Raw genomic sequence first — 56,290 nt, 5'->3', positions numbered from 1 at the left:
GATCCCGCTGGGACTCGAACCCAGGGCCCATACATTAAAAGTGTATTGCTCTACCAACTGAGCTACGGAATCATCCCGTTTCGTTTGGGATTGCAAAGATAGGAATTAAATATTTTCTGCCAAATATTTCATGAATTAATTTCGTTACATCTCCGCAAACCAGCCACCACCCTACTTCCCGGGAGTAAAAAATATTTTCCGCACATTTGCGTCCGCAGATTTGTGTTCGTCATATACGTGCAACGAATAATATTTTCCAGCCACCCAATCATCCACCATATTATCGTAAAACGCACTGCCGGGATTACCGCTTTGGCCACCGGGATAAATCCCCCACCCCTTCGTCTCCTTCCCTAACTCCACGACCATCCGCCACGACGGCCCATGCGTCTTCTTCGTCGCATTCACGATATGCGCCCCGCCACCCGTTTGCAATCCCAAACGCCCGAACGCCGCTATGCTCCTGCTCAGGTGACGGATATCCGTTCCCCGGTCTTTCCCGATCGCCAAATCGCCGCGGGAAGCAATCGCTGCCGCCGTATCCGCCGCATCCTGCAAAGCAACGGTTACAAGTTCCGTCAGCGTTTCGCGGACCGGTGTGCGGATATTGTCGACGAAACGCATCGCACTGTCGCGCATCAGCCAGTACAGCGTGGCTTCTGCATTGGGAATGTGCCAGGCAAGACTGTCTGTCACCGGCATCTCATCGCGCCAGAGTCGGGCATTCAGGTTCTCCCACCAAAGGTTGAACAGCGTCGCGGCTTTGCTGTCTGGCGAAGCCACACCGTCCCACTTGAACAACATCTCCCAATACGGTTTCTGCGCCGCGCTGAGCGCAGTTGGCGCCACAAAATCCGCCAGGAAAGGCATGGCGCTCACCGCGAGGCGGTTGGTGTTGTCGTTTTGCAGGCGCATCAGGTCTTCCGGCGTAATGTTTTGCATCGCCGTCAAACGCTCCTGAATCTGCAACCCGCGATAGATCGAATAATAACCGAACATGTGATACGGGAACGTACTATCCGCCGGGTGCTGATTGGCCGATTGCACAAATCCCTGTGCAGGGTTCTGTACGTGCGGGTTTTCGTTCATCGGGATGTATCCCTGCCAGGCAAACGTACTGTCGCCGCCGGGCATCACGAATTTCCCCTGGTCTTTCCAGCGGAGCGGATGTTTCCCGTTGTTCCAGATAGCGATACCCTCTTCCCTGCTGGCAAATAAAAAGTTTTGCGCGGGGCAGCTCCAGATCTGCAACGCATTCGTATAATCAGCGTAGTTCTTCGCGCGGTTGAGGCGGTAAAGGCTCAGCAGCTCGTTCGACCGGTCGTGGGCCGTCCACCGCATGGCGAGGTACCCATTGCCGAAACCATCGCCGCCGAAGCCGGGATCGTAGATCACCGGACCCCAAACGGTATAAGCCACCGTGTCGCGGAAGGGCTCGCGGCCTTTGATGCGGATCTCTTCCACGCGCATATCCGCTTTCCGCCACTCGCCGTTGAAGCGGTATTCGCTTTTCCCGTTCCGGAAATCCATCGTATAATAATCCAGCACGTCCATATACCCGTTCGTCAGCCCCCAGCCGATATGATCGTTGAAACCGATGATGACGCCGGGCGCGCCGGGAATGGAAACCCCGTACACGTTCACTTCGGGCGTATGGATCTGCATTTCGTAAAATATCGAAGGAAGGGATAACGAAAGATGCGGATCGTTCGCCAGGATGGGCGCGCCGTTCTTCGTTCTGGACGCCGCCACGGCCCAGTTGTTGGAACCGTTGTCCGGATCGGGTCGCGATCCGGGATCGAAAGCGCCAATCCCGGCCGTTACGATACTGTCCGGCGGCGCCACGGCTTTTTTCGTGGCCGCGGCGAAAGGCGTGCCCACCGGAACGATGGGCGCTATCACGTCGGGCCAGTCGGGATAAAGCTGGTTGAAAATTTCCTTCCCGTAACGCTTGCGGGCGTTGGAATAGGCGATGTCATCGCCGGACGACGCCAAATCGTATGCCATGTATTTGATGAGGAGGGCGGATTTTAGTTTGGTCCAGGGTTCCGGCGCGTAGCCCAGCAGCTTGTATTCCAGCGGGTAATCGCGTTCGCGGAGGGTTTGGATGTATGCGTTCACGCCATCTGTATAAGCGTCTGTGATCAGTTTGGAAACCGGATCGGCGTCCATGGCCTTCACGGCCTGTTCAGCGCCGTATGTGAGCCCTTCCCGGCGTTTCTGCCGGTCGTACTGCAGGAGCCCTTCTCCCAGTATCTCGCAAAGGCGGCCGGCGGCGGCGTGGGTTTGCAATTCCATCTGCCAGAGGCGGTTGGTGGCGTGCAGGTAACCCTGGATGTAATAAGCATCGTAATCGTTCCGCGCAAAAACATGCGCAACCATCCGCTCGTCGAACCACACGCTGGCAGAGTCTTTGAGGGCCGGCAGCGAGATTTGGGAATCGGACGATGTGAGGCCCGCGGGCTCGGCATGCACCCAGAATCCGTGCTGTGGACTGAACAGCATCCCGAAGGCAGGCTTATTGGCAAAACGATGATTGAGCGCCCAGACGAGGGCGATGGTTAGCAGTAAAGGAAGGATTCTCATAGTGATTACATGGTAGCCGGTTCGGCGAGGAAGATGTCGATTACTTTATTCCCAATGTCTTCATACATGCCGAAGACCTGTTTCAGCGCTGCGTACAATTCCTTGTAGTTGGTAAATACGGGCGCAGGAATGGCGGGGCCGTTGTACCCCATTTGTGACGGCACCCCGGAAAACCGGCCACCGACGCGGGTGTCATGATCCAGGTCAAACACCACATCCACCTCTATCTTTCCTTCTTTCAGCGACAGGCTCAGGCCGGAGCCGAGGCCTTTGATGGACCGGGTATCGTCCACACCTTCTACCGTATAGAGGAAATTTGCAGGATCATAGACGGTTTTGCGGAACCCAAATTCCATGATCATATCCTGGGCTTCGGTAACGCTGTGGTCGGTAAAGGGAGGCATGGTTTGAAACTGCTCAGCGAAAGCGTGGTACCAGGATACAAATTCGACCTCTTCTAATACTTTTTTCCAGACGGGATGCATCTCCATAAAATAGTTTTAGAAGGTTAGGAAATCTACAGTTAATATACGCCTTTTCAGGAATATGACAAGACAGTGGCCGCCAGGTTTTCCACTTCCTCCGTGGTATTAAAGCTATGCAACACAACCCGCAGGCGTTCCTGCCCTTTCGGGACGGTCGGGTGCAGAATGGCCCGCACGTCCATGCCCTTGCCCTGCAAATGCTGCGCCAATCCGCGCGCATGCTCGTTCCCCGGGGCCATCACCACCTGGATGGGCGTTTCGCTATAACCGCCCAGCCTGGATTTGAACAGCCGTATCAGCCCCTGCAGGTGCTTCCGTTCTTCGTGCAGGTCGGGAAAAACGTCGTACGCAGCCAGGATAACGGCCACGGCCTGCGGCGGCAAAGCAGTGGTGTAGATAAAAGCGCGGCAGAAATTGATGAGATAATCGCGAAGAACGGCCGATCCCAGCACAACAGCGCCATGACAGCCCACTGCCTTGCCGAAGGTATGGACCCGGGCGAAACAGCGCGCCTGCAGCCCCATTTCCTGTACCAAACCCGCTCCTTTTTCCCCGACCACGCCCGTGGCATGGGCTTCGTCTACCACCAGCAGCGCATGATGGCGGTCGCACAGGTCGGCGATCTCGCCCAGGGGCGCGGTGTCGCCATCCATGCTGTATACGGATTCTACTGCCACGAAAATGCGGCCGTCGGCATTGGCGAGCTTCTTTTCGAGGTCGTCGAGATCGTTATGAAGAAAAGAATACCCCTGCGCGGGCGATAGCCGGATGCCGTCGCGGATACTGGCGTGGGCGAGCTGGTCGTAAATGATGACGTCGCCTTTCTGGGGAACGCTGGCAAAAAAGCCCAGGTTGGCGTCGTACCCGGAATTGAAGATCAGTCCGGCGGGTGCATCATGAAAAGTTGCGATCACTTTTTCGGCTTCTTCCACCAGTTCGTAGTTCCCTGCGAGCAACCGGCTTCCACCGCTGCCGTGTACCTGGGGCAGTTGCCGGCTGATCTGGAGCGCGGCTTCCTGGATGCGCTCGCTGCGCGCGAGGCCAAGGTAATCGTTGGAACAGAAATCCACGAGCTGGCCGCTGGTCCGCAGTTGGCGGAAAGCGTGCTGTTCGCGGCGTTTATCAAGGGCTATGCGGAGAAAGTCTTCGTGTTGCATACTTCAAAACTAATTATCTTATCTGTAACTTCGCTGTCCAATTAACAACAGCGTATGAGCAGTAAAGTTTCGATCCTCGGCCTGAAATTACCTACAGACCCGCGATGGGTAGACCTGGCGGCCATTTCACTCGAAGAAATCCTTACGGACCATGCTTTTTGCGAGCAAAAGGCGGCCACTTCTGCCATTTCGCTCATACAGCGGTACCCCGACCGGGCGCGGCTTGTAGACGAACTGGCGCCGATCGTGACGGAGGAATGGGGGCACTTTCGCCAGGTGCTCGCCGAAATGAAGAAGCGTGGTTTTGCGTTGGGAAAGCAACGGAAAGATTTATACGTGAATGAACTGATGAATTTCCAGCAGAAAGGCGGCGCACCGGATGTGGTGCTGCTCGACCGGCTGTTGCAATTCGCATTGATCGAGGCGCGGAGCGCGGAGCGGTTCCGCCTGCTGAGCGAGGGGCTCGAAGATGCTTACCTGCGTGAGTTTTACCGCAAGTTCATGATCTCCGAAGCAGGGCATTACCGCCTGTTCATCGATCTGGCGAACGAATATATTCCCGAAGAGAAAGTCCGCCGCCGATGGACGGAATGGCTGGCCTTTGAGGCGGATATGATCGCCAAGCTCCCGGTGCGCGGGGATCGGATGCATTAGTTATGCTTTTGATCTCGGGTGGAAAATACACCTGCACCTGATATTTGCCTGGCTATTTATTGTAATAAAGTTGCCTTCGCGCTTCATACCTGTTTACTTCTTCCACCGTTTTCCCTACCAGCAATCCCAACTTCTCCGCCCAATTACGCGGGTATTTCTTTTTGAAATAGGGCGAAATGGTGTCATACGTACCAGGATTTTCAAAATCTTCTTCTTTAAAACTCACATCCAAATTCGCCAATTTGGGATACATTTTCCGCCACTTGTTATACATGTACAAATAGTGCATGACGACGGAAAAACAGGCACGTTCCACATCGGCCGCATCCAATCCATGCGCTGTTGCATGCCGGTAATGTTGGTAATGCAAGCTCATGTTTTTTCAACTTGCAGCGCATTTAATTCAAGTAAAAAAACCACATTTCTTTCAAATAATTATTCAACTTCTATCTCACACTTCCATTCTATTCCCCATGTCAAAATCAACTAATCATTGAATATATCGTGCAAAAACGCATTATCGACATCATTCAGTAAAACTGCTTTGCCGTCGTGATCATTTTTTTATGCTGCAGCAACTTTTCATCTGCCCATTAAAAATGGAACCCCAAATTCACATAAGCCTTCAGAATCTGCGCCTGGTCGCTGTACATGAGGGTCGCTTCCATGGGCCCCAGCTTGGTGCTGTAAGCCAGCGTAAGGCCATAGCCGGTTACATACCGGTACTTGGATTCCACGTTGCCGATGAAGTCGTATACTGCGCTGGATACCCGCGGGATTGCGAACACATTGCGAAGGGCTTCGTATTGCCAGCCCAGTTGCAGTGCCCCTACGCTTGCGGTGCTGATCTCCCCGTCGTACAGTCCCACAAACGGAATCTGGCCCCGGCTGAAATCGGTGACGCCGCCGATCCGGAAATCGTTGATGAGGAGCTGGTTATAATTGAAGTTGAAACCAGCGTAGGCGCCCATCATCAGTGAGGATTTCCGACCGAAAGGAATGTAATAGTTCGACTTGAAAGTAAGCCGGGTATAGTTGTTAAATGTAAACCCAATACTGTCGAGCGGCAAATTATGCCCATTCAGGCTCACGAACATATCCGGGTTCTGGCTATGCACGGCGCCCGCTTCAAAATTGATGGTGGCGCCCCGGGTCGGGTATTGCTGGCGATCCAGGGTGTTCAGGCCGAAAAAGATGTACGAATTCAGTTGATTGGTATTGCCGTCGATCTGAACAACTGGCGACAGCTTGGGCTTCACCCGCATATATTCCCACCGAGACCCGATCCCGACAGCCATCACCCTGTTCAGCATGAATTGAAGGGAGCCGCTTACATTGGCATACTTGGTGCGGTATTCCAGTTCTTTGCGGAAATCCACGTAATATCCCAGCGGGTTGTTTTCATAATACGCTCCCAGCCCGAAACCCACGTTGCGCTTGCGGCCGAGGTATTTGAAAAACTCCGCGCGCAGGCGCGGGTTTTCGCTGATGGCTGCCGATACCAGGGCGCGGCTGTTCGGCACGACGAAATTACGCTGTGTGATGTTCACGATAGCACTTACACTGGTGTAGGTATTGTAATGCAGGGCGAATTTGACGTAGGTGAGCGGGTTTTCTTCTACCTGTATGTCCAGCTCGCTACGGCCATACCCCAACGGACGAAGATTATAAGTGATCTGCTTGTAGAACCGCGTTCCATATACGTTCAGGATCGCTTCGCGGATCATGTCCGGCGAATAGCAGCCGCCTGCTTCGAGGCCCAGCCTTCCCCGGAAGAACTTTTCGTCGGAATGTACGAGCCCGTTCACGGAGATCGCCGTGATCTCGATGTCGGGCACCACGGGCAGACGGATTTTCGGCGGCGCCGCCAGGAACTGGATTCCGTTCAGGGAATCGGCCATCCGCTTGAAAACGGGGTACAATTCCCTGCCCTTCCGCTTGCCGATCTCGATAATGGAGTCTACACTCCCGAAACCCGCGGCGGAATAGCCTTTAAGGTCGGGCTCGATGTATACGTCCGCCAGTTTCCGCGCCTCCACGAAATCGGCGGCGTCTTTATAAAATCCCAGCTGGTAAAGGATATCGATGGGAGTATTCAGCTCGTCGGCCGTTCGCAGCCCCCCGCTTACATTGCTCCCGATGATGATATCGGCCCCCATTTCGCGGGCGGTCACCGTCGGGAAATTGCGGACGACACCACCGTCAACCAGTTTCCGTCCGTCTATTTTCACGGCTGTGAACACGGATGGGATGGCCATGCTCGCGCGGATGGAAGTAACGATCTCACCTTTGTCGAGCGTCACGATGTCGCCGGTAGCAACATCGGTAGCGATGCATTTGAAGGGGATATTGAACTTCGTGAAATCCTTCACATCGCGGACCGGCCAGCACATTTTCGCCAGTTCCAGCCACAGCTGTTCGCCGGAAATCACACCCGAATTGAGTTTGGGTTTCCCGTACTCGAACGGGATCTCGATCATATACCGGTTATATTCGTTCCTTTCTTCGTAGCTGATATCGGACATAACGGGCTGGTTGGAGAAAAGCCCGCTCCAGTCGAGCCGCCGGGCCATCACCTCGATGGAATCGCCCGAATAACCGATGGCGTAAAGGGAACCGACGATACTGCCCATGCTCGTTCCGGTGAGGTAATCCACGCGGAGCCCGGCACTGTCGATCGCCTGGAGGATCCCGATGTGCGCCAGTCCTTTGGCGCCGCCGCCGCTCAGGGTGAGACCGACCTTGGGCCGCTGGGCCGAAAGTTCAATAGGGTATAGTCCCACAATTATCAGTAAAAAAACGAGCGTCCGCAGCATGAGGTATTTCCGAGGTAGTTTCTTAAAGTTAACGGTAAAAACAATGCAAACCTCCCGAAGGTTGGAAACATTCAGCTTATTTTTTATCTTTTCCGGATAACAATTTCACTTTATGAATGTATCCAACCCGAAGCAGAATATCTGGCAGGTAATATTCGCTTCCTCCGCGGGAACCCTTATCGAATGGTACGACTTTTACATTTTCGGTAGCCTATCCCTCATCCTGGCAGAAAAATTCTTCCCGGACACCAATCCTACCCTTGCCTATATCGCCACCCTCGCCACTTTCGCCATCGGCTTCGTGGTGCGGCCTTTCGGCGCCATCGTATTCGGCCGGCTGGGCGATATGGTAGGCCGTAAATACACCTTCCTCCTTACGCTTCTCATTATGGGCGGCAGCACCTTCGCCATCGGCCTGATCCCCAGTTATGCCACCATCGGCGTTTTCGCCCCTGTCCTGGTCCTCATCCTCCGGCTGGCCCAGGGCCTGGCACTGGGCGGTGAATACGGCGGCGCGGCCACCTATGTGGCGGAACATTCCCCCATTAACCGGCGCGGATATTTTACCAGCTTCATCCAGACCACGGCCACCCTCGGGCTTTTCGTTTCCCTGGGCGTAATCCTCGCCACAAGGCTCCTCATGACCCCGGAATCGTTCAACGACTGGGGCTGGCGCATACCCTTCTGGCTGAGCATCTTCCTGGTGCTCATGAGCTATTATATCCGTATCCGGCTACACGAATCCCCCCTGTTCTCCAAGCTGAAAGCCGAGGGCAAAACTTCCACCAACCCGCTGAAAGAAAGCTTCGGCAAGAAGGAAAACCTGAAACTCGTGCTCCTCGCCCTCTTCGGCGCCACTATGGGCCAGGGTGTTGTATGGTATACCGGACAGTTCTATGCCCTCTCCTTCCTGCAAAACACCATGAAGATCGAGTTCATACAGTCCAACATCATCATCGCCACGGCGCTCCTTTTCGGCACGCCCCTGTTCATCCTTTTCGGACACCTGTCAGACAAGATCGGTCGAAAGAAGATCATGATGGTGGGCATGCTGATCGCCGCCATCAGTTATTTCCCCATCTATCATGCCATGGATACCACTGTAGACCTGTCCCGCAAACAGGAGATCGTGGAACGTTACCGCATCGAAAGCACCCTCGCGCCGCATGACGGCAACCTCGTCGAAACCACCCGCAAAACCCGCGAGTTTACCGATGGCACCCTCGTCACCGAAATCACCAGCCCCGACAAAAAAGCCGCGGTAAAAGAAGTGAAACTCGGCCAGGGACAAACCATCTGGATCATTTTCCTCGTATTCGTTCAGGTCGTGTTCGTAACCATGGTTTATGGCCCCATCGCCGCTTTCCTGGTGGAGCTCTTCCCCACGCGCATCCGCTACACGTCCATGTCGCTGCCGTATCACATCGGCAATGGCGTATTCGGCGGCATGCTCCCGGCCATCGCAACCCTGTTGGTACAGAAATACAATAACCATTTGGCAGGGCTCATTTACCCGGTTGCCATCGCGGTGATCTGTATGGTGATCGGCATGGTATTTATCAAGGAAAGGAAAACCGCGGACGGTTTTGAGGAAGAAGCGGAAGTGTAGAAAACGGTAATTTCAATAAGATACTACAACAGTCTGCAGGATAGCGATCCTGCAGACTGTTCTCATTGAGGGACGCAACCTTATGATGAAGTTAGAAGGCCCAATTTTCACGGCCAAAATATACATATCAGTTTCAGAAGCGAATATCTCCGAAATACGGAGAATTACGGTGATAAACGACGAAGCCGCCCTTAAAAGGCGGCTTCGTCAAACTATTTTGTACGATTATTACTGCTCGAAAAATGTAATCAGATCATTGAATTGTAAAGACGGATGTTGCTCCTGCAACGCACGCGCCTTCTTCGCCATCGCCTGCATAAACTGTTTGTGGGCAGGACTTTCAGGATTGAAAGGTTTGTGACCTTTAGCCCGCAGCAACTCCGCCACCTGCCGCGCCGTTTCCTGCGACGAAGGCTGCACGCACGCCTTCAAAAAATGCGCCCACACATACTGCAACGCCTGCTCGTTCGGATGCACCATATCTTCCCTGAAGAACCGGTAATCCCGCAGATCATCGAGCACCAGTTCATATGCCGGGAAATAAAACAACCGGTCGAATTTGTTCACCAGATGATGTACCGCCTGCAACAACACCGCCTTGCTCAGATTATTCTCCACCACCCCGTCGCGCACATAACGCACAGGGCTCACCGTAAACAGGATATTCACCTTGCGGTTCACGAAAAACAGCCGGTGCATCATGTTGTCCAGCGCTGAAATGATCTCTTCCAGCGGCACCAGTTTTTTCGTAAACGACGCATCGGGCACTTTATGGCAATTCCCCACCAGGCGGCCATCTTCCTTAAGGTACCAGGCATGCGCCGTACCCAGCGTGATCACCAGCCAGTCTGCCTCCTTCAAACGCGCCGCGGCAGCCGCCTGCGAATCGTTGATCCGCTGCAACACCGCGTTGCGGTCGGTACCGGAGAAACGGGAATGATGGTCCCAGCTATGCCAGATATCTTCATGTAAAAACAGTTCGTCGGCCGTATAGCGCTTATCGTCCAGGTAAGCGGTCATGCTCCGGGCAATGCTCAGCGGGTTAAAAAGTATGCCGTTAGGATTCAGCAGTACATCAAACCGGTGCTGCTCCAGCCGCGAACCGATCTCTTCTGCGAAACAGGAACCCGACAGCAGCACTTTGTCGGAATGTTGTATGGAAGGCCCCAGCGGCTCCACCGGGAAAGTGAGGCGAAAATTCATGCTGCAAAAATATCAAAAAATCGGGCTAATGGCCGAATACCCCGTCTGCCGCCACCATCGCTTCCGCAAACGCCTTTGCATTCAGCCCGGCAGCGATCCCGCGGGACGCACAAAAACCCAGCAGGTTCTCCGTAGCAATGTTCCCCACCAGATCGTCCTGCGCCATGGGGCATCCGCCAATACCGCGGATGGCACTGTCGAACCGCCGGCACCCGTTATCCCAGGCCGCCGCGATCTTCTCCTCCCAGGCCTGCGGCGTGGAATGGAAATGCGCCCCGAACTCCACCTCCGGATAAGCCGGCACCAGCTTCGAGAACAGCGCCGCGATGCCTTCCGGCCGCGCCACGCCTACCGTATCGGCCAGGGAAATAATGGGGATATGCATGGCGGCGAAACGGTCTGCCCATTCCAGCGCCACATCAGGACTGTAAGGATCGCCATACGGATTACCGAAGCCCATCGAAATATAGATCACCAGCTGCTTCCCGTTCTTGATGCAGAGCTCCTGGATGGTTTGCACCTGTTCCAGCGATTCGGGAATGGTTTTGTTCGCATTGCGCAGCTGAAAGGTTTCAGAGATGGAAAAAGGGAACCCCAGGTAATGGATCCGCTCATGCCCCACCGCATCTTCCGCCCCGCGGACGTTCGCCACGATCGCCAGCAGCTTCGTGGCCGAATCGTCCAGCCCCGCCAGCACCTCCGCCGTATCCGCCATTTGGGGAATGGCTTTGGGAGACACGAAGCTGCCGAAGTCGAGGGTATCGAAACCGACGCGCAGCAAGGCGTTGAGGTAGACGGTCTTTTCCTGGGCGGGGATCTGGCGCGGCCAGCCCTGCATGGCGTCTCGCGGGCATTCGATGATTTTCAGCATACGCTAAAATAACGAATTCCCCCGTTCCGGCATCAGGCTTCCAACCGCTGTTTCATGGCTTCGTAGAGGATGATCCCCGCGGCGACGGACACGTTAAACGATTCGAAATTATGCTGCATGGGGATGTGGAACTGCTCGTCGGCCGCCTTCAACAGCGCCGGGTACACGCCCTTGTCTTCGGAACCCATGATCACCGCCACCGGCTCGCGCCAGGGCAGGTCCTGCAGCCGCTGTTTCGACTCCATTTCGCTGGCCACCACTTTGATGCCGTTGAGGTGCAGCTCGTCGATGGCCTTCAGCAGGCTGTTCACCCGGCAGATGGAGATCCGCTCGAGCGCGCCGGCGGAAGATTTGAGGGCTTCCTCGTTCAGCGCGGCGATGCCCCGGTCGGGGATGATGATGGCCTGCGCCCCGCAGCAGACGGCGCTCCGGGCGATGGCGCCGATATTGCGGACGTCGGTGATGCCGTCGAGGATGAGGAAAAGGGGCGTTTCGCCCTTTTCGACCGTGTGGGAGATCACATCCTGCAGGTCGAGATAGGCGACGGAAGCCGCCAGGGCCACTACGCCCTGGTGGTTGGCCTGGGTGAGGCTATTGAGTTTTTCCACCGGCACGTAGTTGATGGGGATACGCAGTTCGGTGGCCTGGTTGCGGATTTGCGGTATGATATCGCCGGAGGCGGTTTTGAGCATATAGATGCGCTCGATGGCCTTTCCGTTCTTCATGGCCTCCAGCAGGGGCTGGCGGCCGATGATGAGGGAAGACTGTTTGGGCTTGGGAGCCTGTGGTTTGAAACGGTGGTTCATCGGCGCAAAGATACGGGATTCAAAGCTCCCCTTCCAGCATCATGAGCCTTATCTTTTGGATCGCGGCCACGGAAAGGGAATCCGTGATCCCGAAATCCTTCACCATCTGGTACGCTTCCGCGAAGGGAATACGGCGAACGGCCAGTTGCTCCGTTTCCTCCGGCTCCGCCTCTCCCATCTCCAGCCCCTGCGCCAGGAACACGATCCCGGCCTCGTCGGTGACGGAATTGGAAAGGTGCATGCGGACGATCGGGCGCCAATGTTTCGCCCTGAGCCCGGTTTCCTCCAGCAGCTCCCTTTGCGCCGAAACCAGGGGATCAACGCCGTGCGCACCGCCGCCTTCGGGGATTTCCCAACTCCAGGCCTCCAGCGGCACGCGGTACTGCCCCACCATCCAGATATGCTGCTCCCCGTCCATCGCCACCACGCCAATGGCCACGTTCTTGAAATGCACGATCCCGTATATGCCCGGGTTGCCGGCCGGGTTCACGCCGCGGCGCTCCGTAACCCTGATCCAGGGGTTTTCGTAAGGAATACTGGCAGACTCGAAGCGCCAGGGGTTTTGATGCTGTTCCATCCGGCAAATAAACGCAATTCGCCCCGAAACGAAAAAAGCGGGCCGACGCCCGCTTCGTACATAGCTTCTTGTAACTGTATTGCTGTCTATATGGAGAGGTAGTAATAACCAAATTCTTCATCCAGCTTCCAGCCGGTGCTTTCATAAAGCGCACGGGCGGGCTTGTTGGAAAAATGCGTCTGCAGCATAAGGTACCGGCTGCCCGACTCCTGCCCCAGCTCCCGGGCTTTGGCGAGCAATGCCCGCGCCGCGCCCTTCTGACGGGCGTCCGGTTTCACGAACAGATCGTTCAGTATCCAGGCCCGCTTCATACCGATCGATGAAAAAACGGGGTATAATTGGGTAAACCCGAGCACTTCGCCACTGTCTTCGGCGAGGTAAATAACACTGTCGTTCCGCTCCAGGCGCTCGGAAAGGAACTCCCGGGCGCCGGGCACGTCGGGCGCCTGTTCGTAGTGCTGGCGATAGGCGTCGAATAGTTCGGCGAGGGCGTCCAGCCGGTCTGCCGTGGCATTAATAATTTGCATGTACGGGGAATATTTGATGGAGGTGATGTTGTAAGTGACGAAGATAATCGTTGGCCCAGAATTCGAGCGTAGCCGGCGGGTTCTGGCCGATCACGAGCACATTCCCCAACGCTTCGGCCGGAATAAGCGGCAGCAGGCGAACGATGTGGAGGTTGACGCTTTTCCAGATCTGCACCAGCTCGCGCCAGTCTTCCCGCATATATTGCCGCGCTTCCACCCAGAAATCGGGGTCGTATCCGGGCGATTCCAGCAAAGCGGTTTGCTGCGCGCGGATGAAACGCGGGTAATTGTTGAGGGCCGAATCGGTGAGATGGCCGAGGATTTCCTTTTTGCTCCATTTTTCGGGGGAAGGACGGGCAGACGCTTCCTCATCGGTAAACTGCAGCAGCCGGAGCTCCGTCCGCAGCACTTCTTCCTGCAACGCCCTCGACAGTGCCGCCAGCGGCGGTTCCCGGAGGGAAATTTCCATCTTGATGTCGCACCTTTCATATACCCCGTTCTCCACTTCCACTTCTTCGAACCCCAGTTTATGGTACATGGTGATGGCCGGTGTGAGCCGCCGGCTGGAGTACAATACCATCTTCGTGAAGCCCTTTTCCGCGGCTCTTTCGATGATGGCCTTGCCCAGCGCCCAGCCGAGCTTGCGGCCCTGGAAGCTTTCGTCCACCGCCATTTTGGTCATTTCCACCGTATCGTCCGACTTCAGCCGGTAAGCCACCGTGCCTACCACCTGGTTGCCGATGGATACGAAGATGATGTCGCCGCCCGGGGCGATGATATGTTCGTGCGGATGTTCCAGCACGGCGATATCTACCGGTTCGAGCCGGAAGAACTTGCTGATCCAGGCCTTGTTCAGCCTTTCGAAATGCGGCTGGTAATCCGGGTGCCAGCTCAGGATGCGGATATCATTTGCTGCGTTCATAACTTTTTTGCTTGTTGAATGCCTTGTTGACGAGGTATACGCCCAGGAGGGTCACCATGCACGACAAACCCATGAGCCAGTTGAGTTTTTCCTGGAGGATGAGCCAACCGAGGATCACGGCAACGATGGGATTGATGTATGCATAAATGGCTACCAGCGAAGGCGGTAAATTGTTCAGGGCGAAAACGTATGCGGAATAACTTAACAAAGATCCTATAAAAACGAGGTACAGCAAACTGCCCCATAATTCTCCCGTAAAGGACGAAAAATGCAGGTGCTGCCCCATGAACCCCGCGATAACGAGCATCACTACCCCGCTGAACAACATCTGGAACCCGGCGCCGTACAGGTAATTGACACCCAGCGCCCACTTGGCCGTGAGCACCGATCCCAGCGCCCAGAACACGCAGGCCAGGGTGATCAGCATCACCCCGAAACGGTATTCCCCGTTCATGAGCTGGGCCAGGTTATCATAAAAGATGCCCCCGATCCCCAGCAGCCCGATCAGCATACCGATCACCAGCTGTACGGTTATCTTCGTTTTCTGCACGAGGAAATAGCTGAAGATCGTGATCCAGATGGGAACGGTGGCCGCGATGATGGCGCCCAGCCCGCTGGGGATGTATTGCATGGCCCAGGTCATGAGCCCGTTGCTGCCGCAAAGCATGATGGTGCCGATCACGAACAGTTTGGACAGAACGGGGAACTGCGGCAGTTTGTACCCCTTCATAAGGAAAAACGCCACGAGGATGACACCGGCGCTCGTTTGCCGGAGGCCCGCCAGCATCATGCCGTGCATGTGCTGCACGCCGATCCGCGCTGCCAGGTAAGTGGTTCCCCAAAAGATACTTACGATGACGAGCGCCACGTAAGCGTTGGTATGGTTCCGCTGTTGCATATTCATCAGGTTAAATCGGGGAGGATGTTAGCAAGCGATGGGTAGAAACCCATCGCCAATAATACTAATATCAACCTCTAAATCAATTATTTTCAAGAATGGCCGACACGCCCTGGATGGCCGCTGCCACTGTTTCCATTTCCTGTACCGCCAGTTCGATGTCCTTATCCGTGGTGCGCCAGTTCACCAGCGCCGCCCGCATCGCCGGAAGGCCGGCGTATTGCGTGGGGGTGACGTACACCACACCCCGCTTGTTGAGCGCCTGTAAAAAGACACGGATATGTTCGGCCAGTTTTCTGTCTTCCTTATTGAACGTAAAGCAGGCCACGCACATCTTCACGGGTGCCAGCAGGCGGAAGTGCCCGCCTTTCTCCAGCATTTCCCCGAAATGATGGGCCTGTTTTACGTTTTGCTCCACGATGTCGCGGTAACCCTCCGCACCATAAGCGCGGAGCGAGAACCAGGCAGGCAGAGCCCGCAGCCGGCGCGAGTTTTCGGGAGCGTAGTTGATGTAATTGAAGTTTTGCGCAGGGTCTCCCAGGTACGCCGCGCCCGCGTTCTGGAACACTTCCAGTTGCAGCATCGGGTGGCGGCTGAAAAGCATCGCGCAGTCGTAGGGCACGTTGAGCCATTTATGCGCATCGATGGTAATACTGTCTGCCTGCTCCCAGCCATTGAGAAAGTGCCGGAAACGGGGGCTCACCGCCGCAAATCCTCCGAAGGCCGCGTCTACGTGCAGCCAGAACGGATGTTTATGTTTGAGCGCCGCGATGGCGGCGATATCGTCGAAATCCACGGTGTTCACCGTACCGGCAGATGCCACGTAAATGAAAGGCGTGTCCGGGTTATAGGCGATCCATTGCTCCAGGGCCCGCACGTCCACCGCTTCGCGCCCCGGGAGGGTGGAAAGCGTCACCAGGCTGTTGCGGCCGAGGCCAAGCATCGACAAAGCCTTCACCACGCTGGAATGCGGCGTGGCGGCCAGTACTTTTATCTCGGGAAGCGCGCCTACGCCCTGCGCGGCCACGTTCACCCCATACTGCTCGCCCAGCCATTGCCGCGCGGCCGCCAACCCCGTAAAGTTGGACATGGTAGCGCCCGTCACGAAAACGCCTTCGTAAGCTTCCGGCAGCGAAAACAACTGGCGGAGCAACTGCAGCGTTTCCTTTTCCAGTGTAAAGGCGAGTGAAGATTTATCCGCCGCGTTCATATCCACCGCGCTGGCCAGCCAGTCGCCCGAAAGCGCCGCCGGCGACACGCCGCCCGTCACAAAGCCGAAATACCTGGGGCCCGCGCTGGCGGTGAGGTACGCGCCGAAGCGGTTGTCGAACAGCTCCAGCGCCCCCTGGCCGCCGATCCCCTTTTCAGGCAAACCGGGCACCGGGATGGCGGGCATTTCCATACTTACGGGCAGTTCGTTGATGCGGCCGAGGAAATCGCCGGCATAATTTGCGGTCTGTTGCAACAATTCATCAAATCGGGAAAGGTCCTCGCGGAAAATTGCATTCATATGGTGGCGTATTAACGTTGAAATGACGCCTCAAAATTCCAGCTATTCCCGCAGAAAAAACAGATTCAGTTTTTAGTTTTTTGACCAGATCAGATGACAGTATGAACCATAAAAGTCAATGACGAACGCCATTCGTCAACCGGCCTAACCAGAGTATGTAAGTGCTTACAGAGCAGAAAGGAGATCAGAAGAGCAGGCCACCCTTTTCGAGGTCGAGGAGGAACTGTTTGCGCCAGATGCCGCCGGCATAGCCGGTGAGCGCACCACCGGAGCCGATGACGCGGTGGCAGGGCACGATGATGGCGATGTTATTCCGGCCATTGGCGGTACCGGCCGCACGGATGCTTTTCACGTTGCCGAGGCGCTTGGCGAGGGCGAGATAGGTAATGGTTTCGCCGAAGGGAATGGTCAGCAGGTTTTGCCAGACGAGCTGCTGGAACGGGGAGCCTTCCTGCCGGAGCGGGAGGTCGAACGCGCGGAGGTCTTTCCGGAAATACGCGCCCAGCTGGGCGGCGCATTCGCGGAGCAGGGGCGTGCTTTCTCCCGGGGTTTCTTCCTCCTTATCCACGAACGAAACCTTCGAAATATGCCCCTCCGTTTCCCCGATCACAATGCGCCCGAGCGGGGAATCCATGTACAACGCGCTCATTTCCCGAAATTAAGGATTTTGAAGATGGTGAACAGGTGATGCGATTCATGGAGGACGAACATCTCGATCAGCTGCGCCGCGGAAATGGTGCCATATGCCTGATGGCGGCCCTGCCGCCGGAAATCCCCGGCCTTCAGCCCCTCCACGAAACGGACGAACGCCTCCCGGTCGTGCCGGTATTGGGCCAGCAGCTCGCGGTTCGACAATTTCCTGTATTCCGCGAACAGCGCATCCTCCTGCCAGACATACGGCTCGAAAAGCGGCATTTCCTCGTCGGCCACGCGCTGCAGCCGCCGCTGGAATATGGGATGGAATACGGCCAGGTGGGCAATGTTGTCGATGGCCGACCATTTACCGGGGTGAACTTCCTGCCGGAGCACGTCGTCGGCCACACCGCCGGTCATTTCCCCGATCGAAAGATGCTGCGTGCGCAGGCGTAAATCCACACTAAAAGACAGGTGTTGCATGGCGAAACCGTTTTATCATGGAAAGATATGTTTTTTTAATTGGAACAGATTTCATTTTCGTACTTTTGACCATATCAGATTCGAAAGACAATGGAACATCTGTATCTCCAGGTGGCCGACCGCATCCAGGCCATGATCGAAAAGGAAGTGATCCGCATTGGCGACAAGCTGCCGTCTGTCCGCTCGCTGAGCAAGGAGCAGGGCATCAGTATGAGCACCGTCTTCCAGGCGTATTACCACCTGGAAAGCAAGGGTTTCATCGAACCGCGGCCCAAATCCGGCTATTACGTGCGGTTTTCGCCCCGTCGTTTGCCGGAGCTCCCCAGCGCCACGCGCCCCGTCAAACGGGCGACGGACGTCAACGTCAGCGAAATGATCACCGAAGTGTTTTCCCACCACGGGCCGGACCTGTTGCGGTTTTCCACCGCTTCGCCTTCCGAGCCGCTCCTCCCCTCCGCCAAACTCGCCAAAAGCATGATCGCGGCGCTGCGCGAGAACAACGGCGGCCTCATTTACGAGAACCTCCAGGGCAACCTGCCCCTCCGCCGCCAGATCGCGCGGATGAGCATCCAGTGGGGCGGCAGCATCACGGAACACGATGTGGTCACTACTACGGGCTGTATGGACGCCCTCACCCTCTGCCTGTCTGCCACCACCCAACCGGGCGACGTCATCGCCCTGGAAAGCCCCGCCTACAGCGGCACCTTCCAGCTCGCGGAAAGCCTCGGCCTCAAGGTGCTGGAGGTCCCCACCAACCCCATTTGCGGGCCGGACCTCGAGTATCTCGACAAAGCCATCCCCAAATTCAAGATCAAGGCCTGCGTTTTCGTGACCAACTTCTCCAACCCCATCGGCTCCTGCATGCCCGATAAAAACAAGCGGGAACTGGTGCGGCTCATGAACAAATACGACATCCCCCTCATCGAAGACGATATCTACGCCGATCTTTATTTCGGGAAACTCCGGCCCAGCAGTTGCAAGCAGTACGACCGCAACGGCAATGTGCTCCTGTGCAATTCCTTCAGCAAATCCCTCGCACCGGGGTACCGCGTGGGCTGGACCGTTCCCGGAAAATACAAGGAACGCGTGCTCCGCCTCAAACTGAACCATACCATTTCCAGCGCCACGCTGCCACAGGCCGCTATCGGGCATTTCCTGGAAAACGGCCGCTACGAGCACCACATGCGCAACCTCCGCAAAATGCTCCACACCCAATGCCTGCGCTACCAACAGGCCGTGGCCGACTATTTCCCGGAAGACACCTGCGTTACCCGTCCGCAAGGCGGTTACGTGCTATGGCTGGAGCTGAACGAGAATATCAATACCATCGAACTGTACGAACAGGCGTTGCGGCGCAAGATCTCCTTCGCACCGGGGCGCATTTTCACGCTGCAGGAGCGCTATACGAACTGCATGCGCATCAGCTACTCCAACCCCTGGAGCAAAACGGTGGACGATGGCCTAAAAACCCTCGGCAAACTGGCGCACCAGCTCATGAAATGAAAAAACCGGGACAGGAATGCCCCGGTATAAATACAAATGAACAATTGAAATAAGCCGTGCCCGCGAAATTGCGGATAGCGGGACGGTATAAGCTGAATGCTTTACTCCACTTTCAGATTGCGGACAGGGTTCGCCAGCGCCGCTTTGACGGATTGGAAACTCACCGTCAGCAAAGCGATCAAAACGGATGCGCAACCCGCCAGCGCGAACGACTGCCAGCCGATGGACACGCGGTAGGAAAAGTCCGTCAGCCAATACGATATCCCCCAGTACGCCAACGGTGCCGCCAACACGAAGGCGATGGCCACCAGCACCACAAAATCCCTGGACAGCAGTACCGTGATATTCAATACCGAGGCACCCAGCACTTTCCTGATCCCGATCTCCCGGACCCGCGTTTCCGCCATGTACGTGGCCAGCCCCAGCAATCCCAGGCAGGATATGAAAATCGTAAGCCCGGCAAACAGGGCCGATAAAGTCCCCAAACGCTGAACACTGTCGAATTTCCGGGCGTATTCCTCGTCTACGAATGTATAATCGAACGGAAAATCGGGGTTGTACCTGCGGAAAATGACTTCCGCCTTCGCGAGATTGTCAGCCACATCGTTTTTATCGTTCAGTTTGATCTGCATGACGTTCAGCCCAAGGAAACTGCTGTTGGCGCCGCAGATCAGGATCGGGTGCGCGGGTTCGTAAGGGTTCTTGAGATGCCATGCCGATGGCCAGGCCGGCGATGTTGATAAAGGAAAACCCTTTGTTGTTCAGCAAATGCCGGACGGCGATTTTCAGGAAGTTTCTAACCATACAGGAAGCGCTTTGAAATGTTGACGGTTCGGATGCCGGCCTGCGGCCAAAAAAATGCCAATAAACTATCTAATTGATTTACAACACAATATCAGCCACGCCAATCTGCAAGTTGCACTATTTCGATACAAGCCCTGTCCGATTCCGGACACTCCGGCCGGAAAATAAAAAAACCGGGGCAGGAATGCTCCGGTCTCCGTTACCTACAACTGTTACACTGTTAAAAATTTATACAGTTTTACGGTAATTCCAGATCGCCACCGCGTTCAGGCCCACGGCAAATACGACCATGATACCGAGGTCCATGCGAATATCCTCCCACCCGCTTCCCTTCAGCATGACCATCCGCATCACCTTCACGAAATACGCGACAGGATTGAACTGCGTGATACGCTGCGCCCATTCCGGCATGCTTTCGATGGGCGTAAAAAGCCCGCTCATAAGAATGCAGATGATGAGGAAGAACCAGGTCACGAACATCGACTGCTGCTGCGTTTCCGTGAAAGTGGAAATCAGCAGGCCCAGGCCCAGCATCACCACCAGGTAAACGGCCGCGAAGAGGAACACCCAGCCGATACTGCCCTCGAAAGGCAGGTTGAACACGAGCTTGCCCACCACCAGCCCGAATGCCAGCTCGAACAGCGCGATGATCCAGAACGGGAGCAGCTTCCCGATGATGAAATGATGCTTGCGGATAGGCGTTACGTTGAGCTGCTCGATCGTCCCGATTTCCTTTTCCTTCACGATGTTCATGCCCGATAAGAACGCGCCGATGAGCGTCACGAGCACCACCAGGATGCCCGGCACCATGAAGTGCTTGTAATTCAACCGGGGATTGAACCAGTATCGGAAACTCATGTCGAAATGCGAAGGCGCATCGTCTTCGTCGAGCGCCAGCCAGTCGAGCCGGATGCGGCGGTTGAAATCCCCGATGATGCTTTGCGCATAACCCGCCGCCAGTCCGGCTTTGCTGCCGTTGATGGCGTTCACGAGCAATTGCACTTTTGCTTCCCCGTCGCGCACGAGGTCGCGCTCGAAATGTGGCGGGATCGTAAGGATGAGGTCGGCCTTGTTGGTTTCCAGGTCTTCGAACGCGGCATTGTCGCCCGTTTGGGCGTAGAGTTGGAAATAGCCGGAGGAAAGGAGTTTCCCTTTGAGTTGCTGGCTCCAGTTGCCGCCATCGTGGTCTACGATATCGATAGAAAGGTTGCGGATTTCGTAATTGGCGGCAAAGGCGAGCACGAGCAGTTGCACTACCGGCACCACGAAGATGATGGGCAGCATCGATTTATTGCGGAAAATCTGCAAAAACTCCTTCTGCAATATGAAAAATATGGTACGCATCAGCTTAAACGGATATTGAATTTGCGAAGGCTCACCACGAGGAAAAACAGGGTCATTCCGCTCAAAACGCCCATCGGCAGGGCAATCTGGCGAAGCCCGCTACCTTTCAGCATTATGTCTTTCAGGATGATGATGAACCATTTCGCGGGAATGATATTGCTCAGCACGCGGAGCGGCAGCGGCATGCTTTCGATAGGAAATACGAAGCCGCTGAGCAGGATCGTGGGCAGCAACAGCCCCATCATCGACATCATCATGGCCGTTTGCTGCGAGTTCGTTACGCTGGAAATGAGGATCCCCAGCGAAAGGGCCGTAAGGCAAAACAACGCGCAGGCCAGCAGCAGCAAAGCCAGGCTCCCTTTCAGCGGCATCCCGAAAATGCCCGCGCCGAGCGCCAGGATGATGATGGCGATCACGAACGACAACAAAATATAAGGCACCACTTTCCCCGCGATGATCATCAATGGCCGCAACGGCGATACCAGCAGGATTTCCATCGTTCCCAGCTCTTTTTCCCGTGTGATGGTGATCGACGTCATCATCGCGCAAACCAGCATGAGGATAAGCGTCATCACGCCCGGTACGAACAGGAATACGCTTTTCAGGGTGGGATTATATACCATCCTGACCTCCGGCTGAATAGTGAGCGGCAGGTGCTTCATGCCCGTTTCCTCCTGCTGGTATTGCATGAGAATGGCATTGGCGTAGTTGATGAGCGTGGTAGCGGTATTGGGGTCAGACGCGTCGGTGAGCAATTGCACGGCAGCTTTCCGCTCACGGATGAAATTTCGCTGGAAACCGCCGGGGATCACGATCACCATCCTGACATCGCCCTTTTTGAAAGCCGGCATGATGTCTTTTTCACTGCGGAGGTTTTCGGCCAGGTCGAAGTACGTGGAGGCCGTGATCTTACGGACGAGCCCATGGCTCAGGACGTCTTGCGACTGGTCCAGCACCGCGATGCGCGCGTGGCGGATTTCGTTGGTGATGGCGAACCCGAACAGCACGATCAGCACTACCGGCATCCCGAACAGGATCATGAGCGTGCGCCGGTCGCGGAAAATATGGAAGCATTCTTTTTTGACGAATTCGAAAAACTGTTTCATGATTCAGGATTTGGCCCTTGCGAGTTGCAGGAAAACATCGTTCATCGTAGCGGCGCCGAACTGTTGCTTGAGCGCCGAAGGTGTGTCCAGCGCGCGGATCTTCCCGTCTACCATGATCGAAATGCGGTTGCAATATTCCGCTTCGTCCATATAGTGCGTGGTCACGAAAATGGTGACGCCCTTGTCGGCCGATTCGTAGATCAGGTCCCAGAACTGCCGCCGGGTGATGGGATCTACACCGCCCGTGGGTTCGTCGAGGAACACGATAGACGGGTCGTGGATGACGGCGATGGAGAACGACAGCTTCTGTTTCCAGCCCAGCGGCAGGGCGCTCACGAGCATGTTCGCTTCTTTTTCCATGTCCAGTTTCCCCAGCAGTGCACCTGTTTTTTCCCTGATCTGGCGGTGGCTCAGGCCGTATATCCCACCGTAGAAGCGGATGTTCTCCTTCACGGTGAGGTCTTCGTAAAGCGAGAATTTCTGGCTCATGTACCCGATCCGCTGTTTGATCTTCTCCGTTTGGGTGTAAATATCGAACCCCGCTACGCGGGCTTCTCCGCTGCTGGGTTTCAGGAGCCCGCAAAGCATGCGCATGGCGGTGGTTTTGCCGGCGCCGTTGGCGCCGAGGAACCCGAATATCTCGCCTTGCGCTACTTCGAACGTGATGGCGTTGGTGGCGATGAAATCGCCGAAACGCCTGGTGAGTGCGTGGGTGGTGATGGCGGGTTGCGTCATGATATTTCGGTTTGCGCCCGCATGAGGGCCATGAAAACATCTTCGATACCCGCATTCGCGGGCTGGTACGCCACACCGGTATGCCCTTCTGTAATAAGGTCCTGTTTCACCTTTTCCGGATCGGCGTTCATCACCACATGCAGGAACTCCCCGAATGCGAAGCACGACTCCACGCCCGGGTACGCCCGCAGGTCGCGGATGAGGCGCCAGGTATCGGAAGCGCGGAAAGCCCAGACTTTCGTCGAGAATTGCTCCACGATGGCCGTGGGCGTGTCTATCCGCATCAGCGCCCCGTTCTGGATAAGGGCTACCCGGTCGCACAGCGTGGCCTCGTCCATGTAAGGCGTGGAAACGAGGATGGGAATCCCGCGCTGGCGGAGCCTTTGCAGCATTTCCCAAAACTCCTTGCGGGAAACGGGGTCTACGCCGGTGGTGGGCTCGTCGAGGAAGAGGACAGACGGCCGGTGGACGAGCGCGCAACTCAATGCCAGCTTCTGTTTCATGCCACCGGATAGCTTTCCTGCCGGGCGGTCCTTAAACGGCGCGATCTGTTCGTAGATGTCGCGGATCATGTCGTAATTGGCGTTTACCGTCGTATTGAAAATAGTGGCGAAGAACCGGAGGTTCTCTTCCACCGTCAAATCCTGGTACAACGAAAAACGCCCCGGCATGTAGCCTACTTCGCGGCGGATGGCGCGGTAATCCTTCACCACGTCTTTCCCGTTTACGAACGCCTGCCCCTTATCCGCCAGCACCAGCGTGGCCAGGATGCGGAACAGCGTGCTTTTGCCGGCGCCGTCCGGGCCGATGAGGCCGAACAGCTCCCCCGGTCCCACGGTAAAACTGACGTCGCGCAGGGCGCTCACCTTGCCGTACGATTTGCTGATATGTTGAACAACGATGGGTTGCATGTCGCTTATTTGGTGATCCGCATTTCTCCCGGCATCCCGATCTTCAGGCTGCCGTCGTTTTGCACGCGCACTTTGAGCGCGTACACCTGCCGCACGCGCTCATCACGGGTTTGCACCGTTTTGGGCGTAAATTCCGCTTCCGGCGATATCCAGCTGATCTCGCCCTTGAGCTGCTTGATGGAACCATCCGGCTGATCGATGCCCACGTTCACGGATTGCCCGGTTTTCACTGCGGAAAGTTGCTCAGCGCTGATGTAGGCGCGAAGGTACATGGTGCGGAGGTCGGCGAGCTTGTAGAGCGGTTTGCCGTAGTTCACCACTTCCCCCGTTTCCACGTATTTCACCAGCACCGTACCGTTTACGGGATTGAGGACGCGCGTTTGCGCCAGCTGGTCTTTCATCTGCTCCACCTGGAACTCCAGGGGCCGGGTTTCCGTGCTGAGGCCGGTCACCTGTGTGTTGAGCGTGGAAGCGGTGGACGAATACTGCTTTTCGAGCAGGGCGATGGCGCCGTTGATATCGTCCAGTTGCTTGGGTGTGGCGGCGTTGGCTTTGAGGAGATTTTCGATGCGGGCTTTTTCCTTTTGCTGGGTGGCGATCTGTTGACGGATCACGGCCAGCTGCGGATTTACTTCCGGCACCCGGCTTTTCACCGCTTTGATATTGGCGCCCAGCTGGGCTTTGCGGAGATGGAGCTGCGTGGAGTCGATGCCGCCCACCACGGTATTTTCGGCCAGCACCTGCCCTTCTTCCACGTCGAACCGGAGGAGGCGGCCGGTCGCTTCCGCGGAAACGATCACTTCGGTGGATTCGAAATTGCCGTAAGCGTCTGCCCCGTTTTCTTTCGAAGAACAGGCGGCGAGGAAAGAGAAGCTCAAAACGGCTGCGATAGTTGTTTTCATGTCAATAACCTTTTATAACCTGGTACTGGATGGTTGCGTAAACGAACTGGATCTCGCGGGTTTTCCCGGCGATGATGGCGGAAGTTTCCGCGTAAAGATCGGTGAGGTAATCGTGGACGGTCATCACGCCGTTATCGAGCTGCGCGGCGGATACGGCTTTCACGTTCCCGCGGAGGCGCACGATCTCACGATCCTTTTCCATGGCGGATTGCAGCGTATTGATCTCCGCCTGTTGCTGGAGGAGTTTGGCGCGGGTTTGCAGATCGAACGCGTCTGCCTGCGCCTGGATGCCCGTTTCCTGCTCGCGGAGCGCGGCGCGCTCGGTGTGCTGGTAGCGCCAGTTCCAGAGGGTCCATTGCAGGCGGAGGCCGCCCATGTAATAGACATCGAATTTATCGGACAGCATGTTCAGCCCGGGGCGGCCGTAGCCTCCCTGCACGAATGCGCTCAGTTTTGGGCGTGTGACCGTTTCCGTGAGTTTGGCCTGCGATCCCAACACGTCTTGCTGGAACCGGAACAGCGCCAGTTCGGGGCGTTGAATGGGATCATGGCCGGTGGATGCGGGCTTGGGCAGCTCGAGGGGGCCCATATCGGCCGGAGGCTTCCCCGTGAGCAGGGCCAAAGTGGCCAGGGCGGCCTGTTTCCCGTTGACGGCCTCTTCCAGCTGCTGTTCGGCTTTGAGGGCTTCGGCCTGGAGCATGTCTACCTGGCTGGCGAGCACGGTGCCGTTATCTACGCCCGCCCGGAGCCTTTCGCGGCGCTGTTTCACTTCGGCGATCATCTCTTTCCGGGCGGCGATGTGCGCGTCCCAGATGAGTGCGTTGAAATATACCTGCGATACCTGCTGGCGGAGCTGGTGCAAATCCACTTCCACGCGCTGGCGCTCGGTTTGCGCCCGGGCGAGGGCCAGATCGCGCTGGCTGCCGGTGGCGCCGCCGTCGTAAATGAGCTGGCGCACGTCGAGGGTAAGGTTGTACTGGTCTTTCGGGATGGAAGGAATGCTGACGTTGGGCAGCTTGATGGGAATGGCCACCACGTCCGACTGGTACGTCGCTTTCCCGTTGATTTCCGCCTGCGGAAGGTAGCCGCTGCGGATATTGCGGAGCTGGAGGGCCGTGGCGCGGTCGGTGGCTTCCTGCTGCCGGAGCAGCGGGTAATGCCTGCGGGCGGCGGCCCAGGCGGAATCCAGGGGGAAGCCCTGTGCCAGGGCGCTCCCGGAAAGCAGCAGCAGCGCCGGCATGAGGAATCTGAACATCGTTAACTATTTTATTTAACTAACTGGTTAATTGCTGGACAAAAAATTTTACGGCCTGAGCGCGCTCAAAACGAATTCGGTGACGAACGCTTTTCTATCTTCCATAAACTTGAGAAACCCGGGATCATCGACCGTAAAAACAGCCTGTAGCAAGGGCCTGGCCACGAAGGGGAAAATACACATGGAAATAATGCTGATCATCAACTGCACCGGGTCTACCCTTCTCAACGTACCTTTTTCCATCCCGGCCATCAATTGCTGTGCAAATCCGAGGATGTTGGGAAAATTCGGTGCCGACAGAAAGCGGGTTGCAATACGCCCAGGGTTCTGGTTTATTTCATTCAATACAAAAAGCGGCAGGTAAGGGTTCTCACTGATACCGCTGATATAATTATCCACCGCCGAGCGAATCTTGTCTTCCAGGCCGAGGTCGCCCGAAAACACCGCATTGAGCCTGCTGAGCATCTGGTCTACTGCTTCCGTCAAAACGATGTCGAACAGCTTGTCCTTACTGCGGTAATAATAATGCAGCATCGCCTTGTTGATCCCCGCCTCGTCGGCGATATCCTGCATCCTGGCGCCGGTTAAGCCCCTGTGCATGAATATCTTGCGCGCCGCTTCGATGATCTGTTGTTCGGTGGTATTGGTCGTCTGCATGTTTTAACTAAAATGTTTAACCATTTGGTTAACGACACAAAAATAGGGAATTTTTCATATCCGCCAAATAAAAAATGTACACCCGTTTAGCAGGGATACAGTACGGATACCGTACAGGAACGATTTACAAAGCTGTGCATTGAAAATGGGGCTAAAAAAAAAAGCCGGGGCAGGAATGCCCCGGCGGCTGTTACCTACAACTGTTTACTAATCGCTAAGTTAGGTTTGGGGTGTCACAGCTGGATGGAAGGCGCCTGCAGCCTCGCGGCCAGACGCTGTTCAAAAGTTTCGTCGGGGTTATGGTCTACACGGATGTTGGTCAGCAATTGCACCAGCTCATCATCATGATCGGCGCGCTTGCCGGTTTTCAGGTCTACATGCGCGAAGCGGGTCATGAGGAACGCTTTCAACTTGTGCTGCTGCTCGTCGGTCATCCACATTTCCACGGCAATATGCTGATGCGAGAAATCGGTGACGCGGGTGAAGATGAATACTTTTTCTGCTACCATCGCGGGTTTCAGGTAGGCGATCCGGTGCTCGGCCACCACCCATCCCCTGCCCCTGGCGGCAAAATCTTTCAGGTGCAGGTGGTAATGTGCTGCGAGATGGTCTTCACGGGCGTTCATGAAATAATTCAGGTACGACGCGTTGTTGAGATGCCCGAACGGGTCGCAATCGTTAAACCGGATGGTATACATGCTGCCTGGTTCCTTGGTCATAATAGTCAGGTTTTACCGCTAAGTTCCGTAAAAAGCCGGAGCGGTGCGAAACCGCCCCGGCATTAATATGTCAATTTGAAGTACGCATCAGGGTTTTCAAACGATTATGCAAGTTTGCAGTCTTACTTTCTTTCTTATCCCACCAACTTGTGGACGGTCAGTCCACCGTCGATGTTATATTCCGCACCGGTGATAAAAGAAGCGTCGCTGGAGGCGAGGAACGCCACGAGCTTGGCCACTTCTGCGGATTCACCGGCGCGATTGAGCGGTATCCGCTCCGCGAATTTTTGACGGAAAGCATTGATGCTGTTATCGTCCAGGCCGGCCTTGGCCAGGATCGGGGTAATGATCGGCCCGGGGTTCACCGTGTTCACCCGGATGCCCCGCGTAGCCAGTTCTGCGCTCAAAGTGCGGCCCAACGCATTCAAGGCAGCCTTGCTGGCGGAGTATACGCTCGATCCCGGCATGCCGGTAAAGGCGTTCACGGAAGACAGCAGGATGATCGACCCGCCGTCGTTCAGGATAGGCAAAAACTTCTGTACGGTGAAATATGCCCCCTTGAAGTTCGTGTTCATGATGGCGTCGAAGTCGGCTTCGGTGACATCGGCAACGGGAGCAAAAGCACCGATCCCGGCGTTGACGAACAGCACGTCAATCTTCCCGTATCGTTCCTTTACTTCCGCTACCAGTTTGTCTGCATCCGCGAGGCTCGACTGGTCTGCGGTCACGCCCAGTGTACCGCCACCCAGTTTCTCCGCCGCGGCGCTTACCGCATAAGCATTCCTGCCCGTGATGACAACTTTTGCGCCCCTGGCCACGAATTCTTCGGCCGTAGCGAGCCCGATACCGCTGTTACCTCCGGTAACCACGGCTACTTTATTTTGCAAGCTCATATCGTAGTGTGTATATGTGTGTTATATCGATTTATTTAAAAATATCGATACATTAGGTGAAAAAAAACAGCTTTTTAACTCAGCTGAAGAAAGAACATTGACAGGTGTTTCATCATCTCCTTATTGATGGTAAGCGTTACATTCCGGCCCTCCTTCGTGCTGATGAGCACGCCGCTATCCACCAAAATCTTGATGTGATGGGATACAGTAGGTTGAGAAAGGCAAATCATGTCCTGGATTTCGCCACAGCAACAGTTCTCCTGCCTGGCCAACTTCAACAGTATGGCCATCCGGTTCTTATCCGCCAGAGCATTTGCCGCCTTCTCGATCATCGCTGCGTCCATGATGCAAATATAGGGACTTTTTTGAAATATCGAAATTCATCGATAGATTTTTTTTTTGACGGGGTCACAGCAGCGGGCTGAACAGCCGCACCACCGCCTCGCACAACCGTATCCACCGGCCCCTCGCCCGCCAGTCGCCCAGCTCCAGCTGTTCGGTATACAGGCAATCCTGCAGGAACGCTTCGGTAAGCTTCCAGTTCATCTCCCGGCTATAAACGAATGCATTCACCTCGAAATTGAAATCGAAGCTCCGGATATCCATGTTGGCCGTGCCCACCACGCTCAGGTTATCGTCTACCACCATCGTTTTCGCATGCACGAACCCTTTCTGATAACGGTAGATCTTCACGCCGCAGGCCAGTAAATCCTCATAAAACGATTCCGCCGCCATGTTCACGAGCCGGCTGTCGCTCACGCCGGGCACCAGCAGCCGCACGTCTACCCCCGACAAAGCCGCCTGTTGCAGGGCGTTGTAAATTGCTTCGTTGGGAATGAAATACGGGGTGGTGATATATACGGAGCGCTCCGCCTGGTTGATGGCCGCGAGGTACGACAGCATGATGGACGAGCGCTCCGAATCCGGCCCGCTCGCTGCGATCTGCACCAGGTCTTTTCCCGCAACAGGGATATCGGGGAAGAATTCGTGGGTGATGGGCAGGTCGGTTTCCGCGCAGAAATTCCAGTCGCCCATAAAGAGGAACTGCAGCGTGTGCACGCCCTGGCCTTTGATGCACAAATGCGTATCGCGCCAGTACGGCCAGTTCTTGTGCCTGACGCGGTATTTCGGGTCGTTGATGTACCGGTCTGCCACATTGATCCCGCCGATGAATCCGGTGTGCCCGTCGATCACGACGATCTTTCGGTGGTTGCGATAGTTCAGGCGGTTGGCGAGCAGGCGCACCCGGTAAAAGGGAAACACTTCCACTCCGGCGCTCCGCATTTCGCGGAGGAAGCGGCGGTTGATGTCGCTGCTGCCGAAATCATCGTAAATGAAGCGCACTTCCACGCCTTCGGCTGCTTTGGCTTTGAGCACGTCCATGATTTCGCGGCCGATGCCGGTGTCTTCGAAGATGTAATATTCGAGATGGATGTGATGCCTGGCGGAGCGGAGGGCTTCCAGCATGACGGGGAATTTCTCTTCCCCATTCAGCAATAGCACGGTTTCATTATCGGGTGTGAGGGGCGACAACGTATCGCGGAAGAGCAGCCGGGCGATGCCGGTTTTATTGGACACGAGGTCGGAATGTTCGAGGAGGGTTTGGCGGTTCTCGCGCTGGAGGTAATCCTGGAGGCGCTCGCTGAGGCGGACGTTGCTCATCCATTTGCGGCTGTAGATGCGGTTGATGCGCCGGTTGACGCCGATGGCGAGGTATACGAGCACACCGATACCGGGGAGAAAGAAAAGGAGGAGCAGGTAGGCCAGTGTTTTTCCGGTAGACCGCGTTTCCAGCAGCGCCTTGATGGCCACCAGGAAGGTGATGCCGTAGAGGATGACGATCCCGATAGACTGCCAGTGATCTTTGAGGAAATTCAGCATGGATGGATTATCTGCCGCAATAATACGACAAATCCGCAAGGGCATGAAAAAGCCGTACCTCCCAGCGTGCATTCTTCATGGTTATACGCTGCGCGGTACGGCCCGGGCTCATGACATCAGATGCTAGCGCTGGCCGCCGCCTCCGCGGGGTCCGCCCCCACGCTGGCGCATGGCTTCCTGCTGCTCTTTGTACTTTTTGAATTGCTCTTCGGAAAGGATGGCCTTCACTTTTTCGTCGCGGTCACTGTTCAGCTTCATGAAAGCTTCGCGGTCGGGGCGGTTGCCGGAGGCTTGCGCGTCTTCGCGCATTTTCTGCATGTCCTTGTAGCTGCGGGTGAACACGGTGTCGAGTTTAACGACCTGGTCTTGCGAGAGATTCAGTTCGGTAGTGAGTCTTTCGAGGGTGGCTTTCACGCGTTCTTCAACGGTCCGGCGCTGGCCTCCGCCGCCTTGCTGGGCGTAGGCTCCCAGGCCCATCGTGAGTACGAGGGCCACTGTCAACAGAAATCTTTGTTTCATGTGATGCGTATTTGAGGGTTTCGTGTTAGCGGTCGGGCGCAGGCTGCCGGCGGGTGCTATCGACTTTCGGGGGGCCTTTGCGCCAGGGGCCGTTCATCTTCTTCAGCACCAGCTGCACAACGGAATCGAACCGCGGCTGCTGCTCGGGCGTGCAAAGGGCACGCACCTGCTGGAAGTGCCGGAATGTCTGGAGATCTATCTGTTTTTGCCGCGCTGCGATCGTATCCGCCATCGCATTCACGACGGAGTCGGGTACGGACGACAGGCTCAGCAGTTTATAAAATCCGTCTTTGGCGTTTCGCATGCCGGTGAACGAGGGTTTCATCCGGTCCCAATGCTGTTCTTTGAGCTGGCGGTATGATTCGAGCTGATCCTTGCTGAACCCGACTTCCTTTTCCAGGAGCTGCATGACCTCGCCGCGGGAAGGATGGCTCCCTCTGCCGGGGGGGGCGGGCTTCTTCATTACGATAAAAAACACCAGGAAAAGGTTCGTCAGCAGCAACAGGACCACCAGTACGCTTAAAACTTTATGCTTAGCGAAGGCTTCCCTCATTGCGGATCATTTTTTTCAATATCATAAAAAGTGTTGATTCCCAAGGCATATTCATCTTCGAATGCTTGCTGCAACGAGGCCTGTTCCGTGCGTTCGGCGGGCTTCCATTGCATGAAGGCCGCCGTTCCGTTCAGCCCCAAAATCAGCGCGATGGCGGTAAACGCGATGGCCGGGCGGGTAATGATGCCAATGAAACGCTCCCAGGCATCCAAAGGCGCAACCCGCTGCATTCTTGCCCGGAGACGGGTAAAAAAGAACTGATCCGGCTGCGCGCGTTCCATGCCGTCGAGGCTGGAGAGCGTCCGTTCAATTTCCTGTTCTATGTCTCTTCGCTTGTTCATGATCGCTTATTTTAGTTAGACGACGTTTCTTTAAAAACCTTTCATGTTATTCCCCTTCCCTGTAATATTTTTCCAATTGTTGCCGCAAATTCTGCCGCGCCCGGTGCAGGAGCCCTTCCACGGCAGACACGCTCGCGTCCATCACACCGGCTATCTCCTTGCTGCTCAGGCCTTCCAGCTTGTGGAGCACGAAGGCCGCCTTCTGACTGTCGGGCAGCCGGCCGATGGCTTTGAAAAGGAGTTGCGAGCGTTCCTTATTGGCCAGTTCCACGCCGGGATGTTGAAAATCGGGCGGATCTACCAGCAATTCCTGGTTGTCCCCGAAAATACTCATCACTTTCCCCCATCGCTTCTTCCTCGTTTTTTTGCGGAGGAAGTCCAGGCACTTGGTGACCGTGATCCGGTACAGCCAGGTGGATATTTTTGATTCGCCCTTGAACGATCCGATAGACTCATACGCTTGCATGAACACCTCCTGCGATACGTCTTCCGCGTCGGCCGTGTTTTGCAGTATGCCGAGCGCGGTGTTGTACACCATGCCCTGCCACTGCTCCACCAGCTCCCTGAAAGCCGCTTCGCTCCCCTGCTTCAAATTTGCGATGTTGTCCGTCAATTGGCGGTATTATAGTTTGGTTAATCGGTACTACGGAATATTGGAAACGTTAAATGTTGCCGCCGGGCCTGCCCCTCATGCCGCCGCCACCGGGAGGACCGTATTCGCCGGGCCCGCGTTCGAACCTGCGGCGTTCTCCGCCCTCTGATTGTTTGGCTTTACCGAAATTCCGCAGCCGGTAGGTAAATGTAAGCATAAAATATTGGGTGAGCACCTGGTTCTGGGAGTCGATCGTCTCCAAACCATTGATACTCCGGTTGATGCTGCGGTTCTGTTTCAGCAGGTCGAACACCGAAGCCCGCAGTTCCCCGCGCTGGTTTTTGAGGAATTTCTTGCCTACGCTGGCGTTCCAGAGCCAGAAACGCTGATCGAACCCTTCGCCCAGGCCTTTCGTAAAGGTGTGGTTGATCTCGTTCTGCAACACCCATCCCGATTTGCTGAGCAGGTTCACGGACGCGCGCGCGTTGTGGGTGGAATAGTTCGCGTTGGTGGAGGGTTCGATGGTATTTTTGATGACGTTGAATACCGCGTCGTAAGACACCGTGAAATCGACGTACTCGCTGATATTGCTGCTCACCACGGCGCCGAGGTTATAGTTGTAATTGTGCGTAAAACCTTTCACCTGGTTCGTGATGCCGGGAATCTTCGTATAGCCGCCGCCCAGGTTCATGTTGAAGTTGGATTTGATGAACTTCAGCGGAACGCCGTAGGTGAAAAAAGAATTGGCGCTGAAATAACCGTCCATGTTTTCGGCTTTGGACAGGCGGCCGCCGCGCTTCAGTGTATCCGTAGGCGTAAGGAGCGAATCCGCCCGTGTTGCCGTATAGATCGCATTGGCGATGTAATCCTGTCGGGTATTTACGAACACGTTGGCGAAGAAGTTATTCCCGTTTTTCGTATTGGTATAGTTGTACCGGCCGGCCAACTGGTGCCCGTACATCTGCTTCAGATCGGGGTTACCGATAGACACGTTCGTGAGGCCGGAGTAGATGTATACGTCCTGCAGCTGGTCGATAGACGGCTGTTGGGTAGACGAGCGGTAGAACAGCCTGATCCGGCCGTACTGGCCCGCTTTGGCCTGCATCATGAGGTTGGGCAGTACGTTGGCGAAGTGCTGTTTCACGGCGGCCGTTGTGGGATAGGTGCGCTCGCTTTGCATTTCGGCGTACTGGTAATTGGCGCCCACGCTCAGCATGCGGTCGCGGTTACCGATGCGGTAACTGAGGCCGGCGGATTGCGTGTTGTACTGGTTGTTGAACATGTTCGACTGTGTGGGGTCGAGGATAGTGTAGTCTTTGCCCGTGTAATCGAACTGGTATGCCCGGCGGTCGGCGTCGTTGTGCGACCAGCTGGGGTTGTAGCTCAGTTGCAACTGCCCCATTTTACCCACCGGTTCGGTATAGGATACGTTCATGTTGAGCGATTTACCGCTGGATAGCGGGCGTACGCGCTGGCGCAGGGAGTCGTTGTTCGAAGGGTCCTGCGGGTAGTCGAGATCGCTGTTCGTGAAGTTGGTGCCGCGGCGGTTGTTGGTGCTGCCGCCAATGCCGAAAGAGAGGGTCCTGCCGCGTTTCGCGAAGGCGTGGCGGAAGGTCAGGTTGCCGTTGAAGTTATATCCTGAGTTGGTATTGTCGGTATTGCGGAGGTTGGTGCTCAGCAGTTTCTCCTGGAATTTCGTGAGGCCGAAGTTGCTGGACCAGGAATCGTTGTTCTGGAAACTGACGCTGGGCGTGAAGATGATGGAATTGTTGGAGTCGATGTTGTACTCCACCCGCATGTTTACCCGGTGGTTATAGTTGCGGCTCCCCGTGTAGGCGGTGTCATTTTCTTCCTGCACGCCTTCGGGCAGCTGGGTGCGCGAGCGGGTGATTTCCAGGTTGCTGCTGTTGCTGTTATTGAAGAAATAGCTGGCGTTGAAATTGACTTTCTTGCCCCATTGGTCGTTGTAGTTGATCCCGATGGAGTTGGTCTTGTTCAGGCCGTTTTGTCCGCCCACGAGGAAGTTGCTTCCTCCCCCGCCGAAACCGCCGCCACCACGACCGCCGCGACCGCCCCTTCCTCCTCCGCCGCCACGGCCGCCGCCGGCGTTCTGCACGCCCAGGAGGTCTTGCGAGGAGAAGTTCTGCTGGTTTACGTTATTGGTCATCCCGATGATGGAGATGCGTTTGTTTTCCTTGAAAAGGTTCACGTTTCCACCGGCGGAATACCGGCCTTCGGTGCCGTATCCGGCGAAAAGCTTACCGAACTGGCCCTGGCGCATTTCGGCGCGGGTCACGATGTTGATGGCTTTGGAGGTATTGCCGTCGTCGAACCCGGTGAACCGGGCCTGGTCGCTCATCCGGTCGAACACCTCGATTTTGGAGATGATTTCCGCAGGGAGGTTCCGGAGCGCCAGGGTGGCGTCTTCCCCAAAAAATTCCTTCCCGTCTACCGTCACTTTTTTCACTTCTTCGCCGCCAGCCTTCACGGTGCCGTTTTCCACGGTGATGCCGGGCATTTTGCGGATGAGGTCCTCACCGCTGGCGTCGGGGTTCACTTTATAGGCATCGGCATTATACTGGAGCGTGTCTCCTTTCATTTGCGAAGGGGGCACCTGGCCTTTGATGACAACTTCCTGCAGTTCGCGGGAAGATTTGGGGAGGAAGATGGTCCCCAGGTCCTGCGTTTCCGCCTGCAGCAGGATAGCCCGTTGCAGTTCGCCGTAGCCGACGTAGGAGATCGTCAGCAGGTAAGGCTTTTGCGAAAGACCGGTGATTTCGAAGGCGCCCGTGGGGCCGGTCAGCGCCTGTTTGCGGAAGTTCGCGTCTTCCGGGCTGCTTACCCGAATGGTGGCGTTTTTCAGCACGGTACTATCGCCCCTGTCTTTCAACACACCTTTCAGTACCAGGTTCTGCGCTTTTGTCAACTGTGCGCAGGTCAGCATTATTAATGTAAAGATCAGTGCATGCCGCATAATTCGGTGGTTATTCTGCAATGTTGGACGCCAATCCGAAGTAAAACCTCTGCCGCTCATCACAAAAAAACGGGGCGCCAACCTGTTGGCGCCCCGTTCCGGGTAATATCATATCAGTTATTATTTCGCGTTGCGGACGTATTGATGGAGCCATGGCGTATGCTCCCAATAGCATGTGCAGAAGTTTTCGCGGGCGGGATGGCCATGGCTACGTGTGCGCGAGGAGGTTAGCTGTCATGACGGCTGGAGGATGCCGATGCGCTCCTTCCGGACTGCGAACATGGATGCGTAGCTGCGCCGGAAAGCAGGCTGGTAACGGGAAGGATCGTTTTGCGGATAGAGTACCCCTTAAGCCAGGTCTTCTTCCCGGATAAGATTATGTTTCAGCGCGTACATCACCACGCCCGCCGTATTGCGGACGTTCATCTTTTCGAGGATGCGGGTACGGTACCCTTCTACCGTGCGCTTGCTGAGGAAAATGCGGTCGCCGATCTGCTGGGCCGTCATTTGCAGGCAGATCAACTTGATGATCTCCTGCTCGCGGTCGGTGAAGGTGACCGCTTCCTTTTGCCGGTAAGGGTTGAATTTGCTCCGGGCGATCATTCCGGCGAGTTTTGCGGAAGTACTTTTGCAATAGTAGGTATGGTCTTCGTACACGTGCTCGATGGCTTCGAGGATTTCCAGTTTGTCGGCGTTTTTCAGCAGGTACCCTTTCGCTCCCGCCTCCAGCATTTCCACGATCAAACCCTCCTCATCGAACATCGACAGGGCGATCACCCGGATGCCGGGCATTTCCTGCACCAGCTGGCGGGTAGCGGCAATCCCGTCCATTTTCGGCATCTTGATATCCGTCATCACCACATCCGGCTTTTCGCGGTGCACCAGGTCGAGCAGCTCGCGCCCGTCGGCCGCGCGGCCCACCAGGGTGATATGCTCCTGGCGCGACAGCATCAGGGCCAGCCCGTCCAGGAAAATTTCGTGATCGTCGGCAACGGCGAGGCGGATATCGTACTTCATTGAAACTGAGGTTACACGCCGCAGGTTGAAACGGCATGTCTCAAATATACCCAAATAAATCAAGTACGGGGGATGCGGATGTAGTAGCGGGTGCCTTCGCCAACGGCGGAACGGATGTGGATGGTGCCTTTCAGGATATCTGTCCGCGTTTCGAGGCTCTTGAGGCCCAGGCCGCGCGAGTGTTCCCGCGCCTTTTCCACGCTGAATCCCTGACCATTATCCTGCACGAGCAGCAGCAATTCGTTCGCCTCCTGCCGGAAGCCGATATCGAGCCGGGAAGCGTTGGCATGTTTGAGTGTGTTATGGATGATTTCCTGGAGGATGCGGTACAGGTGGATGTCTTGCTCGGGATGCGGGGTTACGGTGTTCATGGTGTACACGCTCACTTCCAGCTGATCTTCGCGGCCGAGGTGCGTCACGAAGTCGCGGACGGCTTCGATGAGCCCTTTGCGCTCCAGGGCGATGGGCAGCAGGTCGTACGAAATCTGCCGCATGCTGGTGATGATCTCATCGATATGTTTGGCGGACTGCTGGATGACTTTGCGGTCTTCCGCATCGGGCACTTCCACGCTGCTGATCTTGAGTTTCACGGAACTAAGGAGCGGCCCGAGGCTGTCGTGCAGATCGCCCGCGATGCGTTTCCTTTCATTTTCCAGCAACCTCACTTCCGCCGTGATCCTTTCGCGCTGCATGCGCACGTAGCGGCGGTGGTAGCGGATGATGGACGTAATGAAAAATGCGATGATCACCCCCAGCAATGAGGAAAGAAATACGGTGATGTAAAAAATCCTTTCTTCCATAAGCGGCCGGTCAGGCTTTGAATCTGCGGGAAAAATAGTAATCGTCCCTGACGGGAATGAAGCACACGGCGATCGCGTAGATGATGTTCACGAAAGCGTTGATGAATGAAAAGATATTGAAAATCGGCCAGTCTATCACGGCATTCTGCGGATCGATGAGCAAAGTGCCTTCCGTAATGAGGCTGTAAATGCTGATGATCATGAGCCCCATGCAGATGAGGAACCGTGCATTTCGAAAAAGATGGCCACTGAATGAAGCGATCAGGGCGTTGATTTCGTTGATGCAGAGAAAAACGATGATGAGGCTGTTAATGAACACGGAAGCGGAGCAGAAATGTACCTCCAGCCTGCCGTACCCGATGTTTTCGGTGACCCAGGTGATGAAACTGACGGCGGCCAGCAGGATGAGCAGGGCCCTGCGCCGGCGGAGGAAACCCCAGGCATAAAACTGCCACAGGATCACGCCAAATTCCAACAGGGTGTAGATATTGCTGACGGTAGTATTTTCACGGGTGAGGTGGAGGCTGATCTCGCTGGCCACTTCCGTGGTAAATGCCAATAACAGCAGCACCATGAAGGGAAAGTAACTGGTACGGACCTTATGGATCCGTACCAGTGCCAACACCAGCGGGATGGCAATCGTAAAACTTAACAGTGCCGAAGCGAGATAGGTCATGTATTACAGGATGAAATTTTTTGGGCTCAAGGGTACAGGTCGCTTCCGGAAGGGCAGATCGTGGGGCAACGGTGCCCTTTTTCGGCGGCTTCATCTTCTGCCGGCGGCAGCGCATAGGCGGAGGAAATACCGGGGATCCAGGCGGTGGCGGGCTTTTCGTTGACGATACGGCCCCGCATGTCGTTGCCCTTACCGTCTACCGGCACCATAACGAAACAAACTTCCTTCTTTTCATTCAGCCCCAGGTAAATACGGATGCCTTCGGCGCCTTTGGCGTCCAGCAGCGCGGCGAAGATGTCGCGGTTGAACATTTCGGCAGCAGGCAGGTTGAAATTGCGGTCGAGATACCCGGAATCCTGCAACTGGCGCTGCAGTTCCGCTTTGGCCCCGCGGTACGATTTAACATACTCGATGGCCGAGGTAAAAGGGATCACATGCTCCTTTGCGGCCTCACGGTCGTAAGGGATTTCGTCAACCGGGCGGCCATGACGGAAAAACCAAGCCCAGATCAGCAGGATCAGCAGGACCAGAACGAGGAACCATGGCAAAAAGGATGTTCTTTTCATAACAATTGTTGGTTTGATGTGATGGGATGCAAATTAATACAGGGGCGGAACGGCTGGCACCGTACATCTTCCCGAAATAGTCGCGTATAAATACGGTAGGTAATTACCGGAATGAACATGGGGCGGGGTAAAAGTGTTTAACAAGATAGCTTTTTTCCATAATATTATACGATGGACAAAATAGACGCCTACATTGCCAGATCGGCCCCTTTCGCCCGGCCCATCCTCCAACATATCCGGGAAATGGTACACCAGGCCTGTCCGCACGTGGAAGAAACCCTCAAATGGGGCATGCCCTATTTCATGACGCATGGCGATAACCTCTGCCATATGGCCGCCTTCCAACAGCATTGCGCCCTTGGGTTCTGGAAAGCCGCGATCATGCATGATCCGAAAGGCCTCCTTACGCTCATGGAGAAAGCCGCCATGGGGCATCTGGGGAAAATCGCCTCCCTCAGGGACCTCCCGCCCGATAAAACCCTCATCGCCTACATCCGCGAAGCCGACCGCCTGAACCGCGAGGGCATCAAACTGCCCGCCAGGCCTGTTTCGGAGAAAACCGAACTGGAAGTCCCGGCCGCACTGGCCGCCGCGCTGAAAAAGAACAAAACGGCCGAAAAACAGTTCCAGGCTTTCAGCTACTCCCACCGGAAAGAATACATCGAATGGATCAACGAAGCGAAAACCGACCCCACTCGCGATAAACGCATCGCGCAGGCCGTAGAATGGATGGCCGAAGGGAAAGGCCGCAACTGGAAATATGCGAAGAAATAAACCCTACAGTCCGTCAGCAGCGCATGGATCTCCCGGCTCCTGGGCCCGGTAAGGAACTGGCCCTGTCGAGCGCCAATATGTTTTCCCGGAAGTGGTGCAGGGTCGTTTCGCCCCCTCCATCCCATAATCATGAAGACACCAGCGAACGAATGGGTTAACAAGGCATTGAACGCGATACTGGACCGTTGGACAGCTTCCCGAGAAAAGCGGCTCAACCGGGCGAAAACGATGCTCCGCCGCAGCCTGGAGGGATAAACGAAAGACCACGCGTACGCATTTCATTAGTCGAAATGCGATACCGTGGTCTTTCATGTGATGCAACAACCGGGTATTGCGAATATCTGGACTTACATCAGCCCGCCCATGATCGGGTCGCTGATGGTGGATTTACCGGTCTCGAGGTGCCCGGCGAAGTGGTATTCCGCCGCCGTACCGTTTACCGACACCGTTACGTCGTACCAGCCCTGGGCCTTGAGCAAGGGCATCACCAGCGTAGCGCGGGTGCCGGGTTTCACGGTGATCACTTTCCTGTCGGCCTGTCCGTAGGCGTCCTTCATCTGCAGTTTCACGTCTTTCTTACCGCCATTGTGCCAGCTGAACAATAGTTCATTGCCTTTTGACGGTTGCTGTTCGAAAGTGAACCCATGCGGAAGTTTGCCCGCATGGCCGCGGAATCCGCGCAGGAAACCGTTGGGGCCGTACACGGTAATATCGATATCGCCGCCGGGGAACAGGTCTTCCTTCCAAACGTCTTCCACTTTACCGCCCAGCGTTACGGCATAAGCGCGGTTGTACATATCTTTCCCGTAGACATTGAACGCGCTGCCGGCCGATTTTTTACCGAACCTTTTGTTGCCGGCTTCGAGGGTAAGCTGAACGGCTCCATCGGCCGAAGGCACCAGTTTCGCATACAGCTCGTATGGTATGGCGCAGGCGGGGCGTGTCCCTTTTTCCTGCAGCGGCAAATGTTTCTGCGGATCTTTCACGTCTCCCGTCAACACCGTAAAATTAGCCGGCGCAGCCTTGAATCTGGCGTTGTGGATGGTTTCCAGGAAAGCTTCCCGCTCGATGGATTTCGGCGCAGGGATTTTTTCGCCGTTGTAGGGGCGGAAAACGGAAGTGAGGTCTCCGCAAACCGCGCGGCGCCAGTTGGTAATGTTTTCGCAGGTCATGGGCTTTTTATGCCGGTGCTCCAGCCACTTCTCGAGGAACTGGATGTTGGACGTATGGTCGAACACCTGCGAATTCACGTATCCTCCTCTCGACCAGGGCGATGCGATCACGAGGGGAACGCGGTATCCCAGGCCGATGGAGCATTCGCGGATATCGTCGGGCCAGTTGCGCTGTGCGGCGCGGCTCACCCATTCGTGCGAGGTATCTATACCCGCCGACGTTTTCCCGGTTTCCGGCCGCGAAGGATCGGGCGCGGTGAAGGGGGGAACGTGGTCGAAATAACCGTCGTTTTCGTCGTACGTCAGCACGAAAATGGTTTTCTTCCAGACTTCGGGATTGCTGGTGAGGATATCCATCACTTCAGACAGGTACCAGGCGCCATACCAGGGCGCACCGGGGTGGTCGGAGAAGTTTTCCGGCGCCACCACCCACGATACGGCGGGCAACTGGCCGTTCTTCACGTCTTGCCGGAACTGGTGGAGCACATCGCCCTTGGGCAATTGCATTTTCCGTTCGGTTTCCCCGTCTTTGTATTGCAGATCGGACAGCTGGTGGTAATCCGGATCGCCGATATTGGTGGTGAATGCTTTCTTATGCAGCTGCTGTTCCCTTTCCGGCAATGCGCTGAAAGGCGTGGCGGCCACTTTATCGAGGATGGCTTTAATTTTTTCCTGCTGGCTGCGGGCGTTTTTGATCCGTTTTTCGAGGTTCGCGCGGTCTTTGGAATCGGCCGCCAGCCCTGCCAGCTGTTTTTCCATGTCGGAAATTTTGCCGGGCAGCTCGTCCTGCATTTTACGGATATAGCGCAGGTGCGGTTCATGGTAATGCACATGGTATTGGCTGAACCATTCGATGGGATTGTCGGTGAAATTGGAGAGCCAGGCATCGCCTTCGCCTTCCAAACCCACGCCAACGCTGATTTCGTTTTGATATATTTTCCAGGAAACGCCGTTTTCTTCCAGTACTTCGGGGTATGTTTTCCAGTGGGCTTCTTCGCCGTAGTCGACATCGGAGTTCCATACGTTGGCTTTGGCGTCTCCGCTCATTTTTTCGCGGATGGTGCCGGTCCAGAGGTAGAGGCGGTTGGGCGTGGTACCGGTAAGGGAGGAGCAGAAATGCTGGTCGCACACGGTGAAAGCGTCTGCCAGGGCGTAATAGAAAGGAATGTCTTCGCGGTTATAGTAGCCCATGGTCATGGGGACTTTCCCGTATTCCCTGTTGCCGGAGCGTTTCACGGGTACCCAGCGATCGTATTTACCGCCGTTGCGGGCGTCTACCTGGTCGCTCCAGCCGTGGGGCAGGGCGCTCATCCAGGTGGCTTTGGTATCTTTGATGTCCATCCGGAAGGGTGGCACGAGGTTTCCGTCTTTATCCGGCTGGAAGAGGACGTTGGTGCCGTTGGGGGTTTTCACGGCCCGGGGGTCGTTGAAACCGCGAACACCTTTGAGGGTGCCGAAGCAGTGATCGAAGGAGCGGTTTTCCTGCATGAGGAAAACGACGTGCGCTGCATCCAGGAAAGTGCTGCCGGGTGCGGGATCGATGGCCATTGCCCGCTGAATGGTTTCGGGAAGGATGTTGGCCAACCCGCCCGCTCCGCTGAGCAGTGCGGCCTTCCTGAGAAATTCTCTTCTTGAGTCCATAAGGATTGTTCTAAGGTTTTATGCCGATGCGCCAAAATAGGAATATTTCCCGTCCGGCAAAGTCAAATTAATATGAATGGCGATGCAATAGAAGGACACCGGAATCCCGGTTTCCCCCTAAAACACGTATTTCTTTCATCCCTTAAACCCGATGGGCATCCTCCGTTTTATCGTACCTTTGCCCGACATCAAAAAATATCCGGATATGGGCATTGCAGACAAACTCTTTAACATGAAAAACGAAAAATCAGCCGCCAACCTGAAGGCCGGGCAGGACTTTCTTGCCGCCAACAAGGAAAAGCCCGGTGTCACGGCGCTTCCCAGCGGTTTACAATACGAAATCCTTACGGAAGGTACCGGCCCCAAGCCCTCCGCCTCCAGCAAAGTGACCTGCCATTACCACGGCACCCTCATCGACGGTACCGTGTTCGACAGCTCGGTACAACGCGGCCAGCCGGCCACGTTCCCCCTGAACATGGTCATCAAGGGCTGGACGGAAGGCCTCCAGCTCATGCCCCAGGGCAGCAAATGGCGCTTCTTCATCCCGGCAGACCTCGCTTACGGCGACCGCCAGGTAAGCGCGCAGATCGGCGCCAACAGCACGCTGATCTTCGATGTGGAGCTGCTCGGTATCAGTTAAATAATGCGAAAGTCCGTCCGGTATCCCCGGACGGACTTTTTTCTTGTTACACCCATCCCTTTCCCTATGCACCGCAAAGTTTATCGTTTACTGCTATCCCTGCTTTTGCCTGTCGTTTTCGGCACCGGTATGCGCTACGTTATGGACGTGTTCGAAGCCTGGGACCTGTTGGGCGTCATGTCTATCGCTTTTCTTTTCTTCGTCCCTTTCGGGATGGGATTCCTCCTTGTCTGGGTAGCCGCCTATGAGCAATCGCAGCGCCGCGATTTCGCAGTGATCATGCCCTGGGCTTCACTGGCGATCTTTCTTGGCGTCACTATTTCGCTGCGGCTGGAAGGATGGGCCTGCTGGCTCATGGCTTTTCCGCTCTTCATGCTGGCCAGTTCCCTCGGCGGGCTCACCGGCCGAGGGATGCGCCGCCGCAACCATGAACGCAAAAACATCCATGTATCCCTCCTGCTCCTGTTGCCGGTATTCATCAGCCCTATCGAGCAATGGATCGGCAACATTCCCGGCCGGTACAAAGCCTATACGTACATCGACATCCAGGCGCCCAAAAACCGCATCTGGCCCCTGGTGACGCGCGTTTCCGACATCAACGCAGAAGAGAACAAGGCCGGCATCACCCGCTGGCTGCTATTCCCGCAACCGGTAAGGGCCGAACTGGATAAGGAGGGAACGGGCGGTTTCCGGAAGGCGGTTTTTACGGGGGGGCTGGTCTTCGACGAAACCGTGGAGGATTACCGGCACCAGGAATTCATGCGGTTCACGATAAAAGCCAATCCGTACGACATTCCCTCCACCACCATGGACGAGCATATCGTCATCGGCGGCAAGTTCTTCGACGTGCTCAACGGCACCTACGATCTGGAGCAAGTGAACGATTCCACCTGCCGGCTGCACCTGTACAGCAATTTCAAACTGTCGACCACGTTTAACTGGTACGCCAGCATTTGGGCGGGCTGGATCATGGAAGACATTCAGGACAACATCCTCCAGGTGATCCGCAGGCGGGCGGAAGGTCCCCTATAACGTACGCCTCAAACGAAAACGGATCGCCACCTGTTTCTGATCGAAATCACAGGCTTCGGAGCCGGATCGCTGTTCGTATATCGTTCCGGAGAATTCTCCTTCCACGAACTCGCCCAATGCCCCTACTTTGGTCAGCTTTAAAGTGCCGGCAGAATGTTTCGGCACGCCGGAGCCGCCCTCCTCCACGCAATACATGCTGCTCGCGAAAACGGGCACGTCCCCTTTCCGGTAGGCCCACGTGATCTGCGCTTTGCCGTTATTGGCCAGGGGGTTTTCACAGGAAAAAGTGCCCGTCCGGCTGCTGCCGACGTTTATACCGATCCCCATTTCACCGTGATTGAAGTTGCCGCCGATCCCGATCAGGCCCTCATGCACCTGCGCCGTCAGCGATTGCGTAAAAAGATGATCTTTCCCATTGACGCGCAGCTGGATGTAGCCATCGGGCACCAGGCGGATCTCCTTGCGGATGATGAGCGTACCCAGTTTGCGCTTGCCACCTGGGGCGGAGGGATCCGGGATGTCTTTCAGCCCTTCGAGCGTCACTTCCACGATGGCCGTATCGATCCTGGTTATCTCGTCGGGCGCGGTGTATTCGGCATTAGCCTCCCATTGAAATAAATTGCGCTTCGGCGTCAGTACGCCACCGCCTTTTACGAGCTTCCAGCCTTTTACCCGGGTGATGTAATGCCCGCCGATGTCCATATAATATTTACCGGTTTGACCATACATCTGTTCCAGCACGGCCGACTGAAAATTCACGAGCAAATCTTCGCTGTCGGTGATATCCCCTATCACCCCTACCGCAAGGTTGGCCTTTTCGCCTTTGCCCAGTTCATTTTTATCCACGAACAATTCGAACTGTTCGTAAAAAGTTACATCGCAGAAATGGAGGACCTGGGCCGTGAGCGTATGTGCCGCTTTATCAAGCGAAGCCAGTGCCGGCTTCCAATGTCCGCTGGCCGACTGGTATGCCATCCGCAGTCCGTCTTCCACCCCGGAAGTGAGCTTTTCGGGATCGTATTTGATCTTTACCGTCACCGGCTTTGCGAACTCGCCGTTCTCGGGCAGCAACCTGAACGACGGCGCCACCGGCGTATACCCCGGGCGCAGGGTGTTTTCAACCGGCTGGATACTGAACGTTTGCGCCGTAGTCACGGCCCCGGCGGGAATGATGAGGGTGATCCGGCCATCGGCCGAGGAAAGCGTTCCGCCTCCCGCCCCGATGACTGCCGTTACGGCAGGGCCGATGGTGGCGCCCCGGGCCGATTGTAAAGGTATCCCTGTAGGAAAGGGATGCGGGTTCGGGGTTTCGTCGCCAGGGGCTTTTTTCTTGGAACATGCCGACAAAATGATCAGTAGGCAGACTGGGATAATGAAATACTTCATGCTGGGGTTTTACGTAAAGCTATCCTTTGATATACGCATGTTAACTACGGGATCCCGTGAAATGCCAGAACGGTCCATCGAAATGCCGGACCGGGCCATTTAAACGAATTACTTTCGAAATGAACTTACCCGGCCGGATGCAGCATCCGATCCGACAACCCTTATATTTGCACATGACCCCGCTCATCCTACAATTAAGACAGGACCTCCAGGCGGCCGGCACCCCGGCCGGGCAGGACTCCGCCCGCAGGTTCTTCAAGGAAGATATCAAAACGTACGGCGTGAAATCCGCCACGGTGAAGGCGATCGCCAAACCGTTCGTCAAAGCGCTCCGTTCTGAAACCAAAGAAATGGTATTCTCGATTTGCGAAGAAATGTGGAAAGACGGCGTGATGGAGGAAACCCTCATCGCCTGCGACCTTTCCTATTCGCGGCGGAAGGAATTTGCGCCGGCGGATCTCCAATTGTTCGAAAAATGGCTGCACGCCTACGTGAACAACTGGGCCGCCTGCGATACGTTCTGTAACCATACGGTGGGAGAATTCCTCATCCGGTACCCGGACCGGTTGCCGGTGCTGGAAAAATGGGCGAAATCGAAGAACCGGTGGGTGCGCCGGGGAGCGGCGGTGTCGCTGATCGTACCGGCCAGGAAAGGATGGATGCTCGAGGAATCGCTTCGCATCGCCACCCTACTGCTGCACGACGAAGACGATATGGTACGAAAGGGTTACGGCTGGCTGCTGAAATCGGCCGCGGAGAAGCATGAGGACGCGGTTTTCCGGTTCGTGATGCACCATAAAAACGAAATGCCCCGGACGGCGCTGCGATACGCGATCGAGAAAATGCCCGCCGGCCGCAAAGCCCGGGCGATGGAGAAATGATCAGGCGCCAAAGAGCATATCGTACCGGTGCATCCCTTCCCCATAGCCGTTTTCCGTGTACTTCACCACGGCAAAACCATATTTTTCGAAGAAAGGGCGCGAATGCTGGGTGGTATCCAGTTTGATGTTGCAGGTGTTGCATTCGCGGCGGATATAATCGATCCGGTAGAGGAGGAACCGCCGGCCGATGCCTTGCCGGTGCAGCCGGTTATCGACCATCCCCCACACCATGCCGGCGATATTGTTCTGCTTCTCCAGGAAAACACCGCCACAGGCCACCAGCCGGCCGTCTTCCTCCGCCACGAAATATGTTTCCACACCTTCCGGCTTATAGGGGATGCCTTTTGCGTAGTTCAACAGCCAGTTGGAATAATCTTCCAGTTCCTCCGGCAGGAAATACTTCGGCATGTTGCCTTTAAACGCGGCGACGCAGGCATCGAAATCGGAAGGCTCGTAGGGGCGGATGGTCATGTCTTTCAGCTTTGATAAAAGACGAATGTCCTTAAAAAACACGACATTCCCATCGCAGGCACGCATGTTTTCCGGCGGGATAAAAAATTTTTATTTCCGGTTGGCAGCGATATTTTTACCCTATCAAACAAGGTCTATGAAATATGTCCTGCTGGCCATCGCCATCGTTTCCGAAGTGATCGCTACTTCCGCGCTGAAAGCGTCTGAAGGCTTCTCCAGAACGGGGCCTTCGCTGATCGTCATCGCGGGGTACGGCATTGCGTTTTATTGCCTGAGCCTGACATTGAAGTCCATCCCGGTGGGCATCGCCTATGCCATCTGGTCGGGCCTGGGCATCGTACTGGTATCTGCCGCCGGCTGGGTCCTGTATAAGCAGAAACTGGATGCGGGCGCCATTATCGGGATGATGCTGATCGTGGCCGGAGTGATCGTCGTGAACGTATTTTCGAAGAGCACGGAGCATTAAAGCCACCGTTCGTCGACAATTCGGGTTGTCCGTCGATCCGGAAGCCGTATATTGGGTACCGTGCGCCGCGGCTGTTATCAAGTGCGCTAAGTTTGTACCATGAAATCAGCATTTTCCTTCCTGAAAAACGGGCGGTTTTTAACGCATATCCTCTTCTGGGCATTCGCGTTTTTGCTGCTTACCTATATCTACAGCACTGCTTTCGGCAGTTACCGGCTGGGCACGGTAGTGGTGCTCATGCTGCTCCCCGTTCATATGCTTTACTATTACCTCCTCGTTCACCAGGTGCTGCCCAGCTTTTTCAAGGGGCGGTATCTGCGGACCGTTGTTTCCGGCCTGGCGGTGATGGTGTTGATGGCCGTTTTGTACCGGCTGGCGGAGATTTTCGTCACCGATCCCTACATTTACGATTTCTATATCCGCGACGATCCGGATTTCACCTGGGGCAAGCTGGCCAAATCGCGGTGGCAGCAGTTTATCAGCGCCGGGGATTTCGTGAACGCCGTGGAAAGAAGCAACGTGGTAGTCTGGATCGGGCTGACGTCCAAGCTGTTCATGATGTGGCACGAACGGAAAAATGCCATCCTGCAGGCGGAGCTCAGCTCCCTGAAAGGGCAGCTTCACCCCCATTTCCTGTTCAATTCCCTCAACAATATTTACGCCCTTTCGCTGGACAATGCGCCGCAAACGCCGGGCGTAGTGCTCGGCCTGTCGAACATCCTCCGGTATGTGATATACGAATGCGCGGCCGACCGTGTTTCGCTGGAGCGCGACATCGAGATCATGAACGACTACATCCGGCTGGAGCAGTTGCGGTATGAAGACCGGCTAGACCTGAACGTGCGCATCGAAGGCGAGCCCCCTGGCCGTTACCGGATCGCCCCGCTGCTGATGCTCCCCTTGCTGGAAAACGCTTTCAAACACGGTGTCGGCGAAACGGCCGAAGGCGCCTGGATCAATATGGAACTGCTGGTGCGCGACGGCGCCCTGCACCTGAAAATCAGCAACAGCAAGCCCGAACAGCCCGTACCCGGCAGAACGGAGCAAAGCGGCGGCATCGGCCTGTCGAACGTGAAAAACCGCCTGCGGCTGCTGTACCCGGAAGCGCATGCGCTGGCCTGGTACGACGAAGAAGAATGCTTCATCATCGAATTAATGGTTAAATTATCCGCCCATGACGCAGCCTGATACCCAAATACGGACCCTGATCGTGGACGACGAGCCCCACGCCCTGCAGATCATCCGGAAATACGCCGCGAACGTCCCGGAACTGGAAGTGATCGGCACCTGCAGCAATGCCATGCAAGCGGCGCAGGTGCTGCGGCAACAGGCGGTAGACCTGCTTTTCATCGATATCAAAATGCCCGGCCTGCTGGGTACGGACCTCGTCAGAAGCCTGAAGAACCCGCCCAAGACCGTGTTCACCACCGCTTATCATGAGTACGCGGTAGAAGGGTTCAACCTCGATGCGGTAGATTACCTCGTAAAACCCATCCCGCTGAACCGGTTCCTGCGGGCGGTTGACAAAGTGATGCACGCCCTCCGGGGAGACCGTGCCCCCGCCGTATACGCCCAGCCCCGGGAAACGCCCGTTCAGCCGGCGGCAAGGCATTACCTGTACCTGCGGATCGACCGGCAATCGATCAAGGTCGACACGGCAGATATCCACTGGATCGAAAGCGTGCGCGATTACATCCGGGTGGTGACGAAAGAGAAAACCTACATGACCAAACAGAAGATCAGCGTGGCCGAAAAACTCCTGCCCATGGGGCGGTTCCTGCGCGTGCACCGGTCTTTCATCATCCCGGTAGACAGTGTGGAAGGATACAATCCCAATTACGTGATCGTTGCCGGCAAGAAGGTGCCCATCGGCCGCAACTACAAACAGGCTTGCCAGGAGCATTTCGGCCCCGGCGGGGAAACTGCGGAATAAAGGCATCCGTTCGTCGAACTTCCATCTACCAACCCCTCCTTCCGGCGACCAAACCCCGCGCCGGTCGATCTTAGTTGCACCCGCCCCGGATAAGTCCGAACGTTGCATTCCCAAAAACAGGAATTCAATTATGGAACCAACATCTACGTCCGGCTTCCGGCGTTACCAGGGAGGCTTTTACAGAACGCTCATCCATCCCGGACAAACCAACGGCAGCATCGCGCTGCTGGAATTTACCCTGCCAGCCGGCGGCGAGCCGCCCCAGCATGTGCATCATGAGGAAGACGAAAGCTTCGTTGTCCTGGAAGGCAACATTCGCCTGCAGATCGGCGAGGTGATCACCGAACTGGGCCCCGGGGATGCCGCCTTCGCCCCGCGAAAAATCCCCCACGCATTCCGCATCCTCACGCCTGCGGCTAAACTGCTCAATTTGATCACTCCCGGCCAGCTGAGCGGATTCTTCGAGGAATTCAGCACACCGCTGGAAGGCGAGCCCACCATCGCACCGCCCCAGGCGCCCGACATGGAAGCCATCGGGAAGATGTTGCAGACCATCACCCAACGATACAACGTACATTTTCTGGAAACCAAATAAAAACAATCAATCGCGCCATGAAACGCCATCACTATCTCTTCTCCGCCATGCTGCTCGTATTGGCGGCCTGTTCCAACAAAGACAAAGGCATCGCCCCCAGCTTCAAGGTAGATGAAAATGCTTCCGTCATCAAATGGAAAGGCAGCGCCCCCACCCATTTCCATATAGGCAGCTTCAAGGTGTCGGGCAGCCTGCTCACCAATGGAGACGCCCGGGTTACGGGCGGCGATTTTACCATCCCCATCGCCAGTATCGACAACGAAGACCTTTCCGGTCCGCCGAAACTGCAACTGCTCAACCATCTGAAAAGCGATACCTTCTTCAACGTTCCCATGTATCCCGAAGCAAAGTTCCATGTCACAAAAGTGGAAGACTTCAAGGAAGCCTCCATGCCCGGAACCAACGCAAAAATCACCGGAGACTTCACGCTGATCGGGCAAACGCATCCGCTCAGTTTCCCTGCTTCCATCCAGGTTACGAAAGACAACATCTCCGCGACCGGCAGCTTCAAACTGCCCCGGCTCGACTGGGGGATGAACGCCTACAGCGATCCCACGGGGCCGTTGTACATCCTGCCCGAGATCGAGATTTCGATAGATATCAAAGGAACGCCGGCAAAATAACTCCATCTGTCCCCAAAAAAGGAAAAGCAGGACGCCCCGACAGTACGAGGCGTCCTGTTCCCGTTTGATAACCCGGTGCATGCAGACTGACCGGTGAACCGCAGATCGAAGTGCAGCACCTCGCGGATGCAGTCTGGCCGGTCATCTGAACGAAAAAGCGGCGGTCTCAAAATTTTGAGGCCGCCGCTTTTTTTTTCGCCCGCGAACGAACTATTGGCAATACCTGGTCAACAGGCGTTTTTTCGTGCCGCTGATGCGGGAGATCAGTCCCAGCAGCTTGAAAACCGGCAGGAACAGCATGGCGGCGCCGGCCGGGTGCATATCGCTCATATCGGAGATAGCGGCCAGGATCAGCGGGTTGCGGGGCATTCCCTTGTTATCGGTTATGCCGTCTTCCGCGAGGCCGTACAGGATGCGCAAGGCGTTCTCGAACCCCGTGGAGCCCGGCTCCACGATGGTGGTGAAGTGCACGGGCTCGCTGGTTTCGTTCGAAAAGCGGTGCGATACGCCTTTTTCCACGGTGAAATGCCCGCCGGGCGCCAGGCGCACGAAGCGGTCGTTCATAGTGACGGTCAGCACCCCTTCGGTTACCACGAAGGTTTCCGAGAAATTGCGATGGTAATGCATGGGCGTTCCGCCGCCGGGCATGAGCCTCACTTCCAGCCGGGAAATGCGCCCGCCGGTGGATGCGGAGGTTTCGGTGAAGGTGACCTGGTCTTTGATGATGGGGTTGACGATGGTTGCTTTCATAATGGGGATCACATTTTTCTTTTGAGCCGGAAACTGCCGGAAACTTTTTTGGATTTGGGATTACAACCGGATCCCGGCGCATATACCGTAGCCACGAAATAGCCGGAGATCGACTGCCCGATATTGCCGTAGCTGGAGATGTTCAGTTCGCCGGTACCGTACTTCACACCCGAACCGCCGCAGGGGTAGTATTCGGTGAGGTATACGGGCGGGATGCCGTTGGAAATAGACAACTGGACATTGAACTTTTTCGGCTCCACGGCGCTTCCGGATTCGTATTTACCCAGTCCTCCACCGTTCATGTAGAGGCTGACCCCGCCGGTGAGCCCGGTCCCCATTAAAGTGGTATTGGTGCCCAACAGCGCTGCGTCCATGGAATAGGCGACGTTCGTGGTGCCGTCCACATACCAGGTAAAATATTCTTCCGGCAGGAGCGTTACCGGCACCTGGACGATCACCAGCCCACCATTGCCCGGCCTGTCGGGATGGCGCTGGCTCACCAGGTTCCTGATGCGTACCCCAACAGCTATTTCCTGGTGCTGCGGGATGCTGGCAGGCGCTTTGTAATGAACTTTATGATGCTTGGTATGATCGAACGTGCCCGGGCCGGTGGCGAACCAGGTTTCAATGTTCTGGTCGGGCACCCATACCCCCTGGATGATCTGGTCCGTTCCTTTTTTGACATCCTGGTACAATACCATCAACATTGCCTGCTCGCTGGCTTCCAGGATACGATCGCTTTGCGCTATCTCGATGCGGAATATCCGCTCGATAGTCCAGTCGCTGAAATGGCGGGTTTGGGCACTGAGGGTATTATTCGTTTTGTCGATGGCCGTCATGATCTCCCGGTGCCAGAATCCTTCCTTGTCCTGATAGGCCATGTAGAGATCGTCTTCCGTAGTCCCGATGAGACTCGTGTCGGCGTACTTCAGCGTGATCTTCACATCTTGCTGGAACTGCACGTTTTCAGGCAGCAGCCGGTACGAAGGGCCTGTACCGGCGGGGAGCGTACGGCTCACGGTTTGGATGGAAAAGTTGGTGGCAGTTGAAACAGCGCCTGCGGGGATTTCGATGGCAATGTTGCCATCGGCCGATTGTATGCTGCCGCCAGCTGCGCCGATGGATTTGGTGACGGGCGTTCCTTCCGGAGTGCCGTGCGTAACTGGCTGGGGTTCGGGGAGCGTGGGAACCGGCGCTTCACCACCACCGCTCTTTTTGCAGGATGCGGCGGTAGCGAGCAGGAGTACGAAGTAAACACTCCGCTTCATTTTTCTGATCATAGCATGATTTTTAAAATTCAGATTTCTTGTGAACGGCAAAATTGGGCCACGCGCGCGGGACGAGAAAACAAAGTCGACGGATACACGAAATCATAGATAGAAACCGCTCCTGATCGATGTTTGATTGCCTATCCGGAAAAAGACAAAGCGCCGCAGCTCTTTCGAACCGCAGCGCTTTGTCCGTTCTCGCCAGAACTCGTCCGTTAACGATTTACCGTTCGGCTTTTTCCATAACCATGTGCAACCTTTATCTGATTTCGTGTTGCGCCGGGTGTTCCAGCGGCTTTCCGGTTAACGCGAGGTGCATCACCACGAGGTTCCTTCCGCCGGTTTCCAATCGTTCCATCACATCCCATCCGAGGTGGGCGTATAACCGTTCCGCCGAGTCGGTAAAAAGGTATAGGGATTCCATCCCTTTCTCCGCACTCATATCCTGCAGGTAACGGCACAGCTGCGCGCCGTATCCCTGGTTCCTGAACATCGGTACCGTATATACCATCGCGAGCCAGTGGCGGTATTGCCGGAAACGGGGCACCCGGTCGCACAGCCCCACATGATGATACACGCCACCCGTGGCCACGGGCCGGCCTCCTACGGTCAGCACGGCCTGGAATTGCGATCCGCCGGCGCATACAGCCAGCAGGTTCTCGCGGGTTTTCTGCAGCGGCAGGTTCCATTCTTCATTGTACCATTCAGCCACGAGGCCGATCATTTCGGTATCGCCGGGCCCGAGGGCCCGCAACCTTATATTGTCCATGGGGTTCATTGCTTATTCAAAAGTTACGGATCGGGTTGGATGCAAAAATGCGGATCGACCGAATCGGCATCCGGTCGATATAAAACCAGGTCAATTCCCGATCAGCGCATCGATTTCCGCCTGCAGGTCCCGCGCCCATGCTTCGTTCCGCAGGTTGAAATGGTCGGCCCCCGGTACCAGCACCACCCGGATATCCGCCCCTGCCGCTTCTGCTTTCCGGCCGAAAGCCGCTACGGATTCGTTCAGCAGGAAATTATCTTCCGTTCCCGCATACACCGTGATCTTCCCCACACCGGCTTTTTTGATCTTTTGCCAGTTGTTTTGCACATAAAGGGCCAGGTCGTAGGGCTTCCATTCCTGCACTACCGATTTATGAATGCTTCCGGTTTGGGGATCGAAGAGTTCTTTCGGCCGGCCGTCCTTTCCCGGCACCCCGAATTCCGCTTCGAACGATTGCTGCTGCCCGCCGTCACCGGCAAACAGTTCGGCCATCCTGGCATCGCGCTGGGATTGTTGGAAAATTCCGTTCATGCGGAGGAAACCCCGTTCCTTGCCGGCTTCGTCATGGTAATAATTTTTGGCAGAATAGAGGTTTACGCCGGTGAAGGAAGAGAAATCCAGCGGATCGGGGGCGGTGGCCCAGCAGCCGGCGAAGCTGGCGGGATAATGAAGGGCGAGCCATACGGCGCCGTATCCGCCGGAGCTTTGGCCGGTGATGAAAGTCTGTTTGGGATCGTTTTTGATCCGGAACCGCTGTTGGAGGTAAGGCAGCAGTTCGGTCACGAGGGCTTTGCCCCAGGGCCCGTTCACCCGCGAATCCACGAAGGCGTGGAGGCCCCAGGGGGTTTGGGTTTCGGGGTTGAGGTAGACGTAGATTTTATCTTTCCCCTGCCCCATCCCGAACACGCGCTGGTTGCCGGGAATGGCGCCATGGTAATGCGTTCCGCCCCATCCGGGGATGATGAGCACCACCGGGTACTGCCGCGATGCGTCTTTCGCATAGGATTCCGGCAGTATAACGGCGGCTTTGATGAAAATGTCTTCTTTCCTGAAATCGCTCAGCAGGGCCGAGCGCATTTTTACTTCCTTCGCCTGGTCCGTTTCCCGGAACGTGCGTTCGGGGAAGGCGTTGCTCAGTGTAACGGCACCTTCGCCCCGGCCTTTTTCGGCGATGTGGAGCAGGCCTTCCTGCCGGCTGTAGAGGTTCCCCGGGGCGGAGTTGCCTCTTTCCTTCGTGTTGGAATCCAGGATGGCGACGATCTTGTACACCCCGGGATCGAGGGTTTCCAGGGCTTTGTGCGAAGCATGGCTGCCTTTTTCGAAGCGGATGACCTCGCCCGTTTTCCAGTTCGAGACCGGGAGGTAGAAGGCGGGTTCTTCGGCCATGGTGCGGTCGGTGAACCGGGCGGCGGTGTCTTTCAGCGTGTAAACGAAGAGGCGGCCGGTGTAGGGGCCTTTCAGCGACGCGGCTAGCTGCACGTTCAATTTTACCTGCGCAATGGCGCTGAGGCTGCAGAGGGAAAATAACAGGGGTAATGCGATTCGTTTCATGTTATAGATGGATGTTTGTGTTGAGGAGACGATCCGTATTACCGAAAGTTTCACGTCGGTTTGCAAAAATCGACGAACGGCATATTCAATCGACGAACGCCGGTTTTACCGGCTTCCTTGCTTTGCAATAAGTAAGGGGGGCTATTTTTGTAGGGATTTTACCAGGCGGGCTCCTGTTCAAGCCGTTGTAATACCGGAACGTTATCTTCATGGGTGAAAATCCTGCCTGGGAGCCTTTTTCCGGTACGGTGATGGCTCCAACCGGCAAAAGCAAGGATTATAAATTTTCCCATATCGTAATTTTCTCAAAGCTAGCACAGAACGTGGACCGGTTAAAGAGCACCAAGGTGCAATAAGGCCCCGGAAACGAAAAAATCGCTGAAAACCAGCGATTTTTTATGGGTTGCGGAGAGAGAGGGATTCGAACCCCCGGTACTCTTTCGAGTACACCTGATTTCGAGTCAGGTACATTCAACCAGCTCTGACATCTCTCCGGTTGTTGCGAGTTTAACGAAATTCCCGGTTTTTTCCAATAACACCCGGTGCCGGGGTCATTTTGCAAAAAGCGGAAATTCCATTAATCCGGCCGCAAATGTAAATATCCGGGCGGATTAAAAAAACTTTTTTCCTACAATGGTACGCTGACATCGGGCTATTTTGTCCCCTCTTTCCACCCATCATCTACTGTTTGGGGCTTTTCTGTGCGGAAATGTCGTTATATGAATTCAAACTGGTGGGCGTGAGAAGAATTATCCGGCCGTCATTCCCGTACATTATCGGACATACCCGATCTATAGCTATGTACAAAGCCAGCCGCTCGATGTGGAAATTTGCAAAATTCCTGTAGCGTAACCCCAGATGTAAGGATCCTCCAGATCGCCGTGATAAGCTTCGTAATTTTTGCCGTTGAGTACGATTGCATGCAGACGCAGCTCTTCCGCGAAAAATTCATCGGACCATTCCTACGTGATAATGAGTCTATCGAAGGTCGGTTGCAAAACGGTCTGGATGTACGGTCATCGTACGCAAACGTCAGCAAGCCATACGCATCAAACAAGCTTTCCATTTCCTTTTTCGAAGTGTCAACCAAACGAGTGTTAGTGAACCTGAAATATCCCATTTCTTCCAGCAATCAACCATTTTCTTTCCGGTGAGTTCCGACTTGCGACGCAACTCCGAGTCTTTGGATTGCATGGCAATCTCAAGCGGCATTTCCTGCGGAACCGGTCTGGCATTGATTCTTAGCCCACAACTTTCTGTCAGAAGTAGCTTGAACATTGAAATGAGCGGGACCAATTCCAAAGATATCAGATAGTTGCCGAGCTCGAATTTACCGGTTTTGAAAAAAAGTTTTTGTTTAATTCATCCGGAGTTTTACTTTTGCGGCGGAGGAATGGCAGAGCGGTCGATTGCGGCAGTCTTGAAAACTGTTGACTGTAACAGGTCCGGGGGTTCGAATCCCTCTTCCTCCGCAGAAATTTTTTCCCGATCTTGTATCGGGAATTTTTGTTTTTGGGGGAGGCGTCCGTCTTTGCAACTATGATTTTGACTGTAACAGGTCCGGGGGTTCGAATCCCTCTTCCTCCGCAGAATTTTTTCCCGATCTTGTATCGGGAATTTTTGTTTTTGGGGAGGTGTCCGTCTTTGCAACTATGATTTTGACTGTAACAGGTCCGGGGGTTCGAATCCCTCTTCCTCCGCAGAAATTTTTTCCCGATCTTGTATCGGGAAGTAACATTGTTTTCTTTCGTTAGCTGTTTGTTGTCTTTAGTGCGGTGGTAGCGAGTTTCACTTGTTCATGATATAGCTTTCTTTGCCTTTGTTTACGTTTTTCTTGTCACTCGTTTGTTACG

At 55.5% G+C, this 56,290-nt stretch carries 56 protein-coding genes and 3 tRNA genes (1 of these 59 cut by a window edge); 13 read left to right on the top strand and 46 right to left on the bottom strand.

The annotated features are described in order from the left end of the window. The 4 genes from EJ361_RS13230 to EJ361_RS13215 form a co-directional block, all read right to left on the bottom strand. Positions 1-72 (bottom strand) — tRNA-Lys (locus tag EJ361_RS13230) (it extends 1 nt beyond the left edge of the window). A 99-nt stretch (positions 73-171) separates the two neighbouring features. After that, positions 172-2,586: a penicillin acylase family protein gene (locus tag EJ361_RS13225; RefSeq protein WP_126246112.1), complete on the bottom strand. Its 2,415-nt coding sequence runs from the start codon at positions 2,584-2,586 to the stop codon at positions 172-174. A gap of 5 nt (positions 2,587-2,591) precedes the next feature. Further along, entirely contained in the window at positions 2,592-3,077 is a 486-nt protein-coding gene (locus tag EJ361_RS13220) for a hypothetical protein (protein WP_126246111.1), read from the bottom strand. Positions 3,078-3,124: 47 nt separating this feature from the next. Continuing rightward, a complete protein-coding gene (locus EJ361_RS13215) occupies positions 3,125-4,228 on the bottom strand; it encodes an aminotransferase class I/II-fold pyridoxal phosphate-dependent enzyme (protein ID WP_126246110.1) in 1,104 nt (367 codons plus the stop codon). 54 nt (positions 4,229-4,282) lie between these two features. Between EJ361_RS13215 and miaE the strand changes: the two genes are divergently transcribed. Continuing rightward, on the top strand, positions 4,283-4,882 hold the full coding sequence (miaE, locus tag EJ361_RS13210; protein ID WP_126246109.1) for a tRNA-(ms[2]io[6]A)-hydroxylase: 600 nt from the start codon (positions 4,283-4,285) through the stop codon (positions 4,880-4,882). A gap of 52 nt (positions 4,883-4,934) precedes the next feature. Here miaE and EJ361_RS13205 read toward each other — a convergent pair whose 3' ends face one another. Both EJ361_RS13205 and EJ361_RS13200 read right to left on the bottom strand, forming a co-directional pair. Beyond that, positions 4,935-5,258 (bottom strand): hypothetical protein, encoded by a 324-nt coding sequence (locus EJ361_RS13205; RefSeq protein ID WP_126246108.1) that lies wholly within the window; start codon positions 5,256-5,258, stop codon positions 4,935-4,937. A gap of 217 nt (positions 5,259-5,475) precedes the next feature. Then, positions 5,476-7,665 (bottom strand): patatin-like phospholipase family protein, encoded by a 2,190-nt coding sequence (locus EJ361_RS13200; RefSeq protein ID WP_164714218.1) that lies wholly within the window; start codon positions 7,663-7,665, stop codon positions 5,476-5,478. A gap of 145 nt (positions 7,666-7,810) precedes the next feature. Here EJ361_RS13200 and EJ361_RS13195 point away from each other — a divergent pair, with 145 nt between their 5' ends. Next, positions 7,811-9,307, top strand: a complete 1,497-nt coding sequence (locus tag EJ361_RS13195; RefSeq protein WP_126246106.1) for an MFS transporter — start codon at positions 7,811-7,813, stop codon at positions 9,305-9,307. Between the two features lie 228 nt (positions 9,308-9,535). On the opposite strand, the gene EJ361_RS13190 is transcribed toward EJ361_RS13195, so the two are convergent. The 10 genes from EJ361_RS13190 to EJ361_RS13145 all read right to left on the bottom strand — a co-directional run bounded on the left by EJ361_RS13190 (position 9,536) and on the right by EJ361_RS13145 (position 17,737). After that, positions 9,536-10,510, bottom strand: a complete 975-nt coding sequence (locus EJ361_RS13190; RefSeq protein ID WP_126246105.1) for a GSCFA domain-containing protein — start codon at positions 10,508-10,510, stop codon at positions 9,536-9,538. A gap of 25 nt (positions 10,511-10,535) precedes the next feature. After that, the gene (locus tag EJ361_RS13185) at positions 10,536-11,381 is read right to left on the bottom strand and encodes a hydroxymethylglutaryl-CoA lyase (RefSeq protein WP_126246104.1); all 846 of its coding nucleotides are present in this window, start codon (positions 11,379-11,381) and stop codon (positions 10,536-10,538) included. Between the two features lie 32 nt (positions 11,382-11,413). Next, on the bottom strand, positions 11,414-12,187 hold the full coding sequence (rlmB, locus tag EJ361_RS13180) for a 23S rRNA (guanosine(2251)-2'-O)-methyltransferase RlmB (protein WP_126246103.1): 774 nt from the start codon (positions 12,185-12,187) through the stop codon (positions 11,414-11,416). 19 nt (positions 12,188-12,206) lie between these two features. Next, positions 12,207-12,764, bottom strand: coding sequence for an NUDIX domain-containing protein (locus EJ361_RS13175; RefSeq protein WP_126246102.1), 558 nt, complete (start codon positions 12,762-12,764; stop codon positions 12,207-12,209). Between the two features lie 86 nt (positions 12,765-12,850). After that, entirely contained in the window at positions 12,851-13,291 is a 441-nt protein-coding gene (locus EJ361_RS13170) for a GNAT family N-acetyltransferase (RefSeq protein WP_126246101.1), read from the bottom strand. Continuing rightward, positions 13,278-14,213, bottom strand: coding sequence for a GNAT family N-acetyltransferase (locus tag EJ361_RS25620; RefSeq protein ID WP_164714217.1), 936 nt, complete (start codon positions 14,211-14,213; stop codon positions 13,278-13,280). Before EJ361_RS25620 ends, EJ361_RS13170 begins: the two co-directional genes overlap by 14 nt. Next, positions 14,197-15,111, bottom strand: a complete 915-nt coding sequence (locus EJ361_RS13160; RefSeq protein WP_164714216.1) for an EamA family transporter — start codon at positions 15,109-15,111, stop codon at positions 14,197-14,199. Before EJ361_RS13160 ends, EJ361_RS25620 begins: the two co-directional genes overlap by 17 nt. Before the next feature lie 82 nt (positions 15,112-15,193). Beyond that, complete coding sequence (locus EJ361_RS13155; RefSeq protein WP_126246099.1) at positions 15,194-16,621, bottom strand: pyridoxal phosphate-dependent decarboxylase family protein; 1,428 nt, start codon at positions 16,619-16,621, stop codon at positions 15,194-15,196. Between the two features lie 184 nt (positions 16,622-16,805). After that, a complete protein-coding gene (locus EJ361_RS13150) occupies positions 16,806-17,270 on the bottom strand; it encodes a methylated-DNA--[protein]-cysteine S-methyltransferase (RefSeq protein ID WP_126246098.1) in 465 nt (154 codons plus the stop codon). Further along, positions 17,267-17,737, bottom strand: coding sequence for a DinB family protein (locus EJ361_RS13145; protein WP_126246097.1), 471 nt, complete (start codon positions 17,735-17,737; stop codon positions 17,267-17,269). The genes EJ361_RS13150 and EJ361_RS13145 overlap by 4 nt, the downstream gene beginning before the upstream one ends. Before the next feature lie 90 nt (positions 17,738-17,827). Between EJ361_RS13145 and EJ361_RS13140 the strand changes: the two genes are divergently transcribed. After that, the gene (locus EJ361_RS13140; RefSeq protein WP_164714215.1) at positions 17,828-19,240 is read left to right on the top strand and encodes an aminotransferase-like domain-containing protein; all 1,413 of its coding nucleotides are present in this window, start codon (positions 17,828-17,830) and stop codon (positions 19,238-19,240) included. A gap of 101 nt (positions 19,241-19,341) precedes the next feature. On the opposite strand, the gene EJ361_RS13135 is transcribed toward EJ361_RS13140, so the two are convergent. From EJ361_RS13135 to EJ361_RS13030, 22 genes are all read right to left on the bottom strand, one after another. Then, complete coding sequence (locus EJ361_RS13135) at positions 19,342-19,872, bottom strand: ABC transporter permease (protein WP_126246095.1); 531 nt, start codon at positions 19,870-19,872, stop codon at positions 19,342-19,344. After that, positions 19,850-20,044 carry a hypothetical protein gene (locus EJ361_RS13130; protein ID WP_126246094.1) on the bottom strand — a complete coding sequence of 65 codons (195 nt, stop codon included), beginning with the start codon at positions 20,042-20,044 and terminating at the stop codon, positions 19,850-19,852. Before EJ361_RS13130 ends, EJ361_RS13135 begins: the two co-directional genes overlap by 23 nt. Before the next feature lie 228 nt (positions 20,045-20,272). Then, entirely contained in the window at positions 20,273-21,388 is a 1,116-nt protein-coding gene (locus EJ361_RS13125) for an ABC transporter permease (protein WP_126246093.1), read from the bottom strand. Beyond that, positions 21,388-22,494, bottom strand: coding sequence for an ABC transporter permease (locus EJ361_RS13120; protein WP_126246092.1), 1,107 nt, complete (start codon positions 22,492-22,494; stop codon positions 21,388-21,390). Before EJ361_RS13120 ends, EJ361_RS13125 begins: the two co-directional genes overlap by 1 nt. A gap of 3 nt (positions 22,495-22,497) precedes the next feature. Then, positions 22,498-23,229 (bottom strand): ABC transporter ATP-binding protein, encoded by a 732-nt coding sequence (locus EJ361_RS13115; protein WP_126246091.1) that lies wholly within the window; start codon positions 23,227-23,229, stop codon positions 22,498-22,500. Next, positions 23,226-24,140, bottom strand: coding sequence for an ABC transporter ATP-binding protein (locus tag EJ361_RS13110; protein ID WP_126246090.1), 915 nt, complete (start codon positions 24,138-24,140; stop codon positions 23,226-23,228). The genes EJ361_RS13115 and EJ361_RS13110 overlap by 4 nt, the downstream gene beginning before the upstream one ends. 5 nt (positions 24,141-24,145) lie before the next feature. Then, entirely contained in the window at positions 24,146-25,042 is an 897-nt protein-coding gene (locus tag EJ361_RS13105; RefSeq protein WP_126246089.1) for an HlyD family secretion protein, read from the bottom strand. A gap of 1 nt (position 25,043) precedes the next feature. Further along, complete coding sequence (locus EJ361_RS13100; protein ID WP_126246088.1) at positions 25,044-26,297, bottom strand: TolC family protein; 1,254 nt, start codon at positions 26,295-26,297, stop codon at positions 25,044-25,046. A 48-nt stretch (positions 26,298-26,345) separates the two neighbouring features. Beyond that, positions 26,346-26,954 carry a TetR/AcrR family transcriptional regulator gene (locus tag EJ361_RS13095; protein ID WP_126246087.1) on the bottom strand — a complete coding sequence of 203 codons (609 nt, stop codon included), beginning with the start codon at positions 26,952-26,954 and terminating at the stop codon, positions 26,346-26,348. 233 nt (positions 26,955-27,187) lie between these two features. After that, positions 27,188-27,673, bottom strand: a complete 486-nt coding sequence (locus EJ361_RS13090; protein ID WP_126246086.1) for an acyl-CoA thioesterase — start codon at positions 27,671-27,673, stop codon at positions 27,188-27,190. Positions 27,674-27,807: 134 nt separating this feature from the next. Then, positions 27,808-28,566, bottom strand: a complete 759-nt coding sequence (locus EJ361_RS13085) for a glucose 1-dehydrogenase (RefSeq protein ID WP_126246085.1) — start codon at positions 28,564-28,566, stop codon at positions 27,808-27,810. Between the two features lie 74 nt (positions 28,567-28,640). Further along, complete coding sequence (locus tag EJ361_RS13080) at positions 28,641-28,910, bottom strand: ArsR/SmtB family transcription factor (protein ID WP_109698935.1); 270 nt, start codon at positions 28,908-28,910, stop codon at positions 28,641-28,643. Between the two features lie 64 nt (positions 28,911-28,974). Further along, positions 28,975-30,447 carry a cardiolipin synthase gene (cls, locus tag EJ361_RS13075; RefSeq protein WP_126246084.1) on the bottom strand — a complete coding sequence of 491 codons (1,473 nt, stop codon included), beginning with the start codon at positions 30,445-30,447 and terminating at the stop codon, positions 28,975-28,977. Between the two features lie 123 nt (positions 30,448-30,570). Beyond that, positions 30,571-30,966 (bottom strand): hypothetical protein, encoded by a 396-nt coding sequence (locus tag EJ361_RS13070; RefSeq protein ID WP_126246083.1) that lies wholly within the window; start codon positions 30,964-30,966, stop codon positions 30,571-30,573. Between the two features lie 25 nt (positions 30,967-30,991). Next, entirely contained in the window at positions 30,992-31,519 is a 528-nt protein-coding gene (locus tag EJ361_RS13065) for a Spy/CpxP family protein refolding chaperone (protein ID WP_126246082.1), read from the bottom strand. Next, positions 31,516-31,860 (bottom strand): hypothetical protein, encoded by a 345-nt coding sequence (locus tag EJ361_RS13060; protein WP_126246081.1) that lies wholly within the window; start codon positions 31,858-31,860, stop codon positions 31,516-31,518. The genes EJ361_RS13065 and EJ361_RS13060 overlap by 4 nt, the downstream gene beginning before the upstream one ends. A gap of 46 nt (positions 31,861-31,906) precedes the next feature. Further along, entirely contained in the window at positions 31,907-32,473 is a 567-nt protein-coding gene (locus EJ361_RS13055; protein WP_126246080.1) for an RNA polymerase sigma factor, read from the bottom strand. Between the two features lie 49 nt (positions 32,474-32,522). Next, positions 32,523-35,426 (bottom strand): outer membrane beta-barrel protein, encoded by a 2,904-nt coding sequence (locus tag EJ361_RS13050; RefSeq protein ID WP_164714214.1) that lies wholly within the window; start codon positions 35,424-35,426, stop codon positions 32,523-32,525. A gap of 348 nt (positions 35,427-35,774) precedes the next feature. Next, positions 35,775-36,443: a response regulator transcription factor gene (locus tag EJ361_RS13045; RefSeq protein WP_126246078.1), complete on the bottom strand. Its 669-nt coding sequence runs from the start codon at positions 36,441-36,443 to the stop codon at positions 35,775-35,777. A gap of 59 nt (positions 36,444-36,502) precedes the next feature. After that, positions 36,503-37,243, bottom strand: a complete 741-nt coding sequence (locus EJ361_RS13040) for a sensor histidine kinase (RefSeq protein WP_126246077.1) — start codon at positions 37,241-37,243, stop codon at positions 36,503-36,505. Between the two features lie 10 nt (positions 37,244-37,253). Continuing rightward, entirely contained in the window at positions 37,254-37,919 is a 666-nt protein-coding gene (locus EJ361_RS13035; RefSeq protein ID WP_126246076.1) for a hypothetical protein, read from the bottom strand. Positions 37,920-37,945: 26 nt separating this feature from the next. Continuing rightward, positions 37,946-38,485: a hypothetical protein gene (locus tag EJ361_RS13030; RefSeq protein ID WP_126246075.1), complete on the bottom strand. Its 540-nt coding sequence runs from the start codon at positions 38,483-38,485 to the stop codon at positions 37,946-37,948. Between the two features lie 171 nt (positions 38,486-38,656). Here EJ361_RS13030 and EJ361_RS13025 point away from each other — a divergent pair, with 171 nt between their 5' ends. Further along, the gene (locus tag EJ361_RS13025) at positions 38,657-39,259 is read left to right on the top strand and encodes a YdeI/OmpD-associated family protein (RefSeq protein ID WP_126246074.1); all 603 of its coding nucleotides are present in this window, start codon (positions 38,657-38,659) and stop codon (positions 39,257-39,259) included. A gap of 347 nt (positions 39,260-39,606) precedes the next feature. On the opposite strand, the gene EJ361_RS13020 is transcribed toward EJ361_RS13025, so the two are convergent. Continuing rightward, a complete protein-coding gene (locus EJ361_RS13020; RefSeq protein ID WP_126246073.1) occupies positions 39,607-42,072 on the bottom strand; it encodes a phosphocholine-specific phospholipase C in 2,466 nt (821 codons plus the stop codon). Positions 42,073-42,304: 232 nt separating this feature from the next. Here EJ361_RS13020 and EJ361_RS13015 point away from each other — a divergent pair, with 232 nt between their 5' ends. Both EJ361_RS13015 and EJ361_RS13010 read left to right on the top strand, forming a co-directional pair. After that, positions 42,305-42,712 carry an FKBP-type peptidyl-prolyl cis-trans isomerase gene (locus tag EJ361_RS13015; RefSeq protein WP_240646628.1) on the top strand — a complete coding sequence of 136 codons (408 nt, stop codon included), beginning with the start codon at positions 42,305-42,307 and terminating at the stop codon, positions 42,710-42,712. A 66-nt stretch (positions 42,713-42,778) separates the two neighbouring features. Beyond that, positions 42,779-43,744 carry a hypothetical protein gene (locus EJ361_RS13010; protein WP_126246071.1) on the top strand — a complete coding sequence of 322 codons (966 nt, stop codon included), beginning with the start codon at positions 42,779-42,781 and terminating at the stop codon, positions 43,742-43,744. Here the strand turns inward: EJ361_RS13010 and EJ361_RS13005 are convergent. Then, positions 43,739-45,130: a hypothetical protein gene (locus EJ361_RS13005; RefSeq protein ID WP_126246070.1), complete on the bottom strand. Its 1,392-nt coding sequence runs from the start codon at positions 45,128-45,130 to the stop codon at positions 43,739-43,741. The two genes, EJ361_RS13010 and EJ361_RS13005, sit on opposite strands and share 6 nt — an antisense overlap. Positions 45,131-45,303: 173 nt before the next feature. Between EJ361_RS13005 and EJ361_RS13000 the strand changes: the two genes are divergently transcribed. Further along, complete coding sequence (locus tag EJ361_RS13000) at positions 45,304-46,011, top strand: DNA alkylation repair protein (protein WP_126246069.1); 708 nt, start codon at positions 45,304-45,306, stop codon at positions 46,009-46,011. On the opposite strand, the gene EJ361_RS12995 is transcribed toward EJ361_RS13000, so the two are convergent. Further along, positions 46,012-46,482: a GNAT family N-acetyltransferase gene (locus EJ361_RS12995; RefSeq protein ID WP_164714212.1), complete on the bottom strand. Its 471-nt coding sequence runs from the start codon at positions 46,480-46,482 to the stop codon at positions 46,012-46,014. A 136-nt stretch (positions 46,483-46,618) separates the two neighbouring features. Here EJ361_RS12995 and EJ361_RS12990 point away from each other — a divergent pair, with 136 nt between their 5' ends. From EJ361_RS12990 to EJ361_RS12970, 5 genes are all read left to right on the top strand, one after another. Next, on the top strand, positions 46,619-46,948 hold the full coding sequence (locus EJ361_RS12990) for a DMT family transporter (RefSeq protein WP_126246067.1): 330 nt from the start codon (positions 46,619-46,621) through the stop codon (positions 46,946-46,948). 99 nt (positions 46,949-47,047) lie between these two features. Continuing rightward, the gene (locus EJ361_RS12985) at positions 47,048-48,136 is read left to right on the top strand and encodes a sensor histidine kinase (protein WP_126246066.1); all 1,089 of its coding nucleotides are present in this window, start codon (positions 47,048-47,050) and stop codon (positions 48,134-48,136) included. After that, positions 48,123-48,881 (top strand): LytR/AlgR family response regulator transcription factor, encoded by a 759-nt coding sequence (locus EJ361_RS12980; RefSeq protein WP_126246065.1) that lies wholly within the window; start codon positions 48,123-48,125, stop codon positions 48,879-48,881. The genes EJ361_RS12985 and EJ361_RS12980 overlap by 14 nt, the downstream gene beginning before the upstream one ends. Positions 48,882-49,011: 130 nt before the next feature. After that, positions 49,012-49,476: a cupin domain-containing protein gene (locus EJ361_RS12975; RefSeq protein ID WP_126246064.1), complete on the top strand. Its 465-nt coding sequence runs from the start codon at positions 49,012-49,014 to the stop codon at positions 49,474-49,476. 17 nt (positions 49,477-49,493) lie between these two features. Continuing rightward, on the top strand, positions 49,494-50,099 hold the full coding sequence (locus EJ361_RS12970; RefSeq protein ID WP_126246063.1) for a YceI family protein: 606 nt from the start codon (positions 49,494-49,496) through the stop codon (positions 50,097-50,099). A gap of 210 nt (positions 50,100-50,309) precedes the next feature. Here the strand turns inward: EJ361_RS12970 and EJ361_RS12965 are convergent, their stop codons facing one another. The 5 genes from EJ361_RS12965 to EJ361_RS12945 all read right to left on the bottom strand — a co-directional run bounded on the left by EJ361_RS12965 (position 50,310) and on the right by EJ361_RS12945 (position 54,931). After that, entirely contained in the window at positions 50,310-50,849 is a 540-nt protein-coding gene (locus tag EJ361_RS12965; RefSeq protein WP_126246062.1) for a cupin domain-containing protein, read from the bottom strand. Positions 50,850-50,857: 8 nt separating this feature from the next. Next, complete coding sequence (locus EJ361_RS12960) at positions 50,858-52,129, bottom strand: hypothetical protein (protein WP_126246061.1); 1,272 nt, start codon at positions 52,127-52,129, stop codon at positions 50,858-50,860. Between the two features lie 247 nt (positions 52,130-52,376). Further along, complete coding sequence (locus tag EJ361_RS12955) at positions 52,377-52,886, bottom strand: GNAT family N-acetyltransferase (RefSeq protein ID WP_164714211.1); 510 nt, start codon at positions 52,884-52,886, stop codon at positions 52,377-52,379. Between the two features lie 90 nt (positions 52,887-52,976). Then, positions 52,977-54,437 (bottom strand): alpha/beta hydrolase-fold protein, encoded by a 1,461-nt coding sequence (locus EJ361_RS12950; protein WP_126246059.1) that lies wholly within the window; start codon positions 54,435-54,437, stop codon positions 52,977-52,979. A gap of 406 nt (positions 54,438-54,843) precedes the next feature. Beyond that, positions 54,844-54,931, bottom strand: a tRNA-Ser gene (locus EJ361_RS12945). An 893-nt stretch (positions 54,932-55,824) separates the two neighbouring features. Between EJ361_RS12945 and EJ361_RS12940 the strand changes: the two genes are divergently transcribed. Beyond that, positions 55,825-55,909, top strand: a tRNA-Ser gene (locus tag EJ361_RS12940). Positions 55,910-56,290: the final 381 nt, after the last annotated feature.

Origin of the sequence: Chitinophaga rhizosphaerae, assembly GCF_003958645.1 — a bacterium.
Lineage (GTDB): Bacteria > Bacteroidota > Bacteroidia > Chitinophagales > Chitinophagaceae > Chitinophaga > Chitinophaga rhizosphaerae.
This window is presented reverse-complemented; position numbering and strand designations above follow the sequence as displayed.

Excerpts from the sequence above, each read along its gene's own strand:
- EJ361_RS13225 (WP_126246112.1), bottom strand. The coding sequence starts at position 2,586 with ATGAGAATCCTTCCTTTACTGCTAACCATCGCCCTCGTCTGGGCGCTC.
- EJ361_RS13220 (WP_126246111.1), bottom strand. The coding sequence starts at position 3,077 with ATGGAGATGCATCCCGTCTGGAAAAAAGTATTAGAAGAGGTCGAATTT.
- EJ361_RS13215 (WP_126246110.1), bottom strand. The coding sequence starts at position 4,228 with ATGCAACACGAAGACTTTCTCCGCATAGCCCTTGATAAACGCCGCGAA.
- miaE (WP_126246109.1), top strand. The coding sequence starts at position 4,283 with ATGAGCAGTAAAGTTTCGATCCTCGGCCTGAAATTACCTACAGACCCG.
- EJ361_RS13205 (WP_126246108.1), bottom strand. The coding sequence starts at position 5,258 with ATGAGCTTGCATTACCAACATTACCGGCATGCAACAGCGCATGGATTG.
- EJ361_RS13195 (WP_126246106.1), top strand. The coding sequence starts at position 7,811 with ATGAATGTATCCAACCCGAAGCAGAATATCTGGCAGGTAATATTCGCT.
- EJ361_RS13190 (WP_126246105.1), bottom strand. The coding sequence starts at position 10,510 with ATGAATTTTCGCCTCACTTTCCCGGTGGAGCCGCTGGGGCCTTCCATA.
- EJ361_RS13185 (WP_126246104.1), bottom strand. The coding sequence starts at position 11,381 with ATGCTGAAAATCATCGAATGCCCGCGAGACGCCATGCAGGGCTGGCCG.
- rlmB (WP_126246103.1), bottom strand. The coding sequence starts at position 12,187 with ATGAACCACCGTTTCAAACCACAGGCTCCCAAGCCCAAACAGTCTTCC.
- EJ361_RS13175 (WP_126246102.1), bottom strand. The coding sequence starts at position 12,764 with ATGGAACAGCATCAAAACCCCTGGCGCTTCGAGTCTGCCAGTATTCCT.
- EJ361_RS13170 (WP_126246101.1), bottom strand. The coding sequence starts at position 13,291 with ATGCAAATTATTAATGCCACGGCAGACCGGCTGGACGCCCTCGCCGAA.
- EJ361_RS25620 (WP_164714217.1), bottom strand. The coding sequence starts at position 14,213 with ATGAACGCAGCAAATGATATCCGCATCCTGAGCTGGCACCCGGATTAC.
- EJ361_RS13160 (WP_164714216.1), bottom strand. The coding sequence starts at position 15,111 with ATGCAACAGCGGAACCATACCAACGCTTACGTGGCGCTCGTCATCGTA.
- EJ361_RS13155 (WP_126246099.1), bottom strand. The coding sequence starts at position 16,621 with ATGAATGCAATTTTCCGCGAGGACCTTTCCCGATTTGATGAATTGTTG.
- EJ361_RS13150 (WP_126246098.1), bottom strand. The coding sequence starts at position 17,270 with ATGAGCGCGTTGTACATGGATTCCCCGCTCGGGCGCATTGTGATCGGG.
- EJ361_RS13145 (WP_126246097.1), bottom strand. The coding sequence starts at position 17,737 with ATGCAACACCTGTCTTTTAGTGTGGATTTACGCCTGCGCACGCAGCAT.
- EJ361_RS13140 (WP_164714215.1), top strand. The coding sequence starts at position 17,828 with ATGGAACATCTGTATCTCCAGGTGGCCGACCGCATCCAGGCCATGATC.
- EJ361_RS13135 (WP_126246095.1), bottom strand. The coding sequence starts at position 19,872 with ATGCAGATCAAACTGAACGATAAAAACGATGTGGCTGACAATCTCGCG.
- EJ361_RS13130 (WP_126246094.1), bottom strand. The coding sequence starts at position 20,044 with ATGGTTAGAAACTTCCTGAAAATCGCCGTCCGGCATTTGCTGAACAAC.
- EJ361_RS13125 (WP_126246093.1), bottom strand. The coding sequence starts at position 21,388 with ATGCGTACCATATTTTTCATATTGCAGAAGGAGTTTTTGCAGATTTTC.
- EJ361_RS13120 (WP_126246092.1), bottom strand. The coding sequence starts at position 22,494 with ATGAAACAGTTTTTCGAATTCGTCAAAAAAGAATGCTTCCATATTTTC.
- EJ361_RS13115 (WP_126246091.1), bottom strand. The coding sequence starts at position 23,229 with ATGACGCAACCCGCCATCACCACCCACGCACTCACCAGGCGTTTCGGC.
- EJ361_RS13110 (WP_126246090.1), bottom strand. The coding sequence starts at position 24,140 with ATGCAACCCATCGTTGTTCAACATATCAGCAAATCGTACGGCAAGGTG.
- EJ361_RS13105 (WP_126246089.1), bottom strand. The coding sequence starts at position 25,042 with ATGAAAACAACTATCGCAGCCGTTTTGAGCTTCTCTTTCCTCGCCGCC.
- EJ361_RS13100 (WP_126246088.1), bottom strand. The coding sequence starts at position 26,297 with ATGTTCAGATTCCTCATGCCGGCGCTGCTGCTGCTTTCCGGGAGCGCC.
- EJ361_RS13095 (WP_126246087.1), bottom strand. The coding sequence starts at position 26,954 with ATGCAGACGACCAATACCACCGAACAACAGATCATCGAAGCGGCGCGC.
- EJ361_RS13090 (WP_126246086.1), bottom strand. The coding sequence starts at position 27,673 with ATGACCAAGGAACCAGGCAGCATGTATACCATCCGGTTTAACGATTGC.
- EJ361_RS13085 (WP_126246085.1), bottom strand. The coding sequence starts at position 28,566 with ATGAGCTTGCAAAATAAAGTAGCCGTGGTTACCGGAGGTAACAGCGGT.
- EJ361_RS13080 (WP_109698935.1), bottom strand. The coding sequence starts at position 28,910 with ATGGACGCAGCGATGATCGAGAAGGCGGCAAATGCTCTGGCGGATAAG.
- cls (WP_126246084.1), bottom strand. The coding sequence starts at position 30,447 with ATGCTGAATTTCCTCAAAGATCACTGGCAGTCTATCGGGATCGTCATC.
- EJ361_RS13070 (WP_126246083.1), bottom strand. The coding sequence starts at position 30,966 with ATGAAACAAAGATTTCTGTTGACAGTGGCCCTCGTACTCACGATGGGC.
- EJ361_RS13065 (WP_126246082.1), bottom strand. The coding sequence starts at position 31,519 with ATGAGGGAAGCCTTCGCTAAGCATAAAGTTTTAAGCGTACTGGTGGTC.
- EJ361_RS13060 (WP_126246081.1), bottom strand. The coding sequence starts at position 31,860 with ATGAACAAGCGAAGAGACATAGAACAGGAAATTGAACGGACGCTCTCC.
- EJ361_RS13050 (WP_164714214.1), bottom strand. The coding sequence starts at position 35,426 with ATGCGGCATGCACTGATCTTTACATTAATAATGCTGACCTGCGCACAG.
- EJ361_RS13045 (WP_126246078.1), bottom strand. The coding sequence starts at position 36,443 with ATGAAGTACGATATCCGCCTCGCCGTTGCCGACGATCACGAAATTTTC.
- EJ361_RS13040 (WP_126246077.1), bottom strand. The coding sequence starts at position 37,243 with ATGGAAGAAAGGATTTTTTACATCACCGTATTTCTTTCCTCATTGCTG.
- EJ361_RS13035 (WP_126246076.1), bottom strand. The coding sequence starts at position 37,919 with ATGACCTATCTCGCTTCGGCACTGTTAAGTTTTACGATTGCCATCCCG.
- EJ361_RS13030 (WP_126246075.1), bottom strand. The coding sequence starts at position 38,485 with ATGAAAAGAACATCCTTTTTGCCATGGTTCCTCGTTCTGGTCCTGCTG.
- EJ361_RS13025 (WP_126246074.1), top strand. The coding sequence starts at position 38,657 with ATGGACAAAATAGACGCCTACATTGCCAGATCGGCCCCTTTCGCCCGG.
- EJ361_RS13020 (WP_126246073.1), bottom strand. The coding sequence starts at position 42,072 with ATGGACTCAAGAAGAGAATTTCTCAGGAAGGCCGCACTGCTCAGCGGA.
- EJ361_RS13015 (WP_240646628.1), top strand. The coding sequence starts at position 42,305 with ATGAAAAACGAAAAATCAGCCGCCAACCTGAAGGCCGGGCAGGACTTT.
- EJ361_RS13010 (WP_126246071.1), top strand. The coding sequence starts at position 42,779 with ATGCACCGCAAAGTTTATCGTTTACTGCTATCCCTGCTTTTGCCTGTC.
- EJ361_RS13005 (WP_126246070.1), bottom strand. The coding sequence starts at position 45,130 with ATGAAGTATTTCATTATCCCAGTCTGCCTACTGATCATTTTGTCGGCA.
- EJ361_RS13000 (WP_126246069.1), top strand. The coding sequence starts at position 45,304 with ATGACCCCGCTCATCCTACAATTAAGACAGGACCTCCAGGCGGCCGGC.
- EJ361_RS12995 (WP_164714212.1), bottom strand. The coding sequence starts at position 46,482 with ATGACCATCCGCCCCTACGAGCCTTCCGATTTCGATGCCTGCGTCGCC.
- EJ361_RS12990 (WP_126246067.1), top strand. The coding sequence starts at position 46,619 with ATGAAATATGTCCTGCTGGCCATCGCCATCGTTTCCGAAGTGATCGCT.
- EJ361_RS12985 (WP_126246066.1), top strand. The coding sequence starts at position 47,048 with ATGAAATCAGCATTTTCCTTCCTGAAAAACGGGCGGTTTTTAACGCAT.
- EJ361_RS12980 (WP_126246065.1), top strand. The coding sequence starts at position 48,123 with ATGACGCAGCCTGATACCCAAATACGGACCCTGATCGTGGACGACGAG.
- EJ361_RS12975 (WP_126246064.1), top strand. The coding sequence starts at position 49,012 with ATGGAACCAACATCTACGTCCGGCTTCCGGCGTTACCAGGGAGGCTTT.
- EJ361_RS12970 (WP_126246063.1), top strand. The coding sequence starts at position 49,494 with ATGAAACGCCATCACTATCTCTTCTCCGCCATGCTGCTCGTATTGGCG.
- EJ361_RS12965 (WP_126246062.1), bottom strand. The coding sequence starts at position 50,849 with ATGAAAGCAACCATCGTCAACCCCATCATCAAAGACCAGGTCACCTTC.
- EJ361_RS12960 (WP_126246061.1), bottom strand. The coding sequence starts at position 52,129 with ATGATCAGAAAAATGAAGCGGAGTGTTTACTTCGTACTCCTGCTCGCT.
- EJ361_RS12955 (WP_164714211.1), bottom strand. The coding sequence starts at position 52,886 with ATGGACAATATAAGGTTGCGGGCCCTCGGGCCCGGCGATACCGAAATG.
- EJ361_RS12950 (WP_126246059.1), bottom strand. The coding sequence starts at position 54,437 with ATGAAACGAATCGCATTACCCCTGTTATTTTCCCTCTGCAGCCTCAGC.